The organism is Clostridium sp. 10cd*, from assembly GCF_044336395.1.
Taxonomy (GTDB): domain Bacteria; phylum Bacillota_I; class Bacilli_A; order Erysipelotrichales; family Erysipelotrichaceae; genus Clostridium_AQ; species Clostridium_AQ innocuum.
The window spans coordinates 1498504-1556174 of sequence record NZ_CP172347.1; the positions used below are offsets into that span (position 1 = coordinate 1498504).

Here is a 57671-nt window from a genome sequence, read left to right on the forward strand (position 1 = left end):
GAGGAAGCTGTTAAAAATATGAAAATGGCACAGAAGGCATTGCATGCGTTTGATGAGAAGCATCTTGTATTAAACGATCAGATGAAGAAAACGATGCGGATCATGCAGGAGGATTATGAATCCATGTACCATATGCTGCATAAATATCTGATTGAATTTCAATAATCCTACTGGAGAGTTTGAACGTTTCCGTGTATAATCGTATCTATAGAAAGAAGGGTTAAGCATGAACGTTCAGGAAAGATTTTTACACTATGTATCCTTTGATACGCAATCCGATGAGCATTCCCAGACAACACCAAGCTCTTTGAAGCAGCTGAAGCTGGCAGAGGCACTTGTGGATGAAATGAAGGCTATCGGCATCGAGGATGCATATGTAGATGAATTCGGTATCGTATACGGTACGATACCGGCAACAACCAAAAAGGATGTAAAATCCATCGGATTTATCGCGCATATGGATACATCTCCGGATATGAGCGGCAGAGATGTAAAGCCGAGAATAGTCAAATCCTATGACGGGTCCGATATCGTGCTGAATGAAGAACTGGGTATCAAAATGGGAGTCCATGATTTTGCATGCCTGCAGGAGAAAATCGGCGAGGATTTGATTGTGACAGATGGAACGACGCTATTGGGAGCTGATGACAAGGCGGGAATTGCGGAAATCATGACGATGGCGGAAACACTGCTTCAGGAAAACCGTGAGCATGGAAAAATCTGTCTGGCATTTACACCGGACGAAGAGGTTGGTCGGGGAACGGATCATTTCCGTATTCCGGAATTCGGTGCTGATATTGCATATACGGTTGACGGAGGAGAGGTAGACTGCGTGGATTATGAAAACTTCAATGCCGCTAGTGCAGAAATTCAGATTCAGGGTCTGAGCATCCATCCGGGAAGTGCGAAGGATAAAATGATCAACGCCCTGCTGGTAGCGATGGAATTTCACTCCATGCTGCCGGTACAGAAAAATCCTGCTTATACGGAAGGCTATGAGGGCTTTCACCATCTTACAGACCTCCATGGAGAATGTGAGCATGCCTATATGTCCTATATTATTCGCAATCACAGTGAAGAGCTGTTTGAACAGCAGAAGGCAGAGTTTCAAAGAGTTGCGGATTATCTGAATCAGAAATATCCGGAAAATACGATTCAGCTGCAGATTCATGACAGCTATGCGAATATGCGTACCATTATTGAAAAGGATATGCGAATCATAGAGCTGGTGAAAACGTCCATGAAGCAGATTGGCTTGGAGCCGAGATCCATGGCGATCCGCGGAGGCACGGATGGTGCCCGTCTGACCTATGACGGCCTTCCTTGTCCCAACCTTGGAACCGGTGGCTACAACTACCATGGAAAATATGAGTTTGCTTCCATTCAGGAGATGCAGAAAAGCGTTGAGCTGCTGCTAAAAATTGTAGAAAACAATGTGCAGGAAGCATAAAAGGCATATTCCTGTACCAATGATTGTCTTGGAATAAATGCAAGAAAACAGAAGATGGAAGCCTGCTGCATGTGCAGGAAATCATTCTTCTGTTTTTTTCTGTTTTTAAGGTGAGTGAGGATCCTTCGCACAGCCTGTGTATGCGGACGGATATTCCATGCCACTGTGCTTTCTTCACATTATAGGAAATCGTGCCGATTTCCTATAATGGTTAGAGCTGCGCTACTATGTTAAATCGTCCCGATTTCCCATAATAGCTTTATAACACCCTCTAAACTAGAATCGAAATATTTCATATTTCATTCTTCGGGTGTTATAAACCTCTAACCCATTATAACATTTTTATAGGGACGAGCAGTTTCTATTTCGCGGATAGTTTCTTTTCTTCAGCTTTTTTCAGCAATCATTCTCTCCCTTATTCTATAGAGAGCATTTTCCTAAAAGGCGGCAGTGCTCCAACAGAGGGAGCATTCCTGTACGGTTGCATAAACTGTTCAGCAAAGCGTAGATTTGCAAGCATGATAACCACAGTAGCAAAGGTACAGCCTATTCTCTGCGGCTTTTTGTATAAGACGGTATCCTATCTTTGACCAAATAAAAAGTGTCTTGAGAGAAGACACCTTACCGGTCATATGTTTTTGAAAAAGACCTGTGCAAAAGAGCAGCTGTTAAGAACAGCGCGTTACTCCTTGACAATGATACCCAGCAGCTGTACCAGACGAAGCGCCTGCTGTTCATTGACGATGACTCCGCGGATATGATCCATCGTCAGACTGATACCTTCAATATCGCTGGAGGAAAGATCCATGCCCTTTAAATTCGTGTTATGAAACTCACTCTCCTTCAAATCACAGCTGTCGTATACGGTTTTCTGATATTCGCACTGAATGAAGCTCGCATTTGAAAAATTGCTGTTCTCAAAAATAACCTGCCGAAATCTGGAGCCCGACAAATTGGCATAGGCAGCCTTCAGATTTGTGAAAAGGGTATTGTGTATGACACAATCGCTGAAATCGATTCCCATACAGCGGCAGTTGCGGAAAACACAGCGGTGAATAGCTCCCTTGTTGAAATGCAGGTTTGACAGCTCGCAATTTTCAAATACGGTATCAATCATATCAATCGCATCAAACTCACAATCCTCAAAAAACACATTACGAAAGACGCACCCGTCCAGATGCAAGGCGGTATACTCCTCATTGCTGATGGTGATGCCGTCAAATTCCATTCCTTCCACATAATTGTCCTCATCAATGCAGGCATACAAGCTTTGTGCCTTCGTATACGATGGGCGCAGGCGGGGCTGTATTATTTTCATTATATCCACATCCTTTGGGTTCTATTGTACCGTATTCTCTGCGGTATGAAAAGAAAATCTCCGTAAAAATTTCAGCGGCTGCTTTCCACTCATCGCTTTCCCATAGCGGTAATCGTATAAATTCCAAGGAAGCATTACCTTTAGGCAGGCTGGGAAATGACCGCAGAAGACTGCTTGTACATTTTTTTTGTTTGACATGTTTTCGTTGATTGCTTCCTGAATGGTGAAGAAGGGCATCAGGCTTATATCCGGCTCGATCAGTCTTCGAAATAGAAGTCTTGTATTTCCGGGGAATCCTCTATATAATGAAGACGTTGAAAAAACGATTGCGTATTTATGAAGGATACTTGATAGAACGCAGTAGATGAAGGAAGGTACATATTATGGAACATATCATACAGCCGATGGCGGCTTCTTTGCATATCCAGCCGGAACAGATTAAAAACACACTGCAGCTGCTGGAGGAAGGAAACACCGTTCCGTTCATTGCCCGTTACCGTAAGGAAGTGACCAAGGGACTGGATGAAGAACAGATTCGTGTTATACAGGAGCAATATGAGTATCAGGTGAATCTGGAAAAGCGCAAGGAGGATGTCAAGCGTCTGATTGAGCAGCAGGGCAAGCTGACGGAAGAAATTATCGCATCAGTCAACGCCTGTGAAAAGCTGTCACAGGTTGAGGATATTTATCGTCCATACCAGCAGAAGCGGAAAACAAGAGCAAGTGATGCAGCTGCACGCGGCTTGAAGCCGTTTGCGGAATGGATGCTGAAGCTGCTGCGGGATGCGGATGTGCGTCAAGAAGCGAAGAGATATTTGAATGATAAGGTGTCCGATGTGGAGGCTGCCATACAGGGAGCAAAGGATATTATTGCGGAAATGGCAAGTGATGATCCGGCTGTGCGCCAGAAAATCCGCAGCAGTATGGAGCGCTATGGAAGGTTAACGACGAAGGAAAAGAAAAAGCATACCGATGAGAAAAAGGTTTATAAAATGTACTATGATTACAGCGAGCGTGTAACCACACTGGCCAGTCACCGTATCATGGCAATCGACCGTGGAGAAAAGGAAAAGGTGCTTGCCGTTTCCATCGAGTTTGATAAGGAGTATATCATTGACTGGACCAATCGACGGTTTACGAAAAAACGCCAGAGTCCGTGTGTGGAATATATCGAGGAGGCTGTGCAGGACGGCCTGAAGCGGCTTGCCTTTCCTGCGGTGGAGCGTGAAATCCGATCCCAGCTGAGTGAAAAGGCACACGAGCAGTCGATTGAGGTATTCTCATTAAATCTGGAACGTCTGCTGATGCAGCCGCCGATGAAAAATAAAATGGTGCTTGGCTTTGACCCGGCCTTTCGTACCGGCTGTAAGCTGGCTGTTGTCGATAAAAACGGTAATATGCTGGATGTCAGTGTGATTTATCCGACACCGCCAAATGCCAAAATCAAAGAGGCGAAGGAGAAGATGCTGCAGCTGTTAAAGAAGTATCCCATTGATATTATTGCTATCGGAAACGGAACTGCCAGCCGTGAAAGCGAAGCCTTTGTTGCCGCATTGATTCGTGAATATCATCTGTCGGCTGCCTATACCATCGTTTCCGAAGCAGGGGCATCCGTGTATTCCGCAAGCAAGCTGGCACGGGAGGAATTCCCTAATCTGCATGTGGAGCAGCGCTCTGCCATTTCCATTGCACGCAGGATCATTGATCCGCTATCCGAGCTGATCAAAATCGATCCGCAGTCGATCGGTGTCGGGCAGTATCAGCATGACCTTCCCACCGCCCGGTTAAAGGATCGACTTGATTTTGTTGTTTCCAAGGCGGTGAACCGGGTCGGTGTCAATGTGAATACCGCATCCCAGGAGCTGTTGAAAAACATATCCGGACTCAGCCAGGCTACAGCAAAATCCATTGTGGAATACCGCAGGGAGCACGGGGAGCTGAAAAACAGGAAGGAACTGAAGAAAATTCCGAAGATCGGTGCGAAATCGTATGAACAGGCGGCCGGCTTTTTGCGTATCGAGGATGGGGATGAGCTGCTGGATCGTACCAGTATTCATCCGGAAAGCTATGCCACAGCCAGAAAGGTGTTACAGCAGCTGGGTCTCAGTGAGCAGGATATGGGAAGTGAACAGGCACAGGAAGCGGTACAGCAGACGGATGCTGACGGGCTGATTCGTGATTGTGAGAGTGACCGCTATACGATTCAGGATATCCTGGAGGCAATTGCGACACCGTTAAGAGATTATCGTGAACGGTATGATGCGCCGCTGTTAAGAAGCGATGTGCTGGAGCTTGAGGATCTGCATATCGGTGATCAGCTGGAGGGAGTTGTCCGCAATGTGGTGGATTTTGGAGCCTTTGTGGATATCGGACTGCATGAGGACGGTCTTGTGCATATCTCCAAAATGAGCAGGCACCGTATTGCACATCCAAGCGATAAGGTATCGGTAGGAGATATCGTGAAGGTCTGGGTGTATAACATTGATGAAGAAAAGCAGAAGGTACAGCTGTCACTGCTGCCGATGCAATAGAAATAAATTCACGGTTCTGTTGATCCGATGGATAAGAGTATTCATGAAAGCAGCCGTTAAGAACATTTGTTCAAAAAAACGGCTGCTCTTTTACAATTTCACATAATATTCTATGTGCAATGCAGGGGTTTTATAGTATAATAAACGTGTTCAAAACAAGGAGGACTATAGAATGTACCAATTAGAAGATCTAAAGGGAAAAGCGAACAACATTCGCAAGAACATCGTTAAGACGGTTACAGAAGCAAAATCCGGTCATCCGGGTGGAAGTCTGTCTTCTGTAGAAATCGCAACGGCAATTTACTTTACACAGATGGATATCACCCCAGACAACGTGGCATCAACGAATAGGGATCGTTTTGTCCTGTCAAAGGGTCATGCTTCACCGCTGCTGTATTCCGTACTGGCAGAGAAAGGGCTGATCGAAGAGGAAGAGCTGTTAACGTTCCGTAAAATCAACTCCCGCCTGCAGGGACATCCAAGTATGCGCAAGCTGCCTGGTGTCGATATGTCCACCGGATCACTGGGACAGGGAATCTCCTGTGCAGTCGGTATGGCACTGGCGAACAAATACAACAAGGAAGACCACCGTATTTATACGATTTTAGGTGATGGGGAATGTCAGGAAGGGCAGGTATGGGAAGCTGCTATGGCGGCATCACACTACAAGCTGGATAACCTGCTGGCATTTGTTGACCACAACGGTCTTCAGATTGACGGTAATGTAACCGATGTTATGAATCCAACACCGATTGATGAAAAATTCAAGGCATTTGGATGGAATGTGATCGTTCTGGAAAACGGAAATGATCTGGAAAGCGTAATTGCAGCTTGTGAGGAAGCAAAGACGGTCAAGGGAAAACCAACGGTTGTTGTTGCTCGCACAGTTAAGGGTAAAGGCGTATCCTTCATGGAAAACAAAGCTGGCTGGCATGGAACTGCACCGAGTGCAGAACAGTGTGCGGAAGCAATTGCAGAACTTGAAGGAGGATGTAAATAATGGCAAAGATGGCTACTCGTGAAGCGTATGGAAAAGCGCTTGCTGAACTGGCAAAGGAAAATAAAAAGATTCTGGTACTGGATGCTGATTTATCCGGTTCCACAAAAACAGGCGAAGTGAAGAAGGTTGCACCTGAGCAGCATTTCAACTTCGGTATTGCAGAGGGTAATATGATGGCAGCGGCTGCCGGTATGGCAACAAGCGGAAACATCGTATTTGCAAGTACATTCGCAATGTTCGCTGCCGGACGTGCGTTTGAACAGGTGCGCAACTCCATCTGTTATCCGCACCTGAATGTAAAGGTGTGTGCAACACATGCCGGACTTACCGTAGGTGAGGATGGAGCAAGTCACCAGAGTGTTGAGGATGTTGCTTTGATGAGAAGCATTCCGGGTATGGTTGTTGTTTCACCGGCTGACGGAGTGGAAACAAAGGCGGCAATTCGTGCAGTGGCTGAATACGATGGTCCATGCTATGTACGTCTGGGTAGAATGGCAGTTGAGGATGTATATACAGAAGATACGCTGAACTTCCAGATTGGAAAAGGAAACGTGATCCGCAAAGGAAACAGCGTTGCGCTGATTGCGACCGGTATCATGGTGGAGGCTGCCATGAAGGCTGCGGATATCCTGAAGGAAAACGGTATGGATGTAACGGTTGTTGATATGCACACCATCAAACCGATTGACGAAGAGCTGATCGTTGAACTGACAAAGGATCACGATCTGTTTGTAACCTGTGAAGAGCACAGTGTTATCGGCGGTTTGGGTAGTGCTGTTGCCGAGGTACTCAGTCAGAAGGCACCGAAGAAGCTTGCCATGGTAGGAATCAAGGATACCTTTGGAGAAAGCGGAACACCGGCTGCACTGCTTGAGAAATACGGTCTCACTGCAAACGATATCGTTAAGGCAGTGGAAGACAATAAGTAAATTATAGGATAGAAAGCTGTAAGATTTGGTTATCGGATAAAATCTTGCAGCTTTTTTTGTTCCTGCGCCTTTTACAGTCATGGGAAAAATTAGGATATGATAGAGACGTGCTTATACAGGTCATTATCGAAAAGTCTGTAATTAACGGAAGAAACAGCAAGGGTGTTGGAAGCGATGCATAGAAGTATACTGAAAATATGCTATCTATAAGAGACATATCACATTAAACTGCTGATGAAAAAGGAAAGATAAATACATTGTGCGGGATTGCTTTGACTGATGCATGATAGGAAACTGTGTACATCTTCCTTATATTTTCTGTCTGTCATATCAGAAGGGTGGCAGAGGCTGCACTGTATGATGTTCTTAAGGTGTGTATATAAAGACGAATATAAAAAAAGCAGAACCTGTGTGTTCTGCCTCTTTCCTATTTGTTTTTTACATCTGCTATTGCAGTGTAAACAGCCTTTGCATCCAGGACATTGCCATATTCTGTAGCACTGCCGCCTTTCTCAACAAGGGTTTTCTCTATTTTCTCTGCCTTGGCGCTGATGACCATATACTGATGACCGTCCTTCATTCTGGCAACACTGATCAGACAATAGCCTGCCTCAGGTGTAAAGCCGCTTTTACCGCCAATGATTTCTCCGCCTGGAAACTTCAGATCCTTATCATAAAACAGAAGGGTGCTCCTCAGCTTCAGCCCATTTGGGTGCTGTTTGGTTGCAGGTATGGTATACCGCAGGGTTGTCATCACCTTGCGAAAGGCAGGATTTTTCCATGCGTGATCCATCATTTTTTTCATATCCTGCAGTGTTGTATAGTGCTGTTTATCATGCAGTCCTGTCGTATTTGTGAAATGCGTATGCAGCATTCCCATACCGTTGGCCTTTTCATTCATATCCTTCACAAATTTGGAAATACTGCCATTCAAGTGATTAGCCAAAGCGTTTGCACCATCTGCACCGGAGGGAAGAATGAGTGCGTATAAAAGATCCTCCAGTGTTACCTGTTCTCCTGCTTCCAGACCTGCGACACTTGCATTTGCTTCCGCAAGCCCTTCAATATCCTGTTCTGTAATCGTTATTTTTTTATGCAGATTCTCCATGTTATCCAGGGCGACGATTGCGGTGAGCACCTTTGTCAGGGATGCGGGAAACAGCCTTTCATCACTGTTTTTTTCATAGAGTACCTGCTGATCCTGTAAGTCGATCACCATGGCATAGCGGCTGTTCAGGGTCATACTCTTTAGCCTTTTCTTTATGTTCTGCTGATTTGCATCAAGACCTTGCCCTGTGACGGGGGTTGATGCTTCCTCCTGCTTCATGAAATCAGGATAATACTCTTTGATTTGTATGTACATAGCGACATCCAGAAACAGCAGAAGCAGAGCTGCTGCCGCCACGAGCCACCATCTTTTTCTTATATTTCGCATTGCTGTCAACTCCTCCAATATCATAACACAGATAGTAAAATAGTCTATGGCAAATATGGGAAAATTGCCTCTTAATTTTTTCTTACATTGCAAACTTGTCGCGACGAATGTGGCGGGATTTGTTATAATAGAAACATGGAGGGATTTTTCATGCAGACAAAAATACTGGTATTAGATGATGAAAAGGAAATTGCAGACCTCGTTGCGCTGTATCTGAACAATGAAGGCTATGAAGTACATAAATTTTATGACAGCAAGGATGCGCTGGAATATATGAAAAATAACCGCGTTGATCTGGCACTGCTGGATGTGATGATGCCGGAAATCAGCGGCTTTGAAATATGCAGAATCATACGGGAAAAATATATGTTTCCGGTCATCATGCTGACTGCCAAGGTGGAGGATGTGGATAAGATACAGGGACTTTCTCTGGGAGCGGATGACTATATCACAAAGCCGTTTAATCCGCTGGAGCTGGTGGCCCGTGTCAAGGCACAGCTGCGCCGCTATAAAAAATATAACCCGTCACAGGAAAATGTGAATGTGATTGACTTTAAGGGGCTGATCATCGACAATGATTCCCATCGATGCACCCTGTATGACGAAGTGCTTAATCTGACACCGATTGAATTTTCAATCCTGTGGTATCTGTGCAAAAACCGCGGGCGTGTGATCACCAGTGAAGAGCTGTTTGAGGCTGTGTGGAAGGAAAAATACTTTGACAGCAACAATACGGTAATGGTGCATATCCGCCGTCTGCGTGAAAAAATGCATGAGCCGCCGAGAAATCCGAAATTCATCAAAACGGTGTGGGGCGTAGGATACCAGATTGAAGAATAGCACCTATCGCAGATTGCGCAAGCATCTGGCGTATCTGTATCTCTTTATGACAGCGCTGGTTATGGGAATCATCGGCATTCTTATTTTTCTGCTGGATCATTACGCACAGGTTTTCAGTAATCAGGGAACACTCAGGGATTCAGATTTTCTGCTGTTTTATCTGAAGCATGAGCTGGAGTTCAATCTGTTTCTGCTGGCAGCAGGCACAGCGCTTCTGCTGTATCTGTTTGTACTGCTCTTCTTTCAAAATCTGGATGTCCTGCTTGATACAGTGCAGGGTAAGCCGGTGGACCGACTGCCGTTCAGCTACCGTTATCTGCCGGAAATGGATATGGCCAGAGGACGGATTCAGGATATGCTGGAGAAAAAGCAGCATACCCGTCAGCTGTCGGTTCAGGAGAAGGAGCATAAAAACGAGCTGCTGATGTATCTCGCACATGACCTGAAAACACCGCTTACATCAATGATTGGCTATATTAACCATATTCTTGATCACAAGGTGGATCAGGAGCAGCTGGATACCTCGATTCGCATCACCTATGAAAAGGCACAGCGTCTGGATGATCTGATAGATGAATTTTCAGAAATTCTGCGGTATGACGATAAGGTGTCACAGCTGGAGGTCACCAGAATTGATCTGAATACCATGCTGCAGCAGCAGCTGGCAGGCTTTTATCCGCTTATGGAGGAAAAGGGAATCCGGCTGCAGCTGCATCTGGCGGATCATATGGAAATCAGCGGAGACTTCGATAAACTGCAGCGTGTCTTTGATAATCTTATGCGAAATGCCATCAACTACAGTATTCCCCAGACGGAAATCCGGATCGCCGGTATGCTGTATGAGGATGGTGTCTGCCTGACCTACAGCAATGAAGGAGAAGCCATGGATGCCGCTTCCGTGCAGCATCTGTTCGACAAATTTTATCGGGCGGGAAGTGCACGGACATCGACCAGCGGAGGTGCCGGGCTGGGACTGGCGATTGCCAGAGAAATCATTGAGCTGCATCAGGGGGAAATCAAAGCCGACATGGAAGGTACGACGATTACCTTTACCCTGCGGCTTCCGTATGAACAGAAGGTGATACTGTGAAACACGCCAATTTAAAAGCCCTGCGTCGCCGTCTGTTTATCAAATATGCATGCATTATCATTGGTATCACGCTGGGGACGATAACACTGATTTATCTCTTTGATGATGTGCTGAACGGTGTTGTCATCGACTTTATCCGGCTGTTTATGGAAACCGGAGATCCCTTTGCGATGTTTCGCAAAATTTATATGATTGTGCTGCCGCTGCTTATTGTGGCCGCCATTATTCTTATGATTTATTTCCTCTGTCGTGATCTTGTCAATTATATGCGGATATTGATGCGGGGCATGGAGGATGTTATGCGCAAGGATCGCTCCCGTTTTGATTTTCCAAAGGAAATGAAGGAAGCGGAACAGCTGATAATGGCGCTGTCTGATGATTATCAGAATTATCTGAAGGCTGCTGCACAGGATGAGGAAAAGAAAAAGGATTTGATTTATCTTCTGGCGCAGGATATCAAAATGCCGTTGTCCAATATTTTAATGTATTTGGAATTTCTGCATAAGGAAACCCGTATTTCCCCGGAAATTCAGAAGGACTTTGTCATACAGGTACTGCATAAGTCGCTGGACTTGGAGGATATGATCAATGAGTTTTTCGATATCACCCGGTTCAATCTGCAATATGCGAAATGGAATCCGGAGCATATGTATCTGGATCGCATGATGGAACAGGTGGTGGATGAGTACTATATGCTGATGGAAGCAAAGCAGATGGAGGTCTCCATAGAAAGCGGCAGCGGCCTTGCATTGTTTGCGGATAATGAAAAGATAGCACGCGTCATGCGGGATCTTCTGCGCAATTTAGTTGAGCTGGGACGGGTGAAAGCGACGATTCATATCCGGATGCAGGAGTTTGACGAGCACTATGAGGTGCTAATGGAGGTGGAATCCAGACATCTCTCAGCATATCAGATTGCCCACATCTTTCACAATTATTACCGGCTGGAGGATGTGCATGGCGAGGGCAACCTGCATGTTCTGGGGCTGGGGATTGCCAGACAGATCATGGATATGCAGAAGGGGACACTGCGGGCAAGCTCGATAGACAAGCTGTTAAGCTTTACAGTTCAGATTCCAAAGGCTTTTGTACCGGGACATAAGGAATCCGTGGTATAATACGATAGAAAGAAAAACAGGTGATGAAATGAATATAGAAATAGGAGAAGTATTTCCTTCCGCAATTGAAGAGGAAGGAACCGTTATGGATTTCGTTGATGATGAATTTGTATTTGTTATCAAGGATGAGGTCTGGATGGATGAGGAATGTCAGGCAATGAAGCACAATCCGCTGACACTGGATTTTGTGTATAAATATGATATCGCCGTCTTCCTGCTGACACTGGAGGATGCTGTTGATACCAGCGACTTCATATTTAATGTACATGACAACGAATATCCGGAACATCTGTATCGCAGCTTTGAAAACGGCGACGGCTATGGTATGACGCTGTATCTGATTAACAGTATGAATACGGTATGCGCAAAGCGCCGCGTCCGTCTGTCACAGGGTATGTCCAATACGATTTCCCAATATCTTGCAAAACAGAAGCAGGCTCCCTTTATGGAAGAGGAATTCCTGTGCAATCTGCAGGGGCTGCAGTCTGCCTGGGAACCGTTCGAAATGCAGAAGATGGCATTGGGAAGCGAAACCTTCAAATAAGCAATGTAAGAAAATGAAAGTGATATGTAATTTTTATCATTTTGTATTGTGATTTTTTCACAATTACAGTATAATGGAAAATAAGCTTAAGAAGGAGGAATTGTATGAGAGCAGTTGTGAGTGTAATCGGAAAGGATATGGTGGGAATCCTCGCCAAAGTCAGCGCAGAGTGTGAGAATGCAAATATGAATGTGATCGAGGTGTCCCAGACGCTGCTTCAGGATATGTTCGCAATGATCATGCTGATCGATATTACAAAGGGAAATACGACACTGGCCGATTTTGCGGCTCATATGGAGAATGTGGGAAAACAGAGTGGTTTGACCATTCATGTCATGCACGAGGACATATTCAACTCCATGCATAAGATATAGGATGGTGAACGTATGATAAACGTACATGATATACTGGAAACCATAAAGATGATTGATGAGGAATATCTCGATGTTCGTACAATCACGATGGGAATTTCTCTATTGGACTGCTGTGACAGTGATATAGATAAGTCCTGTGAGAAGATTTACAATAAGATTACACGTCTGGCAAAGAATCTTGTCAAGACGGGAGAGGATATTGAACGGGAATACGGTATTCCTATCATCAACAAGCGGATTTCCGTTACACCGATCGCCATGCTTGTGGCTGTCAGCGGCGGTGATCCTGTAAAGTATGCACATACCCTTGAGCGCTGTGCACAGGCGGTGGGCGTTAATTTTATCGGCGGTTACTCCGCACTTGTCCAAAAGGGCTGTGCGGCAGGTGATCGCGAGCTGATGGAATCCATTCCAAGAGCATTGGCGGAAACAGAGCATGTATGTGCGTCCGTCAATGTCGGTTCTACCAAGGCCGGTATCAATATGAATGCGGTGGAGCTGATGGGACGCATGGTGAAGGAGGCTGCCGAGCTGACGAAGGATCGTAACTGCATCGGTGCTGCCAAGCTGGTCGTCTTCTGCAATGCGCCGGAGGATAATCCGTTTATGGCGGGTGCATTCCACGGTGTCGGAGAAGCTGACTGCGTCATCAATGTCGGTGTCAGCGGTCCGGGTGTTGTCCGTGCCGCATTGGCAAAGGCGGATAAGTCACTGCCAATGAATGAGCTTGCGGATATTATTAAGAAAACAGCCTTCAAGGTTACCCGTATGGGACAGCTGGTGGGAACGCTGGCAAGTGAACGTCTGGGTGTTCCGTTTGGTATCGTGGATCTGTCACTGGCACCTACTCCTGCCATCGGGGATTCCGTTGCCTATATTTTAGAGGAAATGGGTCTGGAAAGCTGTGGTGCCTATGGAACGACTGCCTGTCTGGCAATGCTGAACGATGCAGTGAAAAAGGGCGGTGTCATGGCCAGCAGTACGGTCGGCGGACTTTCCGGTGCCTTTATACCGGTGAGTGAGGATGCCGGAATGATTGCGGCAACCAGAGCGGGTACCCTGTGTCTGGAAAAGCTGGAGGCTATGACAGCAGTATGCTCGGTTGGTCTGGACATGGTTGTCATTCCGGGTGAAACAACGCCGGAGGTTATTTCCGGTATCATTGCGGATGAGGCTGCCATCGGTATGGTCAATTCCAAAACGACTGCGGTTCGCGCCATTCCTGCAATCGGCAAGAAGGTTGGGGAAGAGCTGGAATTTGGCGGCTTGCTGGGAAGCGGTCCTGTGATGAACATCAATCAGACAGACTGTTCGGTTATGATACATAGAAAGGGAAGAATTCCTGCACCGATTCAGGCCTTGAAAAACTAACCACAGGTGAAAAATCATATCAGAGGAACTATATTATATAAAAGTTTTCAACGGCTATCATAAAGTGATTCAGGACATAGAGCGGCATGTATTCTATGTCCTTTTTCCCGTTGTGAATGGAAATGACCTTTTCTTACGATATGCTGTTTTGCTGCGGCAGGCGCAGCGTTACCGGATAGAAGCATGCTGTGCCCTTTCTTCTCCTGCCTGCATTCAGCCATGAAGTATCGTCACTCCTTTATCACCAAGCTTATTGAATGGAGTAAAGCAATACCGGGGATAGTCAAATAACTCACAACGGTACATGGTCTGTTGTTTCCCTCTTCACATGGCACCCCTGACAATAATCTGTGGTGAACTACATTTGTCGCATGCTTATCGGATTCAAAAACTATGCAGACGGCTATTCAGGAAGATGCTTCTCTTGTCTGCCGTCGTTTGCTGTGCTATGATAAAAATAAGAGATGGGAGAGCAAGCATATGAAAAAAGATATCGTTGAGCTGCGGCATCAGCTTCAGAAAATTGAATCGGATAAGCTGTATCTGGAGGAATGCATCGAGCGTCTTCATGAGGTGAAGAGTGCTTTACGGCAGGCCGAGAAACAGCTGAAAAAGGAAACCCGTGATGTGGAAAAGCTGAATACCGCATCCGTTGCCTCCATCCTTGCATTTTTTGCAAAGGATAAGGAGGAGCGCCTGGTGAAGGAAGAACAGGAGGCGCTGCAGGCTGCACTTCATGTGCGGCAGCTTCAGGAAAATGTTAAGGCACTGCGGCAGGATATGGATGCCTGTGAGCTGAATATCGTACAGGAGGAGCTGGTTCGAAAGCAGCTTGCGGAATGTGAGCTGGCGGAAGCGATACAGCATTCTCCCTACGGAGAAGCGCTGCGTGAGCAGAAGCAGCTTGTAGATGCGCATACACAGCGGTTAAAGGAAATTCAGGAAGCGCTAGAGGCCGGCTATCTTGTGCTGGATCAGCTGAAAAATGCGCTTCGTAGCCTGGACAGTGCATCCTCCTGGGGCTTTATGGATATCGCAGGCGGCGGGATTCTCTCTACTGCTATGAAGCATTCCGCAGTTGACAAGGCACAGAAAAAAATCGCACTGCTGAAAATCAATTTGTATAAGTTTCAGAAGGAGGTTCAGGATGTTCAGGGATTTCAGATAAATACCGTGAAGCTTTCCGATGGAACGGTTGCAATGGATTATCTTTTTGATAATATTTTTACGAATATGTTCGTGCAGTCCAAAATCCGGGAATCAGAAAAATCGCTGCAGCAGGCGAAACGTAGAATTGATCAAATTATGGATTCGTTATTGCAGGAGCGCCAGCACACACAGCAACAGCTGGAAAGGGAACAGGCAGCCTATGAGCGCATGTGCAGGGAGTCTGTAGATTAGAAACAGCAGCTGCTTCTGGCGCTCGTTCTTCTGCTGTGCATTGCATGAGAAAAACAATGGTTGGCTATTGGCTGTCCCCGAACATGGGAAAAAGCGGAAGACAAAGAAAGCCTGACTTATCGGGTTGGTTCTTATTTGATTGTGGGTGAATTAAAATAAAGGAGATTCGATACTATTGCAAGTTATCTGTCGTATTTGAATGCCTCCTTTTGAAAGCACCCCGAATAAGAAAGATTCTGTTTGGCTCTTCTTTTTTACGTTGCTTATGTGTGTATCCTGAAGCAAGGAAGAACCCGGCTTTTCATCTGTGGCTTCCTGTCTGCTTCCGGATTTCAAATGTGTCCTTTCTGTTTTCTGAAGACCACAAGCAATACTGCTGTGCATACGTTTTGGCTACTATTCATCGCGTTAGCATAGAAAAATGCATTACCTGCAAAAGCATAGAAGAGCATCAGAATATGGCTATTAGCGCTATGTATCTCTTGTATTTTGCAAATACGCTCAGAATTTGGAGGAAAATAGGAATACGATCTGCTCTATTTTCCTGTTTTCTTTTTTAAATCATTATATATTTTACAGTATTTGTGATAAAATAGAAAAAGCATTGGAAAAGGAGAGATAACATGCTGGAATTGCGCAATGTATCCTTTGAGGTAGATGGAAAAAAGATTTTAAACAACATCAGTCTGACGATGGAAGACAATAGATTTACCGTAATTACAGGTCCCAACGGCGGTGGGAAATCAACACTGGCAAAGTTGATTATGGGGATTGAAAAACCAACAGAGGGAGAGATTTTGTTTGACGGGGAGGACATTACGGCAATGTCTATCGACGAACGGGCAAAACGAAAGATCGGTTATGCCTTTCAGCAGCCCCCCAGATTTAAGGGAATGAGTGTGCGTAAGCTTTTGTCCCTGGCACACGGTAAGGATTTGGATGAGGAAATCTGCTGCAGCTATCTGACGGATGTCGGACTGTGCTCCAAAGATTATCTGAACAGAGATGTGGATGCTTCTCTATCCGGAGGCGAGGTAAAGCGGATTGAAATTGCGAGTATTCTCGCGCGCGACTTAAAGCTTTCCATATTCGATGAACCCGAGGCGGGCATCGATCTGTGGAGCTTTGCGAAGCTGGTGGAAACCTTCCAGAAGCTGCAAAGGGAATCCAGACAGTCCATTATCCTGATATCCCATCAGGAGCGGATCATGCAGCTGGCGGATGAAATCATTATTATCGAAAACGGGGCAATCAAAACAAAAGGGAAGAGGGATGATATTCTTCCGTCACTTATGAGTGAATTTGATTCCTGTGAATTTAAAAAGTAGGTGAAGCAGATGGAACAGATGGAAAAAAATCTGCTGAAGACAGTAGCGGATATCAGCGGCTTTATGCCGGGCAGTGCCTTCAGCTTAAGAAAAAACGGAGCAGGTGTGGAACGTCACTCTACAGAGCATGTAAAAATTCTGGCAAAAACAGACAAGCCGGGTATCGATATCATCGTGGATGCCAATACGGTGGGGGAAAGTATACATATTCCGGTTATTCTGACAGACAGCGGCATTCAGGATATGGTATATAACGATTTCTATATCGGAGAGGGTGCGGATGTGGAGATTGTAGCCGGATGCGGTATTCACAATGACGGCTGTGACACTTCACAGCATGACGGAATTCATACCTTTCATATCGGAAGAAATGCCAGCATTACCTATACGGAAAAGCATTATGGAGAAGGCAGCGGCAGCGGAGGCAGAATACTGAATCCGACAACCGTCATTCATATGGAGGAAGGCTCCTTTGCCAAAATGGATATGAGCCAGATTAAAGGGGTTGACTCCACCTTTCGTAAAACGGAGGCAAATTTAGGTGCATCTGCCAAGCTGGTGATCAATGAAAAGCTGATGACGCATGGAGAGCAGAAGGCACATTCGGATGTGACGGTGAATCTGAATGGAGAGGACAGCGTTGTTCAGATTGTTTCCCGATCTGTGGGAAAAGATACTTCCGTGCAGGTGTTTCATCCGATCGCAGTGGGAAATAATCGTTCCCGTGCACATATTCAGTGTGATTCCATCATTATGGGAAAAGCAAAAATCAGTTCAATACCGGAAATTGCTGCGAATCATGTGGATGCGGAAATCATCCATGAGGCAGCTATCGGGAAAATCAACAATGATCAGCTGATCAAGCTGCAGACATTCGGGTTAAACAGCGAGGAAGCGGAAAAGGTCATTGTGGACGGATTCTTAAAGTGATTAAAAAAATGGTATTTACAACAAGGAGATGTTTTCTTCCCAGAGGCAGTACAGGGAGAAGGACCTCCTTTTTTGCTGTTCTGAAAGAAATCTGAAATATATCTTGACCTTATCCCTGAGCGAAGGTGTACGATATGCATGAGGTGATACAAATGTATAAGATAAAGGAGCTGGCAGAGCTGTATGGCATCCATACGAATGTGCTGCGATTTTATGAAAAAAAGGGGCTGCTTGCCTCACGGCGGCTCACGAACGGCTATCGTGTCTACGGAGAGGATGAGCGGGCTATATTGCAGAAAATTCTGCTGTATCGCGCAATGAATTTTTCGCTTGCGGATATCAGGGAGCTTTTAAGCAGGGAAAAGGGGAATGCGCAGGAGCTGTATTTCCAACAGCTGCAGCTGTTAAACGCGCACCTGCATGAACTGACAGCGGTACGCGATCATATTTCGCAGGAGTTGAATGCGATGCTGGCAAACACCTATGAGGAGCAGCAGGATCAAAAGGAAATGCAGCGACTGCTGCAGGAATTAAATAAGAACCGGGAATGGAAGGATCGCTGGGATTTTGATTCCTTTGCAAAGGTGTATGATGAGGTCGTGCATATGCCCGCGCCACAGGGACTGCCGTTTTATGAGGCATATGACCATGTACTGGACGAAACTGCAAAGCATGCGCAAATGCATGGCGGCAGGGTTTTGGATGTCGGTTGTGGAACCGGAAATCTGAGCGAGCGCTTAACTGCTGCAGGATTGTCGGTTGAGGGGGTGGATCAGTCATTGGAAATGCTGATTCAGGCAAAGAAGAAGCTGCCGGACATGCTTCTCCATCAGGGAACCTTTCTTTCCCTCCCCTTTGAAAAATGCTCGTTCGATACCATAACAGCGTCCTATGCTTTCCACCACTGTGATGCACAGGAACGGCTTCTCGCCGTTCGCGAAATGAAGCGGGTACTGCGAAGACAGGGGCGCATTGTGATTGCTGATCTCATGTTTGAGCATGCACAGGATCGCATGAAGTATGAGCAGCACTGTACCCCACAGCAGAAAGCAGAGCTGGAGGATGAATATTTTACAACCATTGAGGAGCTGACACACATTTTTTCGGAAGAAGGCTTTATATGCACAAATTATAAGGTTTCTGACATTTTGTGGATTTTTGTGGCTGATTTATTAGAAGAAGACAGGGAATGCAGGAAAAACAAACGCTTTATCTGAAATCTACGATTCGTCGATAGGTGATTTTGCGAAAGCATGATATGATACCTGTATAGAAACGAGGTGCATGTATGCAGCAAAAGGAGATTGGCATGCAGATTTCTGCAGCAAGAAAGAAGTTAAAGTATACACAGCGAGAGCTTGCAGAAAAGCTTGGAGTGAGTGATAAGACAATCAGTAAGTGGGAGCGTGGAGTTTCCCAAACAAAAGGATATTAAGAAATAACCTGTGTTTTCCTGCTTGCGAATAAAAGAATAGTGTGATTAAGTTAGAAATACTGCATAAATGTGCTGGTATCTCTTTTTCGTTGCCTTGAAACAGCAGACTATTTCATTTCTGCTTGATTACTCTAAACTTATCAGGCTGTGGTTTGTCAAGGGCTTGTTGCGTAAGCAATGCTTTGGCACCCTTTACAAATTATGGACGGTAAAGTAGCTTTTCAAAAGCAGAAAAAAGTAGTCTTAAGATTTTGAAATATTGTAGCGGGTAGTGGAAAATGGTATAATGTGAATACAGAGAAACATATAAATTTGTATTTAACAATCAATAAATTGAGAGGGCTTAATCTTATGACTAAACAAAAGAAGGTAATTTGGATAATATTGGGAATAATTATTTTTGTGTTTAGTGTTTTTCTAGGGCTTGGATATTTAGGTCAAATAACAGGTGGAAATAGTTTAATACAAAGAACAGAAATGAACGATAAATATGTTCCGGAAGAAATAACAAAATATTATCCAATAGAAGATTTAAACTCAAAAGAAAGTTTACTTTCTGATAAAAATTATGCAAACTCAATACAGGATGCTCTGTTAAGTGCCTCTATTGAGTTTGAACAAGGCGAAGAATATAAAACACATATTGATAAGATTATAAAGGAGTTTGAAAACGAAAACTATAAAAGTGTTTTGTATATATCAGAAAAAAACGATATAGAGTCAAGTTTGACATTTTCAAAATTCAAAATTAAGGAAGTAGATGGTAAAAAGAGATATGCTCATATTACAAGTGTACATGAGGTTATAAAGAAAGACCGCCCGTATGACAAAGATACGATGTCGTTACTAAAATCACAGTTAGCATTAAGTGATAGATTGCAAGACTTAAATATCAGTCCAGACAATAGTCGCTTTTTATATGGATTTGTACATGATGAAGATATTTACAATACAAAAATAGAAAATAAAAAACCCGATGAAATTATTTATTTTGAACTTTGTGAAAAGCCTTTCTATTTTTGGTATTATGAAAATTTTCAAAGTGATAAATCTGGAAAATCTTTAAGTATAGAAATTGAAAGATAATAATAGAACAATTCCAGGTTGTAGAGGTGATTAGAATGAAGAAACTATATTGCATGAACTGTGGTACTGAAATAAAAGGAGGAATACCTAACGAATGTTCTTGTGGAGCTGAATTTGATTTAGCAGATACAAAAAACATAAAAAGAATAATTACAAGCATTATATTCTTTGTAATATTAATGTCTCCACTGCTTATTCTTATTCACTTTGGCAGACAATATTTACAAGCGTCAATTATTTTATATGCTTTGCTCCTGATTCTAGGTATTTTTTGGTGTCGTATCGTACAAACTATTTTAGTTCGTCTTGGGTTAGTAACTATGACGAACATTGAAATTAAATAACAACAATAACATCTTCACAACTCTACTGAGCAGGAAATCTGAAAAGGTCTCCTGCTTTTTTATACCAAAAAGATTAAAAATCCTATTATCCGCATAAACGCAGGAACTTTAAGCAATATGAATGAAAATACAAAAGAAATTTACCACTAATTTACTACGATTGAAAGAACCTTGATACGACAAAGAAAATAGCATAAAGAAAAGCAAAATGGCATTTCATACAAAATATGAGATGTTTTTTTGTTGCTGTAACACAGCACAATTTGTTCTTTTTTCTGCTTGACTATCTTTCATTTTTTAGAGCATGAATTGTCAAGAGCTTGTTGCGTAAGCAATGCTTGCACTCTTGATAAGGCATGGGATAAAAAATATTTTGACAGATAGCAGAAAAGTAATGACATGTGAGTTCTATAAATGATATAATAAATTATCAGATAAAAAATCAATCGGTTAACAATTTGCAAAGAAATTTCTAGGAGAAAAGAGTATGGGGAGAATAATTATGGTTTTATATATGGAAGCTTTATTGTTATCTGTTCTTACAATATGGTTTTTATATCACATAATAAAAAAGAAAAAAATCTTTCGTTGGGAAAATGCTCCATTGGACATGAGAGATTTTGTAAAGAGAAATGAAAAAAGGATGAATATGATTTCAAATGGTATTATAGGTATCATTTTGATTCCTGCGTTTTTGCGGGTAGTTCTTCCTGCTGTACAGGATTTTCCAAACATAAATTCTGGCAATTATCTTGAAGTAGAGGGAACAGTAACATCTTGGAATTATAGTGATGAAGATAAAAACAAAACAAGAGCTATTGGAATTATGGATAATAAAACTAAAAAAGAAATATTTGTAACTGTTTATAGTAAAGGAATACAAAAGGGGGAATATCTGAGAGTTAGATATTTACCTAATAGTAGATATGGAGAGATTAAGGAGAATAAGTGATGAAAATAATAGGATTATTTTTTATGACATTAGTATTTGGAATAATATCTATGATAACAAGCAAAAAGTATAAATTGCAAGGGGATTTAAAAGAATTATGCTTTCCACCTGTATTTTCTAAAATTTTATATGGGTGTTTCATTATTTCTATGATATGTTCAGTGGTTATTATATATTTATGGCAAGATACTGGTATTACTATTTTGTTTTTGGTTATGGGGATTATTAGTGCTTTTACTGCATGGGCAATCAGTAAATATAAAATAATTATAGAAGAACAGGAATTGATTGTTATTTACCCTATGAAGAAAAGAAAGATTTCAATTACAAAAATAGAATATATTGAAATCAGTACAAGCGGTAGTATAAAAATCATAGTGCAGAACGAGAAAAAAATAAATTTAGATGCAATGCTAATAGGGACTGAGTCTTTTATAGAATACATGAAGAAAAATGGAGTACCTATACAAGAAAATAAAGGAAATGATTAAACAGACGGAGTGATCCAGACACGGTGGCAGGAAAATCTCTCAGATTTTTCTGCCATGTCTTGCAAGTGGCTGGTTCACTTCGTCTGTGAGCGAGCCTGTGGCGAGCGAAGATTAAGCCCCCGTTATCTAACAGGGGGGTACTATTACAAAAGACAAGAGCAAAAACAAATACAAAACTGCTGATATGCAACGATTTATAAGGTTATAAGAACTTATTTCACTTCACACCCTATTTTTTCTACCCGACAGGTCTAAAACAGCATATCAATAGAAAATAAATATAAGATACAAGGTGTATGCTCCTATGAGTATATGCCTTTTTTTGATTGGAGGAATAAAGCATGAATGATATAAAATTTATTGAAACATTAAAGCAAAAGAGAAATGCCTGTGATTACTCGCAATCACGACTGGCACAGGAACTACAAATCAGCAGGCAGAACTTAAATGAAATTGAAAACGGAAAAACAAAAGCCAGTAAAGAAATGAAACATATACTTTTGCATTATCTTGATTATTGTAATTGTACTCAGCCTTTCACTTTAACGATTGACTATCTGCGTGTTCGTTTTCCTACCACAGACGCATTGGAAATTATAAAAAATATACTGGCAATGAAGAGCGAATATTTTATCCATGAAGATTATGGAATGTATGGTTATGAAGAACAGTATGTCTATGGGGATATTAGTGTAAATGCTTCTAAAGATAGTTCTATGGGTGTTTTATTGGAATTAAGAGGTATGGGGTGTCGGAACTTGGAATATGTTTTACAGGCAAGAGGGATAGACTGGTATTGCTTTTTAAGCTGTTGTATAGATTATCAAGGTGTTTTTAAACGCATAGATTTGGCAGTCAATGATATGGGTGGATTGCTGGATATAGAAATTCTAAGAGAACGCTATTATGCCAACAAGGTATGGAAACGTTCAAGAACCCATGAAGCAGTAGACAGCGGAAAATTATCGGGTACAAATGGAGATACTGCAAAAACTTTTTATATCGGTTCAAAGAATAGTTCTATCTACTTTTGCCTATATGAAAAAGAAAAGGAACAAAAAAGCAAAGGCATAAAAACAGACATTAAGAACCGCTTTGAAATTCGTTTGAAAAATGAAAAAGCAGGACAAACGATAGAACAATTTGTTTTTTCAAGAAATCCCGAACAGACCATAGCGAACCTTATTCTCACACAGATAGATTTTCCCGATTATATTTTATGGGATATATTTTTAGATAATGTAATGACTTCACTTCCATTTGTTATGACACCTGTCGCAGTCAATATGGATAAAACAAAACGCTGGTTAGAAAGACAGGTAATGCCCTCTTTATTGATGATAAAAGAGATTGAAAAGAAAACAGGGGCAAATTATCTGGAAGAAATCGACAGACATACAAGACTAACAGAAAAGCAGGAATTAAAAATCAAACAAATGACAACAGACATAGCAGATATGATTGAGAAAGATACCGCTGTTCCACAAGGGAATGACGGTATTTTTTAATTTCTTCAAAAAATCTGCAACAAAACGGTTACTTGCGTACAGATATGGTGCAAGGAAAGGAAATCTGACTTTTTTTGAAAACAGGTCATTAAATCGGTGGTTGCTGTCCCTATATGATGTGAAAGAAGAAACGATTTTCAATTTCAACTTAACAATCCGTAGTTTCCGTTCCCTATATGGAGCAAAGAAAATCTTTCATTCCATAGTTGGTAGTAATAGTGTTGCATGGGTAGTTAGGGTGTGAAAAGAAAATCAGATTTTTTCATCACCAACTTAGCAGAATGACACTTTCTTTCCCTATATGGTGCAGGAAAAGAGAAAAGTTTTGAAGATTGGTTACGCTTCTGCTCTTTTCCAACGCGGTATATTAGGAAAGACGATTTTCTTCTTTCATGTTCTTTGACAACTGAATAAAGCAATTTAATACGTTTGACAGACAGCGAGCCGTTGAAACAGATACGCCATGACCTTTTCCCTGCTAAAGTGAGCGAGCCTTATCTGTGTTCCTGTAAGAAACTTGTCCTTTCCTACCGCCATGACCTGTCCTGTCTGATAATGATACTCCCGTACAGCCACAGCTTGAGCGTTCAGAGCGTCGCACGCAATGGGTACGGCTACATAAGAACTATGCAGAGGTGGAACTCCTGTGGGCTATGACAAAAGCCGTTGAATTGCTTAGAAAAGATTTTTACAGAAAGGGGGTATGTGTTATTGCTGATATTGTAAAAACAAGGCAGGAAAAGACAGATAATAAGCGTGGCATTGGCAACAGAGGAAAAACAAAGATTGTTGTAAAAGAGCATTTTTCCGAAAAGGGAAAGACAATGGAAGAACTTCTGACGGATGTTATGCTGGAAAAAGCAAAGCAGACAATCGCATAAAATCGGTGCAGTTGTAAGAAATAGATTGAATGACAAAAAGTACCCGTGTTATACTTTACTTGCAAGCAGGTATTGTAAACACGGGTTAGTTATAAAGGAGGATAACTGACAATGAAACAACAGATTTACAATACTGCACTTTATCTTAGGTTAAGCCGAGATGATGAATTACAGGGCGAAAGTTCCAGCATTACCACACAAAGAAGTATGTTGCGTCTATATGCAAAAGAACATCATTTGAATGTGATTGATGAGTATATTGATGACGGCTGGTCGGGAACAAATTTTGAAAGACCGAGTTTCCAGAGAATGATTGAAGATATAGAGATAAAGTCCGTATAATTGTGTAAAAGTAAAAAGGCCATATAACAGTCCTTTTACGGTACAATGTTTTTAACGACAAAAACATACCCAGGAGGACTTTTACATGACCCAAGTACATTTTACACTGAAAAGCGAAGAGATTCAAAGCATTATTGAATATTCTGTAAAGGATGACGTTTCTAAAAATATTTTAACAACGGTATTTAATCAACTAATGGAAAATCAACGAACAGAATATATTCAAGCAAAAGAATATGAACGAACAGAAAACCGACAAAGTCAACGAAATGGCTATTATGAGCGCAGCTTTACGACACGTGTAGGCACGCTAGAATTAAAAGTACCCAGAACACGTGATGGCCATTTTTCACCCACAGTGTTTGAACGTTATCAACGAAACGAAAAAGCCCTCATGGCTTCAATGTTGGAAATGTATGTATCAGGCGTTTCAACTCGTAAAGTATCAAAAATTGTGGAAGAACTTTGTGGTAAATCCGTCTCTAAGTCCTTCGTTTCTAGCTTAACAGAACAGCTAGAACCTATGGTTAACGAGTGGCAGAATCGTTTATTATCAGAAAAAAATTATCCTTACTTAATGACCGATGTACTCTATATAAAAGTACGAGAAGAAAATCGAGTACTCTCAAAAAGCTGTCATATAGCGATTGGAATAACCAAAGATGGCGACCGTGAAATTATCGGCTTCATGATTCAAAGTGGCGAAAGCGAAGAGACCTGGACAACATTTTTTGAATACCTAAAAGAACGCGGTTTACAAGGTACGGAACTCGTTATTTCTGATGCGCACAAAGGATTAGTCTCTGCCATTAGAAAATCCTTCACCAACGTAAGTTGGCAAAGATGCCAAGTTCACTTCCTAAGAAATATCTTTACCACCATTCCTAAAAAAAATTCAAAATCTTTCAGAGAAGCTGTTAAAGGAATTTTTAAGTTCACAGATATTAACTTAGCGCGTGAGGCTAAAAATCGATTGATTCATGATTATATCGATCAACCAAAATATTCAAAAGCTTGCGCATCATTGGATGATGGATTCGAAGACGCCTTTCAATATACCGTACAAGGAAATTCCCACAATCGACTAAAGAGTACCAATCTAATTGAACGACTGAATCAAGAAGTACGCAGAAGAGAAAAGATTATTCGCATCTTCCCCAATCAAACATCAGCCAATCGCTTAATTGGAGCCGTTCTTATGGACCTACATGATGAATGGATTTATTCTTCAAGAAAATACATCAATTTTGATAAGTAGAAATGGTAAAAACATTGTATAGCATTTTACACAGGAGTCTGGACTTGACTGAGTTTATGGAAGAAGTTTTAATTGATGATAATATGGTTTTTGATATTGATAATTTAAAAGGATTTCTTAATGATACCAGTTCATTTGGGTTTATAGCTAAAGAAAATAATAAAATTATAGGATTTGCATATTGCTATACACTTTTAAGACCTGATGGAAAAACAATGTTTTATTTACACTCAATAGGAATGTTACCTAACTATCAAGACAAAGGTTATGGTTCAAAATTATTATCTTTTATTAAGGAATATTCTAAAGAGATTGGTTGTTCTGAAATGTTTTTAATAACTGATAAAGGTAATCCTAGAGCTTGCCATGTATATGAAAAATTAGGTGGTAAAAATGATTATAAAGATGAAATAGTATATGTATATGATTATGAAAAAGGTGATAAATAAATGAATATAGTTGAAAATGAAATATGTATAAGAACTTTAATAGATGATGATTTTCCTTTGATGTTAAAATGGTTAACTGATGAAAGAGTATTAGAATTTTATGGTGGTAGAGATAAAAAATATACATTAGAATCATTAAAAAAACATTATACAGAGCCTTGGGAAGATGAAGTTTTTAGAGTAATTATTGAATATAACAATGTTCCTATTGGATATGGACAAATATATAAAATGTATGATGAGTTATATACTGATTATCATTATCCAAAAACTGATGAGATAGTCTATGGTATGGATCAATTTATAGGAGAGCCAAATTATTGGAGTAAAGGAATTGGTACAAGATATATTAAATTGATTTTTGAATTTTTGAAAAAAGAAAGAAATGCTAATGCAGTTATTTTAGACCCTCATAAAAATAATCCAAGAGCAATAAGGGCATACCAAAAATCTGGTTTTAGAATTATTGAAGATTTGCCAGAACATGAATTACACGAGGGCAAAAAAGAAGATTGTTATTTAATGGAATATAGATATGATGATAATGCCACAAATGTTAAGGCAATGAAATATTTAATTGAGCATTACTTTGATAATTTCAAAGTAGATAGTATTGAAATAATCGGTAGTGGTTATGATAGTGTGGCATATTTAGTTAATAATGAATACATTTTTAAAACAAAATTTAGTACTAATAAGAAAAAAGGTTATGCAAAAGAAAAAGCAATATATAATTTTTTAAATACAAATTTAGAAACTAATGTAAAAATTCCTAATATTGAATATTCGTATATTAGTGATGAATTATCTATACTAGGTTATAAAGAAATTAAAGGAACTTTTTTAACACCAGAAATTTATTCTACTATGTCAGAAGAAGAACAAAATTTGTTAAAACGAGATATTGCCAGTTTTTTAAGACAAATGCACGGTTTAGATTATACAGATATTAGTGAATGTACTATTGATAATAAACAAAATGTATTAGAAGAGTATATATTGTTGCGTGAAACTATTTATAATGATTTAACTGATATAGAAAAAGATTATATAGAAAGTTTTATGGAAAGACTAAATGCAACAACAGTTTTTGAGGGTAAAAAGTGTTTATGCCATAATGATTTTAGTTGTAATCATCTATTGTTAGATGGCAATAATAGATTAACTGGAATAATTGATTTTGGAGATTCTGGAATTATAGATGAATATTGTGATTTTATATACTTACTTGAAGATAGTGAAGAAGAAATAGGAACAAATTTTGGAGAAGATATATTAAGAATGTATGGAAATATAGATATTGAGAAAGCAAAAGAATATCAAGATATAGTTGAAGAATATTATCCTATTGAAACTATTGTTTATGGAATTAAAAATATTAAACAGGAATTTATCGAAAATGGTAGAAAAGAAATTTATAAAAGGACTTATAAAGATTGATTATATAATATATGAAAAGCTATTATAAAAGACATTAGTATTAAATAGTTTAAAAAAATGAAAAATAATAAAGGAAGTGAGTCAAGTCCAGACTCCTGTGTAAAATGCTATACAATGTTTTTACCATTTCTACTTATCAAAATTGATGTATTTTCTTGAAGAATAAATCCATTCATCATGTAGGTCCATAAGAACGGCTCCAATTAAGCGATTGGCTGATGTTTGATTGGGGAAGATGCGAATAATCTTTTCTCTTCTGCGTACTTCTTGATTCAGTCGTTCAATTAGATTGGTACTCTTTAGTCGATTGTGGGAATTTCCTTGTACGGTATATTGAAAGGCGTCTTCGAATCCATCATCCAATGATGCGCAAGCTTTTGAATATTTTGGTTGATCGATATAATCATGAATCAATCGATTTTTAGCCTCACGCGCTAAGTTAATATCTGTGAACTTAAAAATTCCTTTAACAGCTTCTCTGAAAGATTTTGAATTTTTTTTAGGAATGGTGGTAAAGATATTTCTTAGGAAGTGAACTTGGCATCTTTGCCAACTTACGTTGGTGAAGGATTTTCTAATGGCAGAGACTAATCCTTTGTGCGCATCAGAAATAACGAGTTCCGTACCTTGTAAACCGCGTTCTTTTAGGTATTCAAAAAATGTTGTCCAGGTCTCTTCGCTTTCGCCACTTTGAATCATGAAGCCGATAATTTCACGGTCGCCATCTTTGGTTATTCCAATCGCTATATGACAGCTTTTTGAGAGTACTCGATTTTCTTCTCGTACTTTTATATAGAGTACATCGGTCATTAAGTAAGGATAATTTTTTTCTGATAATAAACGATTCTGCCACTCGTTAACCATAGGTTCTAGCTGTTCTGTTAAGCTAGAAACGAAGGACTTAGAGACGGATTTACCACAAAGTTCTTCCACAATTTTTGATACTTTACGAGTTGAAACGCCTGATACATACATTTCCAACATTGAAGCCATGAGGGCTTTTTCGTTTCGTTGATAACGTTCAAACACTGTGGGTGAAAAATGGCCATCACGTGTTCTGGGTACTTTTAATTCTAGCGTGCCTACACGTGTCGTAAAGCTGCGCTCATAATAGCCATTTCGTTGACTTTGTCGGTTTTCTGTTCGTTCATATTCTTTTGCTTGAATATATTCTGTTCGTTGATTTTCCATTAGTTGATTAAATACCGTTGTTAAAATATTTTTAGAAACGTCATCCTTTACAGAATATTCAATAATGCTTTGAATCTCTTCGCTTTTCAGTGTAAAATGTACTTGGGTCATGTAAAAGTCCTCCTGGGTATGTTTTTGTCGTTAAAAACATTGTACCGTAAAAGGACTGTTATATGGCCTTTTTACTTTTACACAATTATACGGACTTTATCGATATAGAGGCAGGAAAAATCAACTGTGTTGTAACGAAAGACCTTTCCCGACTTGGCAGAAATTATATTATGACAGGACAATATACAGAATTGTATTTTCCCAGCCATAATGTCCGTTACATAGCGATTGACGACGGTGTAGACAGCGAAAAAGGCGAAAGTGAGATTGCACCATTTAAGAATATCATCAATGAATGGGTGGCAAGAGATACAAGCCGTAAAGTGAAATCTGCATTTAAGACAAAATTTGCAGAGGGTGCGTATTATGGGGCTTATGCTCCGTTAGGATATAAGAAACACCCCGACATCAAAGGAAAACTGCTGGTTGATGAGGAAACAAAATGGATTGTTGAAAAAATCTTCTCCCTAGCCTATCAAGGTTACGGTAGTGCCAAAATCACAAAGGTACTGCGAGAAGAAAAAGTTCCGACAGCGTCTTGGCTGAATTTTACAAGGTATGGTACTTTTGCACATATCTTTGAGGGAAAGCCCGACAGCAAGCGTTATGAATGGACGATTGCTCATGTTAAGGCAATTTTAAAAAGTGAAGTCTATATCGGCAACAGCGTTCATAATCGACAGTCAACTATTTCTTTCAAAAGCAAGAAGAAAGTACGAAAACCCGAAAGTGAATGGTTTCGAGTAGAAAACACGCATGAGCCGATTATTGACAAAGAAGTATTCTATCGTGTGCAGGAACAGATAAAATCAAGGCGTAGACAGACAAAGGAAAAAGCAACGCCGATATTTGCAGGGCTTGTCAAGTGTGCGGATTGTGGCTGGTCTATGCGGTTTGCGACAAATAAGGCAAATAAAACGCCTTACAGTTATTATGCTTGCAGTTACTACGGACAGTTTGGAAAAGGTACTTGTTCTATGCACTATATCCGTTATGATGTGTTGTATCAAGCAGTATTGGAACGATTGCAATATTGGACTAAGGCAGTACAGCAGGACGAAGAAAAGGTGGTGAATAAGATACAAAAGGCTGGCAATGCAGAGCGAATACGGGCAAAGAAGAAAAAGGCAAGTGCTTTGAAGAAAGCCGAGAACCGACAAAATGAGATTGACCGCTTGTTTGCGAAAATGTATGAAGATAGAGCCTGTGAGAAGATAACGGAACGAAACTTCATCATGCTGTCGGGGAAATATCAAAAGGAGCAGATAGAACTGGAACAGCAGATAACCAACCTAAGAGAAGAATTAAGTAAAATGGAACAGGATATGATAGGTGCTGAAAAGTGGATTGAGTTAATCAAGGAGTATTCCGTACCAAAGGAACTGACAGCACCGTTATTAAATGCAATGATAGAAAAAATCCTTATTCACGAAGCAACAACGAATGAGGACAATGAAAGAATACAGGAAATAGAGATATACTACCGATTTATTGGAAAAGTAGACTGATAAATAGGGTTCATATCTTTAACTAAGGGAAACTGGCGCAGGCTATCCGGACATTTCCTTGCTTCTGCCGCTGTGCAGGGAGCTTGGCATAGAGGTTTCCCAGCTGCTCGGGGATGAGGAAACGGATACGCAAAAGCAGGGAAATGAAAAAAATCTAAAGAATCTTGCAGATTATGCTGTTTTGAAGGTGAAGGAAAACAGGGAACGTATTCAGCGATGGATTTGGATTATGCTCAGTGCACTTGCTGTGTTGTCCATCGGCATCTGCCTGTTGTGCAATTATGTTCTGGAGGGAGCGATCAGCTGGGCATGGATTGCTGCTGTGTCTGTCATATATGGGTGGATGATTCTTACGGCTTTGCTTATGTCACATCGCTATTTGATCGAAAAAACGATGCTGGTGGGAATGGTGATGCTGTTTCCTTATCTGTATTGCCTGTCGCTGCAGCTTCCGATTTCAAATTTTCTTCCCCTGACCTGGACAATCGCTGCCGCTGCTGATGTATTTGCGGTTCTTATCTATCTCGTATTGCTGCACAGCCGCATATCCTTATGGTTCAAGCTGGCAATCATTGTCATTCTGTCCGGCTTCTTTAATTCCTTTGTGCAGTGGCTGACAGAAGGGGGACTAAGTCAGATGCTGCTGCAGCTGTTTGGAAATCTTTTTGCAGCTGTGATTTTAGCAATTGTGGGAATCTATGCAAGGAGGCATGCAAAATGAACCCTGTTGAAAAAATGAATGAATTACAGAGACATGTAGATGCAGTAAATCATAGCGTTATGAAAAAGCGGGAACAGCTTATGAAGCCCACGAAGAAACAGATGGAGATATCTGTTCTTGTATCTGCGGGAGGCAGTGTTGTCTTTCTGATCGTGGCCGGCGTAGTATACTTTGTATATCATCTGCATCTGCAGGCAGCATCATGTACTGCCATAGCGGGCCTGCTGTTGCTGAATGCCGGAATTATGAAAAATAAAAAAAGCAAGTCTTGAGAACGACATAATTTTCATTATAATATAACTCATGGAGAGGATATTATGAAGAAAATTATGTTTTTTTGTCTGCTGGCACTTATGGCAGCACTGCCCGTACAGGCAAATACAAGAGAGGAAGTTGAATTTAGCAAATGTACAGATGGAGACACCGCACATTTTAAAATCAATGGCAAGGATACGACAGTACGATTTCTGGCAATCAATGCGCCTGAATATACCAAAACCAAAGAGCCCTATGGCAAAGAGGCAAGCGCTTATGTGTGTGATGCCTTGAAATCTGCGGAAACGATCGAGCTGGAATATGATGACGGCAGTGATAAGCTGGATAAATACGGACGCACACTGGCATGGGTGTATGCGGATGATGTCCTGCTGCAAAAGGAGCTTGTAAAGAAGGGACTGGCAGAGGTGAAGTATCTGTATGGTGATTATGCATATACGAAGGAGCTGCAGACGCTGGAGAAAGAAGCAAAAAAAGAGAAGCTGAATATGTGGAGCGATGGATTGGCTGCTGAAGAGGAACAAAATGAAACGATACAGTATGTATTGGGAGCTGCAGGCGGTGTTATCTTAATTGTTTTCGGGCTGTTCTTTGCAAAGGGCAAGCGCAATAAACAGCGCTATATCCGCAAGGGAGTAAAGCAGCTGCGCAGGAAATAAAAGAAAATGTACGCCTTCATGTGGGAAAGGCGGTAACTGCTGTTAAAGCTTCTTTATGGCATACAAGCTAAGCTGCAAAGAAAAAACGTGCAGAAAAGGCGCATTTTCTTTGCAGGTTCCAGGGATTTGCTGGCAAGGAGTGCTTGGCAGGTCTCATGCTTTTATCTGAACGACAGCTTTGCCATATGGGAAGGTGACTGCAATGCTTATATACAGATAGCTACTGCGTATCAAAAGCCGTGGGATAGCTTTTCGCCTTCGTTATGAAAACGGCAGTGCAGAGGGTGTGCGCATTACAAGCACTGCTTTCGCATGATATGAAACAGAAATGTGGCTGTTTCTATTGACCTGTACGCCGCGTACAGGTATATGGTTTAGCTGGAGGTGATCTCATGAAATTACAGGAGGTGGCACAGCAGGTACAAATGACCAAGCGGGCTATCAAGTATTATGAGGAAAAGGGACTGCTGCAGGTGGAAAAGGATGAAAACGGTTATCGCCGATATACCGAAGAGCATATAGCTGTTCTGCAACAGATTCAGGTTTATCGAAAGCTGGGGATGGAGCTGTCCGCCATTCAACGTATTTTGCATGATTCGCAGGTGGAGCAAGAGGAGCTGCAGCGGCTTGAAGAACAGATGCAGAGACATCTGGAGCAGCAGTCGGCACAGCTGGAGGCAGTGCGCCAAATGCTGGCAGGCACAAAGGATTACCGGGTGCTGCAGGAGCAGCTTGATTATCAAACGATAGCGGCAGCTATTCAGGAAATGATACCGGGCTTTTATGGCAAGCTCTTTCTATATCATTTTCTGCCGTATCTGCAGATTCCCATCACGACGCAGGAGCAGCGGGATGCCTATCAGGCAATTCTCACATTCTGGGATACAACCGACCTGAAGATGCCGCTGTCTATGAGAATTGTTACATTTCTAACGGGGTTTCTGCAAAATCAGCAGGCCGCGGCTATACAGGCAAGGCTGGATGCACAGCTGAAAAGGCTACTGGAACCGAATGCAAAGCAGTACGCGCAAATGAAAAAGGCGGTTCTCCATCAGTATCGGGTTCAGAAATATTGTCTGCTTCGCTACCTGCCTTCCTCAATCAGTAAACGACACTGGATGATGGAGCTGCAAAGAAGCGGTTACAATGATATATTCCTGCCGAATATGGAGAAACTGAGTCCAGCCTATCGGGAATATCGAAATGCCCTTTATGCAATCAATGATAGGATTTGTTCAGAGCTGAATCTGGGCTATGATGAATATTTTCATCTCGTGAAAAAATCATAAAGCTCTTTTTATCGGTGCTTGAAATCAGCGCCATCCATAAGAAACAGGGAGTATCAGGCAGGTGGTACGCTATTGTTGTGCTATGTTTTTAGAAACGTACTGCGTGCTACAGCGTATATGTTAACGTACAAGCACTCCTGCATAAAAAAACAAGGCATTTTGCGTGCCTTGCTTTTCATGTATATGCTTACTGGCAGAGCTGAATCAAACCTACATCGCCTTGATTTCTTCAGCAATCTGTTTACCAAGCTCCATCAGTGTGTCCAAATCCGCTTCACTCGGCGTGTAATTCTGTGAAACGACCTCATCATTCAGCAGTGTGATTCCTGCCTTTCCCAGGCGGGCATTGATTTCCTTTGTGACAAGATTTGCCCAGCCATAGGAACCAAAGCCAAGGCCCTTTTTATTCTTCACCTTGCAGGTGATGAGCTTTTCCAGAAAAGCCGCAATGCTTCCCGCCATGGCATTGTTGTAATTCCCGCTTCCAACCAGAACCGCCTTGGCATCCAGCAGCTCCTTTTGTATGATTGCGGGGGAGGTCATTGAGCATTTGAAGATTTTTACACAGATTCCGTTTCTTCCCATACCCTCAGCGAGCGCCTCAGCCATCATCTGTGTATGCTTCCAGACACTTTCATATACGATGACCGCCTTATCAACCGCCTTGAAGGTCGCAAAATCTTCATATGCCTGAAACAGCTCCGGCAGGTAGCTTCTCCAGATAATACCATGTGCCGGGGCAATCATATCAATGTCAAGATTCATATCCTGAATCTGCTTTAGCTTATTGGCAACCTGCATACCATACGGCATCACGATATTTGCATAGTAATCCTTTGCGCGATCAATACACTTGGCAGCACCATGTGCATCATCAAAGATATCATAGCTTGCAATGTGCTGTCCGAACGCATCATTGGAGAATACAATTTTCTGCTCTGCGACATAGGTCAGCATATTATCCGGCCAGTGAATCATCGGCATTTCCACAAACGTAAGCGTATAGCGCCCGGTGGACAAGGTATCACCGGTTTTCACCCTTTGAAAATCATAGCTTTTGAAATACTGCTTCAACATGATGCCCACACCGGCATTGCTGGCATACGGTCTGGCATTGGGATAATCCTTCATAAATTTCAGGAAGCCTCCGGAATGATCCGGCTCTGCATGCTGTACGATAACATTGTCAATGGTTCGCTCACCGATTACCGAACGAATGCGCTCCATCATCGTATCATAGAATTCTTCCTCAACAGTATCGATCAGTGTCACCTGCTCATCGACAATCAGATAGGAATTATAGGTCGTCCCTTCTGCGATCGGAAACAGATCACCGTGAAAATGACGGCAATTGAAATCATGAACACCGACCCAGTACATATTTTCTTTCATTTGTATTGCTTGTTTCATTTCCTTCACCTCTGGCTTCTATTTTAATATGATATAAGGAGGATGTCCACTTATTTAATTTTTTTATTCACAAATTAAATAAGTGACATTATTTGCAGTTTTTAGCAGAAACGGTACACGAATTGAAAATTAAGTTGCAAACCCGTTTAAATTAAAAGATTCGGGTAGTATAATAAAGATATCAATAAAGGAGGAGCTATTTCATGATTATTCAAAGTAAGAGAATATGGGTACTCGGTCAATTCATCGAAGCCCAGCTGGAGCTGGAGGATGGAAAAATCAAAAATGTTCTGGCTTATGGCGCTAAACCGGCTGACAAGGACTATGGTGAAAGACGAATTGTACCTGGATTCATTGACGTTCATACACATGGTGCCTATGGCTTTGACACCAATGATGCAGAAGAAGAAGGCTTGCGAAACTGGATGAAACACATTCCCGAGGAGGGTGTTACCGGAATCTGTCCTACCACAATCACACAGACAGAGGAGGTACTTACCAAGGCAGTGAAAAATGTCGCAAAGGTCGTAGCGGATGGCTATGAGGGAGCGGAAATCCTCGGTATCCATTTTGAAGGACCGTATCTGGATATGGTATACAAGGGAGCACAGCCGGAGCAGTGCATTGTAAAACCGGATGTTGAGCAGTTCAAACGGTATCAGAAGGCTGCCGACGGGCTGATTAAAATTATTACAATGGCTACCGAGCGTGACGAGGATTTCGAACTGACAAGATACTGTGCAGCAAACGATGTTCGCGTAAGCATCGGACATTCTGCGGCAACGATTGAGGAAGCAGGTATGGCAATTGCCAACGGAGCAACGTCCATGACGCATATCTTTAACGGTATGACACCGTTCCATCACCGCAAGCCGGGTCTGGTAGGAGCTGCTATGCGTTTCCGTGATACCTTCGGTGAGGTTATCTGTGATGGAAATCACTCTACACCGGATGCATTAAACGATTTGTTCATGGCGAAGGGAAGAGATTATACCATCATGATTACGGATGCGTTAATGGTAAAAGGTCTGCCGGTCGGGACAAAGGTTCTCTTCGGTGGAAATGAAATTGAGCTGTATCCGGATGGCAGTGCACATCTGACCGACGCAAAGAGTCTTGCGGGCTCTACCCTGAAGGTCAATGAGGGCTTGAAGGTGCTTGTTGAAAAGGCGATGATTCCTTGGGATTATGCAATCAACTCCTGTACGCTGAATCCGGCAAGATATCTGAATGTGGATGATCGCAAAGGTAAGCTTGTGGCTGGCTATGATGCAGATATCGTTGTACTGAATGATGATTACTCCGTCGAAATGACCTACGTAAGAGGAAAAGAAGCATTCTAATCATAATAGAAACCAGATGGGAATCCGCAGGATTCCCTTTCTTCAGCATTTTTACGGCAATGCTCACATAATTTGGGGTGAGCTTTGCTGAATTACACATAATTTACCATGATCTATACATAATATATTGATAGACATTTTGTATACTATAGGCAAGCAAGAGGTATCTTGCTTGTATGAACGATTTCCCCCAAAATTATTTCATACTTTCTCCCTTTCAAAATAATAATTATCATATACAGAGAAGATGCTTCCCCCAAGGCATCTTTTTTGTTAACCAAAGAAAACGCACAGATACCTGATGATTCATACGTTTGCACAGGGAGTCATGAAATATAACCAAATGCATGCTGTTGCCATAAGCCTTATGCGTCCCTTACCGGAGGGATAGCTGTAGCACAGATCAGGTCTTCCCGGGAAAGTGCTCGATACCGTTATTCAAGTATGATTGAAAATGAAAGGCAAATTAGTAAAAAAATCAAAGCAGGAACTGCTTCACTGATGGAAATAAACGGGAGGACATTCTCAGGTGGATGAAATAGATTAAAAATGATGATTACCGATTTGCCGATGCATGCATTCCACATAATTTACCATGATCTATACATAATATATTGATAGACGTTTTGTATACTATCAGCAGGCAGGAGGTATCCTGCCTGTATGAACGATTTCCCCCAACAGTATTTCATACTTTCTCCCTTTCAAAATACTAATTACCATATACAGAAAAGGTGCTTCCCCCAAGGCACCTTTTTTGTTGGCAAATCCGTGAGAATTTCACATTTATCTTTCTACAGCCCTTTTTTGCATGTGCTTCACATAATTTGGGTTCAGGCACTTGAAAGAACACACATTTTTACAAGTTCTCTACATAATTAAAATATAACTTTCCGGTATACTGTAAGCATGCAGGAGGAATCCTGCAGATATGAATTTTTCCCCTCAGAAAATTTTTCATACTTTTCCTTTCTATTAAATAAATAATAAGCAACAGCAAAAGGAGCACTTCCCCAGGTGCTTCTTTTGTTTTATCCCTTTATCATGCTATAATGATAAGCGTTATGAAATGAGGGATTGTATATGAAACATATAAAAGCTTTATTTTTTGATGTGGACAATACGCTGTATACGCATCGTATTCATGATTTTCCTGCAACCACCCGTCAGACGCTGAACCGCCTGAAGGAAAACGGATACCGTATCGGTATCGCTACAAGCCGGTGTCGCTATGAGGTCCGTAATCTTCCGGCCTTTTTTCGGGATTTTGCATTTGATGCTGCAATCTTTGATGGGGGAGCACTCATCATGGGCAAAGAGGAGACTGTCACCAGCTTTCCCCTGTTACAGGAGCAGGTGGAGCGGCTCATCCGCTACTGTGAACAAAGGCACATACCTGTGCGGTACTCCACCTTTGACAATGACTGTCTGACAACACCTTGTCCTCACAATATCCGTGATGAGTTTTTCAAGCTGTATCTGAATATGCCCGTTGTAAAGCCCTATGAGCAGGAAACAGTGTTTAATATGCTTGCCTATCCGCAAAACGGGGAACAGCGTGAGGAAATCATTGCGCTCATGAGGGATGCCTTTATTGTAACGCATTCCTCCAATACGTTGGAAATCACAGCGGAAAACGTAGATAAAAGCAAAGGGGTAGAGGCGATGGCTGCACATTGGGATATTCCGGTTGAACAGATCGCATGCTTTGGTGACGGTGCCAATGATGTGGGGATGCTGCAGGCCGCAGGCATCGGCATTGCTATGGGGAATGCCAATCCTAAAGCAAAGGCGGCAGCGGATTATGTCTGCGGTTCCATTGACGAGGATGGACTATATCACTTCTGTAAAGAGATGGAATGGATATAGGAGAAGTCCTGCAGTTTCTGGAGAATCTGCTTTTTGTTGTGCTATAATAGACATGAACAACTGAGAGAGGAGAGGCAGTATGAAATTAACAAATAATCGTTATGAGGTGACCTTCACTGCGAAGGGTGGAGAAATCAAAAGCTTTACCGATCTGGAAACCGGCATTCAGTATATGTGGCAGGGACATCCGGATTATTGGACAGGGAAAAATCCAGGTCTGTTTCCTCTGGTAGGCAATACGCTGGATGGCACCTATGAAATGGATGGCAAAACATATGCAATGAAAAATCACGGTCTGGTTCGCTATGCGACGCTCGACTGTGTATGCGATGACGGAAAAGAGGTCGTCATGGCATTTGACAGCAGTGCGGAAACAAAAGCGCAGTACCCCTTCGATTTTCATTATGAGGTAGGCTATGCACTGCAGGATGATACCCTTACGGTAACCTATCGTATCACGAACACCGGAGAACGGGACATGCCGTTTACATTCGGTCTGCACCCCGGCTTCAATTGTCCGTTGTGCGAGGGAGAGGCGTTTGAGGACTATACCATGCGTTTTTCGAATCCGGAGAAGCTGAAGCAGCTGGTGTTTGATCCTGAAAAGAAGAAACCGTATACGCTGGAGGATGTGGAGCTGCAGACGATACCTTGCAGCTATGAGGAAATCGAGAAATATGCGACGCTGATCTATCAGGGGATGAAAAGCTCCTATCTGACATTATCCGGACCGAACAACCACGGTGTGCGCATTTCCATCAGCGGCTATCCGTATCTGGCAATCTGGACAGCGAAAAAGAATGCGCCGTTTATCTGTCTGGAGCCGTGGTACGGCCATGCGGACTTTTCAAGGGTGGAGGAAGACTTCTCCCATCGTGAGGGAATGATGACACTTTCCGCAGGAAAAACATTCACAACCGCATATACAATTCAGGTATTTTAAAAAAACAGGGATATGCAGAAAGCGTGCTTCCTAAGTCGGATATGGGATAGGAGGAAGGCTCTTTGCATATCCTTTTTCATGCCGTGGCAGTAGCGATTTTCATGCGGTGATGAAAAACCTACAGACTGTTTTAATTACCCTGCTCCTTGCAGAACAGATATCATGCTGCGGATGAAGGACAGAAAGATCCAGTTGTGCGTTCATACACAGGGGCTGCTTCCGGCAATTGAGATTTCAAGGGCTTGGCAGGCACTGGGAGCCCTTTTCTGAATTCAGCTGGCAAAGTACAGAATCAGGAATGAAATGGTATCCGCGTTAATGCTCTGCTTCCTATGCAATAAGAATTCCATTGCTGAAAAAAGCTGTTTCCTGTATTCACGTACAGGAAAAAGAAGTATAATGAAGGCAACTGATAAAGAGGAGGAAGCTAACATATGAAAAGCATAAGCATTGCAGGTACACAGGCACCGGCTATCATACAGGGCTGTATGCGTATTGATGCCATGAGCGTAAACGAGTTGGAGGAACTGATTCATCAGGATCTAAAGCTCGGTATCAATTTCTTTGACCATGCGGATATCTATGGAAAAGGAGTCTGTGAGGAGCTGTTTGGTAAGGTATTGAAGGCACAGCCTTCTTTAAGAAAGGATATGCTCATTCAGTCAAAATGCGGTATCCATCGCAGTGAAACAACACATTATGATTTTTCCAGAGACTACATACTTCGCTGTGTGGATGCTTCTCTAGAGCGTCTGCAATGTGGATATCTCGATTATCTGCTGCTGCATCGTCCGGATGCCCTGATGGATCCGCTGGAGGTAGCACAGGCCTTTGATGCATTGTATACCTCAGGAAAAGTGAAGCATTTCGGCGTCAGTAATCACAATCCCTATCAGATTGAGCTGCTGAAAAAATACAGCAGGCAGCCGATTGAAATCAATCAGATGCAGCTGAGTGTCATGCATACACCGATGATTGATGCCGGTGTCAATGTCAATACCTTTGACCAGCGCGGTATTGACCGTGATAACGGTACACTGGATTATTGCAGACTGCAGGATATTACAATACAGTGCTGGTCACCGTTTCAGTATGGCATGTTTGAAGGTGTGTTCCTCGATAATCCGAAATTTCCCGAGGTGAATGCACGGATTCAGGCACTAGCAAAGAAATATCAGGTCAGCAGCAGTGCGATTGCGGCAGCATGGCTGCTCCGCCATCCGGCTCAAATGCAGGTGATTCTGGGCTCTGTCAATACCGCGCGCATCGAAGGGATTGTACAAGCCTGTGACATTACGCTGACCAGAGAGGAATGGTATTCCATCTATGTTGCAGCCGGAAATCTGTTGCCATAGGAACCGGGATCTGAACTGCAGAGGCAAAACAAACGCCGGCATGGAAAAAAGCGGCTACCATCTGTAATCGTATATGGAATGCAAGAAGCCGGTGCTCAGCGATCGGCTGGAAGTACAGGATATGTATGTTCTGACATTGAAAACATGCTTTTAAAATGGTATGATATTACTGTGTAATATCAGGAGGAGAAAAGAAAATGAAAGTTATTGTAGTGAAAGATTACGATGCAGTAAGCAAAGAAGCATTTGCTGTTATGAAGGAAGTTGTCACAAACAAAAAGGATGCTGTTTTAGGTCTTGCAACAGGCTCCAGTCCAATTGGATTGTACAAGAACATGATTCAGGATCATAAGGACAATGGAACAAGCTATGCACAGTGCCAGTCTTTCAATCTGGATGAATATGTTGGAATCGACAGAAATCACCCGGAATCCTACTGGACATTCATGCATGAAAACCTGTTTAAGGGTATTGACTTACCGGAAGACAAGATTCATGTACCTTATGGAAGTACGAAGGAAGACTGTGAAGGCTATGAAAAGGCTATGGAAAATGTCAGCGTGGATGTACAGGTTCTGGGAATCGGCGGAAACGGACATATCGGATTTAATGAGCCGGGTACACCGTTTACAGAGGAAACGCATATCGTTGAGCTGACAGAAAAAACACGTTCTGATAATGCGCGTTTCTTTGATAATGATATCAATCAGGTGCCGACACATGCAATTACAATGGGAATTGCGACCATCATGAAGGCAAAGAAAATCCTGCTTGTCGCATCCGGCGCAAACAAGGCAGATGCTGTTGCAGCTATGGTCAACGGACCGGTTGATCCGGCATGTCCTGCAAGCGTATTGCAGAATCATGAAGATGTTGTCGTTGTTGTTGATGAGGCAGCAGCTGCTAAATTAGCGAAATAAAATAAAGGGACGGACATTTCAATAGAGATGTCCGTTTTCTTTACGGTTGGCAGAGCTTCTTTACAGGGATTTCAGGTTTACTTTTTTTCTATATTCGCTATAATAGGGTTGATAAAGAAAGTAGAGGTAGAACATGGCGATAAAACTGATAGCACTGGATCTGGATGGAACGCTGCTGACCACGCAGAAGACAATTGATGAGGAAACCAAAAAACGTCTGATCAAGGCACAGGAGATGGGGATTTCCATAACGATAGCTACCGGACGGGATAAGGGTGGTATTGATTTTGTATATGAGCCCTTGGAGCTTGAGCACAGAGGTGATAATTTTGTTGCAGGGGTTAACGGACAGATTATTTATGATTTTCATAAAAAGGAATATTATGTGGATAAGGTGCTGGACGGCAATGACGCAAAGAAAGTGATGGCACTGGGAATGAAATATAATTTTGAGGTCATCAGCTGCTGCGGATATGATTTCTATGATTTGATATCCAAGCGTCTGAAGGCAATGAAAAAGGTGCGCAGTGTCGTGTTTGGGCGGCCGATGGATTACGGGTTTAATCAGGGAAAGCGAAATTTCATTCCACTGGAGGATGCAGACTATGAAATTACACAGGATGTGAATAAGTTTGTACTGATACAGACGGCCTCCTTTTTCAAGAAGCACCTGCCGCATCTTCGTAGGGAATTGAAGGATTATGACTTGCTGGAGGTTGGTCCTGCCTGGATTGAGGTTATGCCGAAGGGGGTATCCAAGGCGAGTGCGCTGTTGCGTATTGGAAAGAAGCTGGGAATCTCCACAGAGGAAATGATGGCGTTTGGAGATGCGGAAAATGATATGGAAATGATCAAAACCGTGAAGTACGGCATCGCTATGGGAAATGCTATGGATTCCTTGAAACAGGCAGCATGGGATGTCACCGATACCAATGATCAGATGGGAATCGCGAAGGCGCTGGATAAATATGTATTTACATCAGGGGAGTAAGCTCTCCTTTTTTATGAAAAAAGCTGCCATGGAGCATGACAGCATTAAGCTTCACTGATGAGATCTGCTGTTTCCGCATGAATCAGCTTTAACAGTTCATCCGGCTGCATTTTGATCTGAACACCGATTTTCCCGCCACTGAACATTATGGTAGGATGCCCTGTACAGCTTTCGTGTACAAAGGTGCGGAATTGCTTCTTCATACCGATGGGGGAGCATCCCCCACGGACGTAGCCTGTAATCTTGTTAATATCCTTCACATGAATCATTTCCACGGATTTTACACCGGCAGCCTTTGCGCATTTCTTCAGATGCAGCTCATGTGCAACAGGAATTACGAAGACGATATATTCCTTCGTGTTCGCAACCGTTACCAGTGTTTTGAAAACCTGCTCCGGATTCTCTTCCAGCTGCTTTGCTACATCAAGACCTGCAACAGCCTCTTTTCCATGTGCATAGCTCAGCACTTCATAGGACAGCTGCTTGCTGTCCAGAATACGCATGGCATTCGTTTTCTGTATTTTCATTGCAGTACCTCCCCATTGTGCATTTAGTATAGCACTCTTTTTTTTCTTCTTCCAGTATGATTTTACTTCTGAAGATATTCATTGTATAATCCTATTCATAAGGGGCGTGATAGTATGATACAAATGATTGTAATGGATATGGATGGAACACTGCTGACAAGCGATAACAGGATTTCCTCCAGAACCAAGGAGCTGCTGCTGCGTGTGCAGAAGCAGGGGGTACGTCTTGTACTGGCCAGCGGAAGAAGCTATTGCAAGCTTATGGAATATGCCGAAGAGCTGCATATGGATGCCTATGGAGGCTATTTACTGGAGGTCAACGGTTTAATTCTGTATGATCTTGCGAGTGGAAAACGTCATATCCGCAAGCAGATGGGACGCAGTGAAATGGAAGAGCTTTTTACATATTTCCGGCAATGGGATGTTGAAATTATGGCACAGTTTGATGACGGACTGTTTGATTATAATCCGGAAAGTGTCTTAAAGGAAAAAGCGGAATATCGCAAAAAGCACAAGCTTAGTGATGATTACCCGTGGACGGGAGGTGCCTTTGCACTTCTGGCGGATAACCGAAAGGGCTACCCGAAGATTCATTATATCAATACGTGGGAAGAAATTGACCGCAGTATCAACAAGGTGAGTGTTGCCTACCATGAGGATGTCATGGCTGAAGTAAGTGCGCAGGCAAAAAGAGATTTGCAGGATCGTTACTGGCTGGGACTGACAACACCGAAATGGCTGGAGCTGATGCCGCTGGGGATTACAAAGGGAAGCGGTCTGACAGCACTGGCGGAAATGCTGGATATTCCCATGCATGATGTGATGGCATTCGGTGATGGCGAAAATGATATTGAAATGCTGCAGGCGGCAGGTATCGGTATTGCGATGGGGAATGCGATGCCTGAGGTTAAGGCAGCAGCGGATGAGGTTAGTAGCGGCAACAATGAGGATGGAATTGCGGAGGCATTGCAGAAATATTTCACAGTATGAGCATTTTCGTGCATGTTTTTGGCAGAATGTGCTATACTGTGGATAGTCGGAGGTACGAGATTATGAAAGTTATAAATAAAGCAGAATTTGAACAAATAACAAAAGAGGGTGTAGTCCTGGTAGATTTCTTTGCGACCTGGTGCGGGCCATGCAAAATGCTGGCTCCGGTACTGGAGGAGCTGGCAGAGGATATGAAGGGCAAAGCGGAAATAGTCAAGGTTGATGTTGATCAGGAAGGTGATCTGGCAATGAAGTTTGGTATCATGTCGGTTCCTACCATGATCGTATTCAAGAACGGAGAAGCAGTAAAGCAGATTTCCGGCTATCAGCCAAAGACACAGCTTGCAAATATACTGAATCAGCTGCTGTAAAAGAATCAGACCACTGTTGAGTATCTGTGATAATGAGCTGAAATAAGAGGTTTTTCATTCCATGGTGCAGATCATGAATGAGAAATCTTTTTTTTGTCTGCAGCAGAGATAGGATATGGGAAGCATGTTCAATTCCAGGGAATAGGGGAGGTATTTCATCACTTCATACGTTCCTGCGCGTCGCACTACCCTTTCTTGAACAGGTCTGTAATAAACAGTTTCATAGGAAGCTGTCGGAGATTTCATTGACTTTCCTTTTGTGGAATGGTACATTTATAGGAAAAAAGAGGAGGAACGTTATGGGAACAGTGATCAATGCAGCTGCCGTGATTATCGGAGGGACGATCGGTATGCTGGTTAAGGGGGGACTACCGCTTCGTGTACGCGATTTGCTCATGCGCTCACTTGGTCTGTGCACATTGTTTATCGGTATCAGCGGAGCGATAAGCGCTATGATGCAAGTGGATGGTACACGCCTGCAGGCGAACGGTACACTACTGCTGATTTGCTCACTGGGGATTGGTGCAGTTGCCGGAGAGCTGTTACGTTTGGAAGATCGCATGGAGGGGCTGGCTCATCGTCTTCAAAGTATGGTAAAAAGCAGGGACGATAAATTTGTGGAAGGATTTGTGAGTAATGCGCTTGTCATCTGTGTCGGAGCGATGGCTGTTGTGGGAGCATTGCAGGATGGACTGACACACGATGCCTCCATGCTGATTACAAAGGCGATTCTCGATGGTATCATATCCATGGTTTTTGCTTCTGCCCTTGGAATTGGCGTAGTTTTTGCGGCCGTTCCGCTTTTTCTGTATCAGGGAGCCATCACCATTCTAGCCGGAACCCTTTCTCCGTTGTTCAGTGATACGCTCATCCGGAATCTCTCGCTGGTCGGGAATGTACTGATTTTTGGTGTTGGAATCAATTTGTTTTTCGGTAAACAGATGAAAATAGGTAATCTGCTGCCGGCATTGCTAATACCGGTTGTCTGGGAAGCACTGCAATATCTTGTATCCGGTATGAGATAATCAATCTCTTTGACAGCAGTATGATGCAATACAGAAAGAATCATCCGCTGAATCCTGTCCATGTGCAAAAGCGATGCATATCGTTTTTGATAGCAATACGCTATGGTGCCGGTAGGAAAGGGTGCAGGGATGAGAAATCAATTCGGCAATAAACGTGGATTGGCAATAAACGCGGATAAAAGAAAAAGAACGCTGAGGGGGTGCGTTCTTTTTCTTTTAGAATTATAAAATTAAATGAAAGGGAGAAAGTATGAATTTCATTTGAGGGGGAGATTATCATACTTGGCAAGAGTTCCTCTTGCTGACTATAGTATACGAAAATGTTATCTGAAAAATATGTCGCAACTATGTGAAATTATGTAGTTGAAATCACGTACTGTTTTGAACATTTCGTTTTTTCAAATACTGCATTTTCTGTTTTGTTCATGATGATATTAAAAATCGTCTGGCAGAATAAGAAAATAGAAACGCACTGCTTGGGGGAACAGTGCGCTTCTATTATTATCAGTTTTAAATGAAAGAGAGAAAGTATGAATTTACTTTTGGGGGAATTATCATACTAGCAAGCATTTCCTACTTGCTGCTTACAGTATACAAAATACTTGTCAATAAATAATGTAGATAATATGGAAAACTATGTTATAATACAACGTTTTCGTTTTACATTATGGGAAGCATACCGCGAAGCTGTGGTATAATGGAAAGGAAGTAAGCTGCCTGTACGGATAGCATGTGAGTGTTCATTTACAATGTTTGAACAGAGCTTATTTCGATTATGAAAGACTGAATGATTCCTCAGACTATATACAGTCTGATATGAAGGGAGGGATATTATGAAATTACCTTATGCAGCAGCTCCATGCAAAGTCTGATGGACGAATCGCTTGCATGGAGCAATGATTACGGACTCGTCCGCTGACTTTGCCTGTATACAATTCATGTAGAAAAGGAGCAAAGTCAAAATGAACAATATGAAACAAACAATAAAAGACCTGCATGTTTTTCTTGTACTCTGGAGTACGCAGGCATGCTCGCAGCTTGGAAGCTCTATGACGAGCTTTGCACTTGTCATATGGAGTCTGCAACAATCCGGAAGTGCTATGGTCAGCGCGATGCTTTCCATCTGTTCGTACACCCCCTATGTGATATTCGGCCTGTTTGCCGGATCCCTGTGTGATCGCTGGGATAAAAAGAAGACAATGCTGATCTGTGATAGTCTGGCAGCTGCCTCAACCCTTGTAATCGGTATCCTGCTGTTACAGGGAACGCTGGAGATATGGCATTTGTATATTCTGAATGCTGTAAACGGATGTATGAATACGCTGCAGCAGCCCTCCGGTGAAGTGGCGATTACTCTGCTGACTCCGAAGAAGCAGTATGCCAGAGCAGGCGCTCTGCGGATGTTTTCCAATTCATTGAACACACTGCTGGTTCCCGTTTTCGCAACCTCTGTTTATGCGTTGTTCGGTATGCAGACAATCCTGCTGATTGATCTGATCAGCTTCAGCGTTGCCTTTACAGCCCTGGCCTTCTTCATACGGCTGCCTGCTGTAGAAGCGGTGTCCGCTATAGAAAAACAATCTCTTCTGAACGGCGTAAAAAGCGGTCTTCACTGGCTGAGAGAAAATCGCGGTGTTCTGGAACTGATCCTGTATCTGGCTGCGATAAATCTGGTAGCCTCCACCCTGGATGCTGCACTGCCTTATATGCTGCTGATGCGCGAGGGTGGCAGTGAAGCTGTGCTGGGGGTAGTGAATACCTGTATGGGACTGGCAAATCTTGCCGGAAGTCTTGTTCTGATGCTGAAGCCGACGAGGCATCAACGTGTGCGATTGATTCACAATGCCCTGCTGATCAGCATGGGAACCGAAAGCTTTTTTCTGGCATTGGGCAGAGAACCCTTTGTATGGTGTCTGGGGGCATTTCTCGGCTGGCTGTGTATTCCGGCAATGAATACGAATATGGATGTGCTGCTGCGTGAACATATACCGCTTGATATGCAGGGAAGAGTGTATGCCGCTAGAAATTCTCTTCAATTCTTCACCATACCGGCAGGATATTTTCTGGGTGGTGCCCTCATAGATTATATCCTTGAGCCCTTCATGGCGGCACAGGGAGCATCCTCCCTGCTTGGACATGCAATCGGTGTAGGCGAAGGAAGCGGTGCGGCTCTTCTGTTTCTACTGCTGGGATTTGCGGGTATCGCGATTTGCCTGCTGTTTCGTAGAGATTCAAACATCTGGTCTTTGGAAACAATAGATGAACAACATAAGTAAAACAAAAGAAGCTCATGCTTGGGTTCATGAGCTTCTTTTGTATCTTATTATCTTTATATTTGAAAGGGAGAAAGTATGAAGTATTCTTGGGGGAATTTTATCATACCAGCAAGATTACCTCTTGCTTGCTTATAGTATACGAAAAACTTGCAGTTTAAATATGGCGCGATCATGGAAAAATATGTGGAAATCAGAATTGCGGCGCACAAATTGTGTGATAGCTCCCACAATTTTATGGATCGTGGAATAAAAAGGGGAAAAGCTGTACATACGAATACAGTCATTTTGGTATCAGCGGACGCAGGTGATGGAAAGGGAAAATGTGGCTTTACAGTCATTCTTGCTGCTGTAAAGAGAAATCTATGATCCTGCATACAACAAAAAAGACGTTTGGGGGAACGTCTTTTTTGTATCATTATTATATTGTTTTGAAAGGGAGAAAGTATGAAGTTATTTTTGGGGGAAATATGTCATACTAAGCAAGATTACCACTTGCTTGCCTATAGTATACAAAAAACTTTCCGTTTAAATATGGCGGGATCATGGAAAAATGTGTGGAAACTTGATTTTTCGTACACAAATTGTGTGATTAGCATTTCTAAGATGTCAAAAAGCACATAATTCATGATATAATACGATGCATAGGAAGGTGATGGATTTGCAGATTACAGGACTTGAGGAGCAGGATGTAGTACAGGCGGCTGCTGTAAAATTTCCAGGTAAATACATAGAGATGGGTGAAAGTGATCTGTATCTGCCGGATATTGAAAAGGGCAGCTTGACGATTGAGGGTATCGATCATCCCGTATTTGCCAGCACGCATTATGCCTATGAAGATAAGCTGGTAAATGGAAACAAGACCCGCTACAAGATACCTCTGACTACGGTGCTTGTAAAGAAGGATAAATATGAAGTAATCTATGACAGCTATGGGAAATATTATGTGGCTTATAAAGAGGAAGAGAAAATTCATTTTGTTCCATATGAGGATTTCTATGAGCTGCTGAAGCCGCTGATTCATATGAATGAAGAAAAAAACGAACAGGCGACATAGTTCGACAAATTGCGAAAATGAAGTGCTGTATAGTATGGGTGGCAGATGAGAAAACTGCTGATACGTAAATGATCCCCGAAAACTATCCCTAATTTACGTATAACATCATTCTATCCCCTATAATTTTGGAAAAGGCTCTGCATTACATGCGGAGCCTTTTCTATACCGATAAGCAGGATGACTGCCTGTCCTGACGAACAGTTCTGTAAAATGTCATAGCACGAAAAAGGCTGTGCAATCCGTTTTTCAAAGGAGCCCTGTCAAAGAGGCGGTGCTGCTTTCGGATAATGAAAAACCGCCGATTTCTATCGACGGTTCCCTTGATTGTGTAATTAAATTACAGTTACGTTTGCAGCGTGATCTCCGCGATCGTTTGTATTGATCTCGAAGTTAACCTTTGCTCCCTCTTCCAGTGTACGGAATCCGGAAGTCTGGATTTCAGAATAGTGTACAAACAGATCCTGTCCAGCGTCTGTTGTAATAAATCCGTATCCTTTGTCTGCATTAAACCATTTTACTTTACCTGTACTCATATTAGTACCTCCTTATAATGTAGATAAGAAGCACTCTCATGGCATAAAAAAACACATATGTGAATTGTACAATGAGATAATTACAATTCCTGATATGTGAATATTGAAATCATAGTTATTTGCTTGTTATTACACTTTCAGTATAACACAAGAAATGAGAAAAGCAAGAACTTTCGTAATTATTTGCATTATTTGCAATATGGTCGTTACGATTCACCAATCTATTGTAGATATCAGCTGAGATAAGGGTAAATTATCGAATGGCAGTGAACTCATACATACAGGAGCAGCATCCTTGATTGATTTATTATTCCTCGAAAGAAGTGCAATGATAGCCTGATGCATCATTTGATCACAATGGAATAAAACGTTCTCATAAGCACTTACTCTGCGGCATTTCTGGTTCGCAGCTGTTTATGATAAACCATACGCAAAACGCTAACAGTATAAGACGACAAAAATGTCTGAAGATTTGAAATGCAGAAAGAAAGTGCTGGAAAAGTTCTGGCAGTTACTGCACTTCATTCGCATGCGTATATTATATAACTGAAAGACGATTCATTATTGACAGAGTTGAGCATAGAGCTTATATAGAGAGAAAGCCAGCTGTTCTTTTCAGAATTACTATGTAAAGCGTATGCTTTCTGCAGTGCAGAAGGTTCGGCGGGCAGAAATGCTTCACTGTGTAATTGCGATTCGTCATAATGTATATAATGCATCGGTATTTTGTATCAGACCAGGTTTTTTTTACATATTCGTTTAGAACGTGAAAACGAATCTATTGCTTCAGCAATCTTGTGTTCTTTTGCTCCACAGACGATTTGATTTCTTTTGATATTTATTTGACTTTTCACTGAAAAAAGCATAGACTGAGGGTATTGAGGTATATAAAATGGTAAACTACGAAGAAAAGGTATTTCATCCAAACCTGGGCATCTGTGATGTTACAGGCATCGACAAAAAAGAAAAGCGTATGGTAATTACGGCAGCGGATGGAAGTACCTGTTCCATACCGTTCGAGAGCCTGCCACGAGTGGGTGTACGAAATCTGATGGAAAGTGATGAGGCGGATCTCATCATGAAGAAATTGTTTACTCCCAAACAGGAATCATCCCTTCCAGCCAGTCTTACGCTTATGCAGATTCAGCAGAGTATTGTGGACTACAAGCTGGAACAGCAGGTACAGCTGCTCATTGGTCTGCTGTATTGGAAATATGCGGAAGGTAAAAAAGGTATCCGTTATCAGGAATGTCTTTCCCGTATTGAGGGTGTACTCTGTGAGGAGCTGTCCTTTGTTCTTGACCTTTCCAAGGATCTTCTTGTGGAGCGTCTGGAGGATTGCTACCGCAGCATGGCATAGATTACAGAAAATGGTGCAGTCGCACTTTTTTTTATTTGCTGAATGCCGTAGTTTTATATGGGAAAACTGATGGATGATAAAAATTATAAATTGACGTATGTACCATCGTATGGTAAACTTAGTAAGTTATTACGAGTTTTTAACCTGCAATGATAGAAAGAAGGTAACAATGACAACATTTAATGAATTACAGATCAGCAGCGAGGTAATGAAGGCTGTTGAAGAAATGGGATATGAAAATGCAACCGATATTCAGGCACAATCCATTCCGCTTATTATGGAGGGCAAGGATGTGCTTGGTCGTTCAAATACAGGAACAGGTAAAACTGCTGCATTCGGTATCCCGGCGATTGAGAAAGTATGTCAGGGAACAAGATATCCGAACGCACTGATCATCTGTCCAACAAGAGAGCTGGTCACCCAGGTGGCTACCGAGCTTAGAAAATTTTCAAAGTACAAGGAAGGCGTTAAGATCGTTCCGATTTACGGAGGTCAGCCGATTGACCGTCAGATTCAGCTGTTGAAACGAGGCTGCGGTATCGTTGTCGGTACACCGGGCCGTATCATGGATCATTTGAACCGCCGTACACTGAAGCTGGATAATACCAATATGGTAATTCTGGATGAAGCGGATGAGATGCTGAACATGGGCTTTAAGGAAGATATTGAAGAAATCCTGTCCATGATGCCGGAGGGCAACGAGCATCAGACCATTCTATTCTCGGCTACATGGCCTGCGGAAATTCTGCGTATCACCAAGGAATTCCAGAATGACCCGGTACGTGTGGAAATTAAGTCTGCACAGCGTACCATTGATACAGTAGAGCAGATTTATTATGATGCACCGCGTGGAAAAAAAGCAAATGCTTTACGTGTGCTGCTGTCTCATTACGATCCGGATTTATGCATGATTTTCTGTAATACGAAGAAAATGGTAGATGAATTGTGTGATGAGCTGAATAAGCACAACATCAAAGCAATTTCCCTGCATGGGGATATGAAGCAGGAGTTCCGCTCCCGTGTTATGGAGCAGTTCCGTTCCGGAAATTATCCGATTCTGATTGCCACGGATGTCGCAGCCCGCGGAATCGACGTGGATGATATCGATCTGGTTGTGAATTTTGATATTCCACAGGATAATGAATATTACATCCATCGTGTCGGACGTACCGGAAGAGCCGGCAAGAAAGGTCTTGCTATCACTCTGGTAAGCGGAGGAAAGCAGCGTGCGGGAATCCGTGACATCATTCGTTATACGAAAACCAATATTGTCCGTCATGCGCTGCCAACCAGTGCACAGATGATGGAAGCCAACCGCAATGCTTTTGTCGCAAAGGTAAAGGAAGCATGTGATGAGGGCATTACTGAAGAAAGCATGGAGATTGCAAATGAACTGATGGCAGAGGGAATTGCTCTGGAAAACATTATTTCTGCATTGATTTCCATGACCTACAAGAATGAAATCATCGATATTGAAGCGGATGAGGATGTGAAGCGTTATGCATCTGCATTTGATGCTATCACGTTGAAATTCAATGTCGGAAGAAACAATGGTGTACAGCCGGGTAATATCGTTGCGGCAATCATTGAGGAATCCGGACTGAATGGAAAGGCCATCGGGCGTATTGATGTACGCAAGGATTTCACCCTGGTGGATGTGGAAGCCAGCAAGGTGGATGCAGTATTGAGCAATATGCAGCGCAGTCATATCCGCGGTGTGGAAGTCATGGTGGAAATCGACAGTGCGCCGAAGCGCAAAAACAGCAGCCGTTCCAATGGAAGAGGAACCGGAGGCAAAGGCGGTTATAATAAAGGCGGACGCAGCAGAAGCTATGATAACAGTGCTTCTTCTTCACAGCGTCGTCCAAGCAGACGAGCATCCGGAAGTCATGACAAGAGTGTTCGTAAGAGCAGAAAAGAGAAATAAGAAAGAAGCATCCCAAGCTCAAGGGATGCTTTTCCTTTATGTTTTAAGGTTATTGCTTGCTATCGGCAATGCTATCATTTTTTTCTTTATAGGTAATCGTACGGTGCGGATAGGGGAATTCAATGCCTTCCTGATCAAAGCGTTTTTTAATTGCGATGCGCAGATCGGACAGCATGGCAAAGCCTTCTGAATTATCACGCGAGTATACGGTGGCACGCAGGGTCAGGGAAGAATCATTGAAGGAGGTAAGACGAACGATAACCGGCTCCACATGGTTTCGCATATCCTCCTCTGTGCGGGGATCCACATAAGCGGGATGCCGTATGATTTCTTCCTTCATGATATTCATCGCCTTATCCAAATCACTTTCATAAGCGATGTCCAGCGTTAGAAAATTACCTTTTGTGTGATTGGTCAGACTTACATTTTCCAGAACAGCTTTGTTCATGGTGCTGTTAGGAATGATAACCTTCGTGTTTTCGTAGGTTCTTATCACCGTATCTCGAAGGGAGATATCCACCACGTAGCCTTCATATTCTCCGTTATTGACCTTTACCAGATCGCCGATTTTAAACGGCTTGAAGGTGGTAATCAACAATCCGTTTACAAAGTTGCCCATGGATTCCTGGGCCGCAAGACCTAATACCACTGCGATGATACCTGCACTTCCCCAGATTTTACCAAGGACACTTTCAAAAGGAGTCAGCAGAGATAAACAGCCGTATATGGCTATGGTGTACAGAGTGATTTTAACAATGCGCATAACAAACTTCGCATTCACGATTTCCTTTTTACGGATCCAGCGGTTGATTGCCCGTTTGCACAGCCAGGCACATAACAGAAATATCAGCATAATGACCAGGGATTGCAGGAAGCCGTATTTGAATAGGGAACCCTTCCCCCATTGATCTATATCCTTAACTATGTCAAACATGACAACACGTCCTTTCTGTGTGATATACAGGAATATTATACATGGAAATATGCGAAATATATATAAGAAATAAGTGGAATTGTGTGATTATATTGATATAATAATTATTTCATATATAATAATTTCTAGATAAGAAGGTGTCGAACGTGAACGTAAAAAGTAAGGTGCTAAAAATCAGAAATTTGCCCACAGACGGCAGAAAAATCGACCAGATCAACGCAAAACCGTATCTGGTCATTGCCGTATTCCTTTTCATCGGGATTGCATTGCTGTTTACCCGTGTCTATCTCATAGGAATCGTAATAACCTTTCTGTTTCTGTATTGCCTGCTGTTTGTCAAAGATGTTGTACTGATAGAGTTTTATGAAACCTATGCGGTCTTTTATCTCAATAACGGCAAGGAGGAATGCTTTCTGCTGTTCTGGCAGGATGTAGCAAAATGGTCGATTACCTCCAGTCGCAATGATTTGGATGTGTTGAACATCGAATTGAAAAATCATCAGTGCATCTCGCTGAAATGCGTATCACGCAAAAAGGTGGAAAAATACTTTCTGCAGTATGCCACTCCCATAAGGGAATCCGAAATCACCAAGCAGCATGCTCTTTGAGCGGTTGCTTTTCTTTTCGCTTTCTCGTATAATGTTTTGTATTGTGATTGCTGAAGCAGGAGAAACCGACAGCTATCAGCAGTTTAAGAGCAAAGCCCGTATGCAGCGGGTTACATGGAGGTAATTATGAAAACATATCAACAATATAAGGAACAGCTATCTGCACAGCTGAAGGGGCATCATCTACGGCTGTTTGCCATACTGCTTGTTTCCAGCCTGCTGATATCCCTGTGTAAGGATTCTCTAATTTATATCATGGATGCCAAATCGCTGATGTATTCCATCTTGAGTTTTCTTCTGTCCCTGTTTTTTTCACTGATCAACTATGTGATTCTGTTTCTGTTTATTCAAAGGGTTCGAAATGAGTCCTTTGGTGTGAAGGATGTGCAATATGGTGCTTCACGCTTCATATATCTGATTCTGGCTGGGCTGATTGTCAGTGTGATACAGCTGCTGGTCAGTACCGTGGCAACGTTTCTCATCATGGTTCCGCCATTGTACTATGTGGGAATGAGTGTGCTGAATGTCTTCTTTATCCTGTGGAACGCACTGATCTCCTATGGCGTATATGATGGTGTTACTCGGATCAAGGCACTCGTGATGGGGAGCTTTCAGTTGCTTTGGGAACAGATTCGTGTGATTCTTCGCGGCTCTCTTGTGTATATGATCTGGTTTGTTGTCGCTCAGATCGGTATTCTGCTTGTAGTGACGTCCTTTTTGGGGAATGATATCAGTAACAATCTGATGGAGGTATTCAGTGTTGCTGCCAATAATACACAGGCGCTGATCAGTATTATCGGTATTTATGCGCTGTATTATGTGGTGCAGTTTTATTTGCTGGTTCCATTATATCTGCTGAGTGCAAATGTGTATGAGGATGGAAAGGACCATTGGATCGATATAAAATAAGGAGGTACCAATCCTTCTGCAATATCGGCAGGAGGATTTTTTTGTATTCCTGATTCAATATGATCAATATGATGCTGATCAATATGATTGCTGAAGTGAAAAGTTAAATTCCACTTTCAAAAGGCGAATAAAAAATGTGGAACTTTCTTCTACAAAAGTCTATACAGAGCATAAATATAGCGTTAGAAAGGGTTTCAAATAGGTAGAAGTAAGTAAAAATGTGAAGAAAGTGGTCATTGTGCGAATGATAGATAAAATGAATAAGCGCACTGAAAATAGGCTCCATTATGCCTATGTATAACTAAATTCCACTTCTATTTTATAGTTACACTATAAATAACTGTTCTTTGCCGCTGCTCTTATCATTCTTTATATCATCTGTTTGTTACTTATGAGTCAATACGCTTGGACGAAGTATCACTTCGTCCTTTTCTATTTTCTGTAGACCAAATTCATAAAGTTTCTGCGCTAATTCCGGACACATGAACTCACATAGCTCAAATGGGGATTTTCCATTCAAATGTTCCTTGGCACTGGAATTGATATGTGAGATGGCTACATTCAAGGAAGTCTGATCGGTCAGGCCGATACTGCGTAAGTCTACTTCGTTAGGTAATATATAACGTAATTCACGATGCATATTTTCCAGGCTTCCTTTCTGCCCGGACTGCATAGGGTCGCAATAGAAGACTCGTGTCCTTCTGGTACCATCGTCTCTTTTTTCCATATGCTCAGCATCAGTAAATTCACCTCCGCGATCGGTGAGTGTTATATGAGCTTCCTGTTCAAACAGGCTTTTTCCAAGGATGGAATCAAGAACAGCTAGTCCGTCAACCATATCTGCAGCAGTCTTCGTGTCGTGATATACAGCAAACAGGAGCCCATATTTGATGAATTTGAAAGTCTGGATAAACGGTCCATTGGAAATGTCATTATAGACTGTATCCATTTGTAAAATGTGTGTGATTTCCTCAGACTCAACATAGGATTGGTAATCTGTGTAAAGCCGTCCAACAAGGAATTTACGGTCTTGTCGTTTTTTATAGATCGTCTTCTTCTTAGCGGTCATTTTTCTTTTGACTTTTATACGAAGGTCAATATTAGCAATGCCAACACATTCGAATACACCTTGTTCAATATAGTTGTAGAGTGTCTTCTCACTGATTCCAAGTTCGGGATGTGCAGCTATGATCTGATAAGGTGAATGACCTTTTAATAGAAGAGGCTTGATGGTATTGCCTAGCTCTACAGCTTCTGATGAGGTCAGATTGATTCCGGTTCGAGACTCAACGAGTTCGCTACGGTATTCCTCATAGGCGATCGTAGGTTTATAGAGGTATTTATCAAAGCGGCAGCTTTTCAGTTTCTCACAGCCATTACAAGCTCCCGGAGTACGATCTCTGCGTTTACAGCGGAACTTAGAATAATCAGGGCAGTTGACAGTACAATTCTTTCTCTTAAACTTACAGTGAGCATAGTTCTCGCATTCTAGAGAAAGTGTAGATTTATGAGAGAGATAACGGTGAGCACGGATTTCCTTACCTATCGTAGATTTATCTTTGCCTAGATTATCAGCAATAGCTTTTTTAGAAGAACCATTAACGATGCCGATCGCGATGACATTGCGATCGTCCTGAGTCAGATGTTTGTTTTTGTTCGTTGCCATATTCATCACCCTTTGTAATGTGTATGATAATAACCAGCGGTTACCTTCATCATAGATATAAAAAAGGATATATGAAAGACTAAATGCAATTGTAAGTGTAAATTCAACTAGATTGTTGTGTAAGAGTCTTTTCTACTTAGCTACTTTGAAAGTGGAATTTAACTTTTCACTTCAGCGATCAATATGATTTGTTATAAAGCGTTGACAAAAAATAGTTAATAGGTTATTATAAAATTATAAATGGAAGCGCTGACATTATGGGAGGGAAGGTGATTCTGTGAAAAGAAAGAAATTTATGCTTGTAGCATTGTTCTCTTTTGGATTCGCTTTATCAGCTATTTCAATAAATGCTGCATCATATGACTATGGCGTAAGTTGCAATGATAAAACTACAAGTGGGTATACATATGCTACTAATGATTCATGCAATATTAAATCAGTATCTCGTTATACAAAGGATGGAGCAAGTATTATTACACTAGCTGCTGATTATGGCTATAGAGATGCTAATACTGGTTATGCAACAACTAGACGCTCTTTACCGAGTGGAGGTCGTTACTTTACACGTATTGATGGTACTCATAAAGTAGGAAATAATACTTATTATAGTTCAGATGTTCGATAACTCTATTTTATTATGCGAATAATTCCTCCTAGGTACCTAGGAGGAATTATTCTAATAATCGAAAGAATAATTTTAAAGGGGGACTCTTATGAAAAAAAATTTCACTAAAGTAATCGCGATGTTTATAATGTTTTCCTTGTTAAGCGGCTGTAGCGGCAAGCAGACACAGAAAGTTGATGAGAAAGCTCTGCATTATGAAGCTGATTATGCTACACTGAAAAATTCTATGGCATCTTCCTCTTTCATGGCAGATATTAAAGGTGGGGCATTATTGTTCCCTGTTTATGAAAATTCTGAAGGAACACATAAATATACAGTTTTTTATGATGGCAAGAACACAAATATAATGGATTCAAACCCTGAATCCGGCTGTGATTTTGACAATGTAGATAGCTGTAGTAGCATTTCTGATGAAATGCGTTCAAATTATACTGT

At 41.9% G+C, this 57671-nt stretch carries 53 protein-coding genes and 3 pseudogenes (2 of these 56 only partly in view); 48 read left to right on the plus strand and 8 right to left on the minus strand.

What is annotated here, in order from left to right:
- A protein-coding gene (locus ACG3M1_RS07440) for a DUF2383 domain-containing protein (protein ID WP_008819183.1) crosses the window boundary here: on the plus strand, positions 1-165 show its final stretch. The gene continues 282 nt to the left of window position 1, outside the view; the window shows 165 of its 447 coding nt (coding positions 283-447); the start codon falls outside the window, past its left edge; the stop codon is at positions 163-165.
- Between the two features lie 61 nt (positions 166-226).
- Positions 227-1450, plus strand: coding sequence for a peptidase T (gene pepT / locus ACG3M1_RS07445; RefSeq protein ID WP_021419738.1), 1224 nt, complete (start codon positions 227-229; stop codon positions 1448-1450).
- A gap of 682 nt (positions 1451-2132) precedes the next feature.
- Here the strand turns inward: pepT and ACG3M1_RS07450 are convergent.
- Positions 2133-2768 (minus strand): pentapeptide repeat-containing protein, encoded by a 636-nt coding sequence (locus ACG3M1_RS07450; protein ID WP_002608223.1) that lies wholly within the window; start codon positions 2766-2768, stop codon positions 2133-2135.
- A 383-nt stretch (positions 2769-3151) separates the two neighbouring features.
- Here ACG3M1_RS07450 and ACG3M1_RS07455 point away from each other — a divergent pair, with 383 nt between their 5' ends.
- The 3 genes and pseudogenes from ACG3M1_RS07455 to ACG3M1_RS07465 all read left to right on the plus strand — a co-directional run bounded on the left by ACG3M1_RS07455 (position 3152) and on the right by ACG3M1_RS07465 (position 7228).
- A complete protein-coding gene (locus ACG3M1_RS07455) occupies positions 3152-5299 on the plus strand; it encodes a Tex family protein (protein WP_055201313.1) in 2148 nt (715 codons plus the stop codon).
- A 157-nt stretch (positions 5300-5456) separates the two neighbouring features.
- Positions 5457-6299 (plus strand): annotated as a pseudogene (locus ACG3M1_RS07460) (transketolase); the annotation flags it as partial.
- Positions 6299-7228: a transketolase family protein gene (locus tag ACG3M1_RS07465; protein ID WP_002608226.1), complete on the plus strand. Its 930-nt coding sequence runs from the start codon at positions 6299-6301 to the stop codon at positions 7226-7228. The pseudogene ACG3M1_RS07460 and the gene ACG3M1_RS07465, both read left to right, overlap by 1 nt.
- Positions 7229-7655: 427 nt before the next feature.
- Here the strand turns inward: ACG3M1_RS07465 and ACG3M1_RS07470 are convergent, their stop codons facing one another.
- Positions 7656-8663 (minus strand): D-alanyl-D-alanine carboxypeptidase family protein, encoded by a 1008-nt coding sequence (locus ACG3M1_RS07470; protein WP_008819179.1) that lies wholly within the window; start codon positions 8661-8663, stop codon positions 7656-7658.
- Between the two features lie 150 nt (positions 8664-8813).
- On the opposite strand from ACG3M1_RS07470, the gene vanR reads away from it, so the two are divergent.
- The 21 genes and pseudogenes from vanR (at position 8814) to aph(2'')-Ia (ending at position 27845) form a co-directional block, all read left to right on the plus strand.
- Positions 8814-9503, plus strand: a complete 690-nt coding sequence (vanR, locus tag ACG3M1_RS07475) for a VanR-ABDEGLN family response regulator transcription factor (RefSeq protein WP_002608228.1) — start codon at positions 8814-8816, stop codon at positions 9501-9503.
- Positions 9493-10593 (plus strand): sensor histidine kinase, encoded by a 1101-nt coding sequence (locus ACG3M1_RS07480; protein ID WP_008819177.1) that lies wholly within the window; start codon positions 9493-9495, stop codon positions 10591-10593. The genes vanR and ACG3M1_RS07480 overlap by 11 nt, the downstream gene beginning before the upstream one ends.
- Positions 10590-11711: a sensor histidine kinase gene (locus ACG3M1_RS07485; protein ID WP_022300549.1), complete on the plus strand. Its 1122-nt coding sequence runs from the start codon at positions 10590-10592 to the stop codon at positions 11709-11711. The genes ACG3M1_RS07480 and ACG3M1_RS07485 overlap by 4 nt, the downstream gene beginning before the upstream one ends.
- A 28-nt stretch (positions 11712-11739) precedes the next feature.
- Entirely contained in the window at positions 11740-12255 is a 516-nt protein-coding gene (locus ACG3M1_RS07490; RefSeq protein WP_009269491.1) for a hypothetical protein, read from the plus strand.
- 104 nt (positions 12256-12359) lie between these two features.
- Positions 12360-12629: an ACT domain-containing protein gene (locus ACG3M1_RS07495; protein ID WP_002608232.1), complete on the plus strand. Its 270-nt coding sequence runs from the start codon at positions 12360-12362 to the stop codon at positions 12627-12629.
- 12 nt (positions 12630-12641) lie between these two features.
- Positions 12642-14000, plus strand: a complete 1359-nt coding sequence (locus tag ACG3M1_RS07500) for a PFL family protein (protein ID WP_008819174.1) — start codon at positions 12642-12644, stop codon at positions 13998-14000.
- Between the two features lie 480 nt (positions 14001-14480).
- A complete protein-coding gene (locus tag ACG3M1_RS07505; protein WP_217792923.1) occupies positions 14481-15401 on the plus strand; it encodes a hypothetical protein in 921 nt (306 codons plus the stop codon).
- A gap of 623 nt (positions 15402-16024) precedes the next feature.
- The gene (locus tag ACG3M1_RS07510) at positions 16025-16729 is read left to right on the plus strand and encodes an ABC transporter ATP-binding protein (protein ID WP_002608235.1); all 705 of its coding nucleotides are present in this window, start codon (positions 16025-16027) and stop codon (positions 16727-16729) included.
- Between the two features lie 9 nt (positions 16730-16738).
- A complete protein-coding gene (locus ACG3M1_RS07515) occupies positions 16739-17659 on the plus strand; it encodes a SufB/SufD family protein (RefSeq protein WP_008819171.1) in 921 nt (306 codons plus the stop codon).
- A 152-nt stretch (positions 17660-17811) separates the two neighbouring features.
- A complete protein-coding gene (locus ACG3M1_RS07520; RefSeq protein WP_055201308.1) occupies positions 17812-18876 on the plus strand; it encodes a MerR family transcriptional regulator in 1065 nt (354 codons plus the stop codon).
- Between the two features lie 71 nt (positions 18877-18947).
- On the plus strand, positions 18948-19094 hold the full coding sequence (locus tag ACG3M1_RS07525) for a helix-turn-helix domain-containing protein (protein ID WP_022300552.1): 147 nt from the start codon (positions 18948-18950) through the stop codon (positions 19092-19094).
- 351 nt (positions 19095-19445) lie between these two features.
- Positions 19446-20180, plus strand: coding sequence for a hypothetical protein (locus tag ACG3M1_RS07530; protein ID WP_042741426.1), 735 nt, complete (start codon positions 19446-19448; stop codon positions 20178-20180).
- Between the two features lie 35 nt (positions 20181-20215).
- Complete coding sequence (locus ACG3M1_RS07535) at positions 20216-20524, plus strand: hypothetical protein (protein WP_004614026.1); 309 nt, start codon at positions 20216-20218, stop codon at positions 20522-20524.
- 487 nt (positions 20525-21011) lie between these two features.
- The gene (locus ACG3M1_RS07540) at positions 21012-21476 is read left to right on the plus strand and encodes a hypothetical protein (protein WP_004614025.1); all 465 of its coding nucleotides are present in this window, start codon (positions 21012-21014) and stop codon (positions 21474-21476) included.
- Entirely contained in the window at positions 21476-21967 is a 492-nt protein-coding gene (locus ACG3M1_RS07545; RefSeq protein ID WP_004614024.1) for a hypothetical protein, read from the plus strand. The genes ACG3M1_RS07540 and ACG3M1_RS07545 overlap by 1 nt, the downstream gene beginning before the upstream one ends.
- Positions 21968-22308: 341 nt before the next feature.
- Positions 22309-23475 (plus strand): XRE family transcriptional regulator, encoded by a 1167-nt coding sequence (locus ACG3M1_RS07550; RefSeq protein WP_004614023.1) that lies wholly within the window; start codon positions 22309-22311, stop codon positions 23473-23475.
- A 666-nt stretch (positions 23476-24141) separates the two neighbouring features.
- Positions 24142-24356, plus strand: a pseudogene (locus tag ACG3M1_RS07555) (tRNA wybutosine-synthesizing protein 3-like protein).
- 111 nt (positions 24357-24467) lie between these two features.
- Positions 24468-24683: pseudogene (locus ACG3M1_RS07560) on the plus strand (recombinase family protein); the annotation flags it as partial.
- A 100-nt stretch (positions 24684-24783) separates the two neighbouring features.
- Entirely contained in the window at positions 24784-25956 is a 1173-nt protein-coding gene (locus ACG3M1_RS07565; RefSeq protein WP_000195429.1) for an IS256-like element IS256 family transposase, read from the plus strand.
- 56 nt (positions 25957-26012) lie between these two features.
- Entirely contained in the window at positions 26013-26405 is a 393-nt protein-coding gene (locus tag ACG3M1_RS07570; RefSeq protein ID WP_000393259.1) for a GNAT family N-acetyltransferase, read from the plus strand.
- On the plus strand, positions 26406-27845 hold the full coding sequence (aph(2'')-Ia, locus tag ACG3M1_RS07575; RefSeq protein WP_001028144.1) for an aminoglycoside O-phosphotransferase APH(2'')-Ia: 1440 nt from the start codon (positions 26406-26408) through the stop codon (positions 27843-27845).
- Between the two features lie 129 nt (positions 27846-27974).
- On the opposite strand, the gene ACG3M1_RS07580 is transcribed toward aph(2'')-Ia, so the two are convergent.
- Entirely contained in the window at positions 27975-29147 is a 1173-nt protein-coding gene (locus tag ACG3M1_RS07580; RefSeq protein WP_000195429.1) for an IS256-like element IS256 family transposase, read from the minus strand.
- Positions 29148-29209: 62 nt separating this feature from the next.
- Between ACG3M1_RS07580 and ACG3M1_RS07585 the strand changes: the two genes are divergently transcribed.
- The 5 genes from ACG3M1_RS07585 (at position 29210) to ACG3M1_RS07605 (ending at position 33600) form a co-directional block, all read left to right on the plus strand.
- Complete coding sequence (locus tag ACG3M1_RS07585; protein WP_052465179.1) at positions 29210-30655, plus strand: recombinase family protein; 1446 nt, start codon at positions 29210-29212, stop codon at positions 30653-30655.
- Between the two features lie 58 nt (positions 30656-30713).
- Positions 30714-31376, plus strand: a complete 663-nt coding sequence (locus tag ACG3M1_RS07590) for an XRE family transcriptional regulator (protein WP_244343705.1) — start codon at positions 30714-30716, stop codon at positions 31374-31376.
- Positions 31373-31648, plus strand: coding sequence for a hypothetical protein (locus ACG3M1_RS07595; protein ID WP_055201306.1), 276 nt, complete (start codon positions 31373-31375; stop codon positions 31646-31648). The genes ACG3M1_RS07590 and ACG3M1_RS07595 overlap by 4 nt, the downstream gene beginning before the upstream one ends.
- A 45-nt stretch (positions 31649-31693) precedes the next feature.
- Positions 31694-32311 carry a thermonuclease family protein gene (locus ACG3M1_RS07600; RefSeq protein ID WP_055201304.1) on the plus strand — a complete coding sequence of 206 codons (618 nt, stop codon included), beginning with the start codon at positions 31694-31696 and terminating at the stop codon, positions 32309-32311.
- A gap of 392 nt (positions 32312-32703) precedes the next feature.
- A complete protein-coding gene (locus ACG3M1_RS07605; protein WP_161129277.1) occupies positions 32704-33600 on the plus strand; it encodes a MerR family transcriptional regulator in 897 nt (298 codons plus the stop codon).
- Positions 33601-33810: 210 nt separating this feature from the next.
- Here ACG3M1_RS07605 and ACG3M1_RS07610 read toward each other — a convergent pair whose 3' ends face one another.
- Complete coding sequence (locus tag ACG3M1_RS07610; RefSeq protein WP_395815154.1) at positions 33811-35010, minus strand: FprA family A-type flavoprotein; 1200 nt, start codon at positions 35008-35010, stop codon at positions 33811-33813.
- Positions 35011-35213: 203 nt separating this feature from the next.
- On the opposite strand from ACG3M1_RS07610, the gene nagA reads away from it, so the two are divergent.
- The 6 genes from nagA (at position 35214) to ACG3M1_RS07640 (ending at position 42431) form a co-directional block, all read left to right on the plus strand.
- Positions 35214-36353, plus strand: coding sequence for an N-acetylglucosamine-6-phosphate deacetylase (nagA, locus tag ACG3M1_RS07615; RefSeq protein WP_008819164.1), 1140 nt, complete (start codon positions 35214-35216; stop codon positions 36351-36353).
- A gap of 1083 nt (positions 36354-37436) precedes the next feature.
- The gene (locus ACG3M1_RS07620; protein WP_008819163.1) at positions 37437-38222 is read left to right on the plus strand and encodes a Cof-type HAD-IIB family hydrolase; all 786 of its coding nucleotides are present in this window, start codon (positions 37437-37439) and stop codon (positions 38220-38222) included.
- A gap of 79 nt (positions 38223-38301) precedes the next feature.
- Entirely contained in the window at positions 38302-39165 is an 864-nt protein-coding gene (locus tag ACG3M1_RS07625; RefSeq protein WP_008819162.1) for an aldose 1-epimerase family protein, read from the plus strand.
- Between the two features lie 434 nt (positions 39166-39599).
- On the plus strand, positions 39600-40520 hold the full coding sequence (locus ACG3M1_RS07630) for an aldo/keto reductase (RefSeq protein ID WP_008819161.1): 921 nt from the start codon (positions 39600-39602) through the stop codon (positions 40518-40520).
- A 197-nt stretch (positions 40521-40717) separates the two neighbouring features.
- The gene (gene nagB / locus ACG3M1_RS07635; RefSeq protein WP_008819160.1) at positions 40718-41440 is read left to right on the plus strand and encodes a glucosamine-6-phosphate deaminase; all 723 of its coding nucleotides are present in this window, start codon (positions 40718-40720) and stop codon (positions 41438-41440) included.
- Positions 41441-41573: 133 nt separating this feature from the next.
- Positions 41574-42431: a Cof-type HAD-IIB family hydrolase gene (locus tag ACG3M1_RS07640; protein WP_002608248.1), complete on the plus strand. Its 858-nt coding sequence runs from the start codon at positions 41574-41576 to the stop codon at positions 42429-42431.
- Between the two features lie 44 nt (positions 42432-42475).
- On the opposite strand, the gene ybaK is transcribed toward ACG3M1_RS07640, so the two are convergent.
- Positions 42476-42958, minus strand: a complete 483-nt coding sequence (ybaK, locus tag ACG3M1_RS07645; protein WP_008819159.1) for a Cys-tRNA(Pro) deacylase — start codon at positions 42956-42958, stop codon at positions 42476-42478.
- A gap of 114 nt (positions 42959-43072) precedes the next feature.
- Here ybaK and ACG3M1_RS07650 point away from each other — a divergent pair, with 114 nt between their 5' ends.
- The 5 genes from ACG3M1_RS07650 (at position 43073) to ACG3M1_RS07670 (ending at position 48674) form a co-directional block, all read left to right on the plus strand.
- On the plus strand, positions 43073-43948 hold the full coding sequence (locus ACG3M1_RS07650; protein WP_002608250.1) for an HAD family hydrolase: 876 nt from the start codon (positions 43073-43075) through the stop codon (positions 43946-43948).
- Positions 43949-44010: 62 nt separating this feature from the next.
- The gene (trxA, locus tag ACG3M1_RS07655) at positions 44011-44319 is read left to right on the plus strand and encodes a thioredoxin (RefSeq protein ID WP_002608251.1); all 309 of its coding nucleotides are present in this window, start codon (positions 44011-44013) and stop codon (positions 44317-44319) included.
- Positions 44320-44618: 299 nt separating this feature from the next.
- Positions 44619-45344 carry a DUF554 domain-containing protein gene (locus ACG3M1_RS07660; protein WP_008819158.1) on the plus strand — a complete coding sequence of 242 codons (726 nt, stop codon included), beginning with the start codon at positions 44619-44621 and terminating at the stop codon, positions 45342-45344.
- 962 nt (positions 45345-46306) lie between these two features.
- On the plus strand, positions 46307-47620 hold the full coding sequence (locus ACG3M1_RS07665) for an MFS transporter (protein ID WP_008819157.1): 1314 nt from the start codon (positions 46307-46309) through the stop codon (positions 47618-47620).
- 637 nt (positions 47621-48257) lie between these two features.
- Positions 48258-48674: a hypothetical protein gene (locus ACG3M1_RS07670; RefSeq protein ID WP_224727245.1), complete on the plus strand. Its 417-nt coding sequence runs from the start codon at positions 48258-48260 to the stop codon at positions 48672-48674.
- 332 nt (positions 48675-49006) lie between these two features.
- Here the strand turns inward: ACG3M1_RS07670 and ACG3M1_RS07675 are convergent, their stop codons facing one another.
- Entirely contained in the window at positions 49007-49207 is a 201-nt protein-coding gene (locus ACG3M1_RS07675; protein ID WP_002608255.1) for a cold-shock protein, read from the minus strand.
- A gap of 892 nt (positions 49208-50099) precedes the next feature.
- Between ACG3M1_RS07675 and ACG3M1_RS07680 the strand changes: the two genes are divergently transcribed.
- Together ACG3M1_RS07680 and ACG3M1_RS07685 are read left to right on the plus strand one after the other, a co-directional pair.
- A complete protein-coding gene (locus ACG3M1_RS07680) occupies positions 50100-50567 on the plus strand; it encodes a CarD family transcriptional regulator (protein ID WP_002608256.1) in 468 nt (155 codons plus the stop codon).
- A 169-nt stretch (positions 50568-50736) separates the two neighbouring features.
- A complete protein-coding gene (locus ACG3M1_RS07685; protein ID WP_009587836.1) occupies positions 50737-52494 on the plus strand; it encodes a DEAD/DEAH box helicase in 1758 nt (585 codons plus the stop codon).
- A gap of 49 nt (positions 52495-52543) precedes the next feature.
- Here ACG3M1_RS07685 and ACG3M1_RS07690 read toward each other — a convergent pair whose 3' ends face one another.
- Positions 52544-53428 carry a mechanosensitive ion channel family protein gene (locus ACG3M1_RS07690; RefSeq protein WP_008819155.1) on the minus strand — a complete coding sequence of 295 codons (885 nt, stop codon included), beginning with the start codon at positions 53426-53428 and terminating at the stop codon, positions 52544-52546.
- A 146-nt stretch (positions 53429-53574) separates the two neighbouring features.
- Between ACG3M1_RS07690 and ACG3M1_RS07695 the strand changes: the two genes are divergently transcribed.
- A complete protein-coding gene (locus tag ACG3M1_RS07695) occupies positions 53575-54036 on the plus strand; it encodes a hypothetical protein (RefSeq protein ID WP_002608259.1) in 462 nt (153 codons plus the stop codon).
- Between the two features lie 126 nt (positions 54037-54162).
- The gene (locus ACG3M1_RS07700; RefSeq protein ID WP_008819154.1) at positions 54163-54945 is read left to right on the plus strand and encodes a hypothetical protein; all 783 of its coding nucleotides are present in this window, start codon (positions 54163-54165) and stop codon (positions 54943-54945) included.
- 385 nt (positions 54946-55330) lie between these two features.
- Here ACG3M1_RS07700 and ACG3M1_RS07705 read toward each other — a convergent pair whose 3' ends face one another.
- The gene (locus ACG3M1_RS07705; RefSeq protein ID WP_044947570.1) at positions 55331-56611 is read right to left on the minus strand and encodes a helix-turn-helix domain-containing protein; all 1281 of its coding nucleotides are present in this window, start codon (positions 56609-56611) and stop codon (positions 55331-55333) included.
- Between the two features lie 277 nt (positions 56612-56888).
- Here ACG3M1_RS07705 and ACG3M1_RS07710 point away from each other — a divergent pair, with 277 nt between their 5' ends.
- Complete coding sequence (locus tag ACG3M1_RS07710) at positions 56889-57236, plus strand: hypothetical protein (protein WP_002608261.1); 348 nt, start codon at positions 56889-56891, stop codon at positions 57234-57236.
- A gap of 88 nt (positions 57237-57324) precedes the next feature.
- Positions 57325-57671: the beginning of a hypothetical protein gene (locus ACG3M1_RS07715; RefSeq protein ID WP_002608262.1), read on the plus strand. 751 nt of this gene lie beyond the right edge of the window; only the first 347 of its 1098 coding nucleotides appear in the window; it begins with the start codon at positions 57325-57327; its stop codon lies off the right edge, out of view.

What these genes read in the sequence shown, in the direction of transcription:
- pepT (WP_021419738.1), top strand. Translation starts at nt 227, where the DNA reads ATGAACGTTCAGGAAAGATTTTTACACTATGTATCCTTTGATACGCAA.
- ACG3M1_RS07450 (WP_002608223.1), bottom strand. Translation starts at nt 2,768, where the DNA reads ATGAAAATAATACAGCCCCGCCTGCGCCCATCGTATACGAAGGCACAA.
- ACG3M1_RS07455 (WP_055201313.1), top strand. Translation starts at nt 3,152, where the DNA reads ATGGAACATATCATACAGCCGATGGCGGCTTCTTTGCATATCCAGCCG.
- ACG3M1_RS07465 (WP_002608226.1), top strand. Translation starts at nt 6,299, where the DNA reads ATGGCAAAGATGGCTACTCGTGAAGCGTATGGAAAAGCGCTTGCTGAA.
- ACG3M1_RS07470 (WP_008819179.1), bottom strand. Translation starts at nt 8,663, where the DNA reads ATGCGAAATATAAGAAAAAGATGGTGGCTCGTGGCGGCAGCAGCTCTG.
- vanR (WP_002608228.1), top strand. Translation starts at nt 8,814, where the DNA reads ATGCAGACAAAAATACTGGTATTAGATGATGAAAAGGAAATTGCAGAC.
- ACG3M1_RS07490 (WP_009269491.1), top strand. Translation starts at nt 11,740, where the DNA reads ATGAATATAGAAATAGGAGAAGTATTTCCTTCCGCAATTGAAGAGGAA.
- ACG3M1_RS07495 (WP_002608232.1), top strand. Translation starts at nt 12,360, where the DNA reads ATGAGAGCAGTTGTGAGTGTAATCGGAAAGGATATGGTGGGAATCCTC.
- ACG3M1_RS07500 (WP_008819174.1), top strand. Translation starts at nt 12,642, where the DNA reads ATGATAAACGTACATGATATACTGGAAACCATAAAGATGATTGATGAG.
- ACG3M1_RS07505 (WP_217792923.1), top strand. Translation starts at nt 14,481, where the DNA reads ATGAAAAAAGATATCGTTGAGCTGCGGCATCAGCTTCAGAAAATTGAA.
- ACG3M1_RS07510 (WP_002608235.1), top strand. Translation starts at nt 16,025, where the DNA reads ATGCTGGAATTGCGCAATGTATCCTTTGAGGTAGATGGAAAAAAGATT.
- ACG3M1_RS07515 (WP_008819171.1), top strand. Translation starts at nt 16,739, where the DNA reads ATGGAACAGATGGAAAAAAATCTGCTGAAGACAGTAGCGGATATCAGC.
- ACG3M1_RS07520 (WP_055201308.1), top strand. Translation starts at nt 17,812, where the DNA reads ATGTATAAGATAAAGGAGCTGGCAGAGCTGTATGGCATCCATACGAAT.
- ACG3M1_RS07525 (WP_022300552.1), top strand. Translation starts at nt 18,948, where the DNA reads ATGCAGCAAAAGGAGATTGGCATGCAGATTTCTGCAGCAAGAAAGAAG.
- ACG3M1_RS07530 (WP_042741426.1), top strand. Translation starts at nt 19,446, where the DNA reads ATGACTAAACAAAAGAAGGTAATTTGGATAATATTGGGAATAATTATT.
- ACG3M1_RS07535 (WP_004614026.1), top strand. Translation starts at nt 20,216, where the DNA reads ATGAAGAAACTATATTGCATGAACTGTGGTACTGAAATAAAAGGAGGA.
- ACG3M1_RS07540 (WP_004614025.1), top strand. Translation starts at nt 21,012, where the DNA reads ATGGGGAGAATAATTATGGTTTTATATATGGAAGCTTTATTGTTATCT.
- ACG3M1_RS07545 (WP_004614024.1), top strand. Translation starts at nt 21,476, where the DNA reads ATGAAAATAATAGGATTATTTTTTATGACATTAGTATTTGGAATAATA.
- ACG3M1_RS07550 (WP_004614023.1), top strand. Translation starts at nt 22,309, where the DNA reads ATGAATGATATAAAATTTATTGAAACATTAAAGCAAAAGAGAAATGCC.
- ACG3M1_RS07565 (WP_000195429.1), top strand. Translation starts at nt 24,784, where the DNA reads ATGACCCAAGTACATTTTACACTGAAAAGCGAAGAGATTCAAAGCATT.
- ACG3M1_RS07570 (WP_000393259.1), top strand. Translation starts at nt 26,013, where the DNA reads ATGGAAGAAGTTTTAATTGATGATAATATGGTTTTTGATATTGATAAT.
- ACG3M1_RS07580 (WP_000195429.1), bottom strand. Translation starts at nt 29,147, where the DNA reads ATGACCCAAGTACATTTTACACTGAAAAGCGAAGAGATTCAAAGCATT.
- ACG3M1_RS07585 (WP_052465179.1), top strand. Translation starts at nt 29,210, where the DNA reads ATGGCCTTTTTACTTTTACACAATTATACGGACTTTATCGATATAGAG.
- ACG3M1_RS07595 (WP_055201306.1), top strand. Translation starts at nt 31,373, where the DNA reads ATGAACCCTGTTGAAAAAATGAATGAATTACAGAGACATGTAGATGCA.
- ACG3M1_RS07600 (WP_055201304.1), top strand. Translation starts at nt 31,694, where the DNA reads ATGAAGAAAATTATGTTTTTTTGTCTGCTGGCACTTATGGCAGCACTG.
- ACG3M1_RS07605 (WP_161129277.1), top strand. Translation starts at nt 32,704, where the DNA reads ATGAAATTACAGGAGGTGGCACAGCAGGTACAAATGACCAAGCGGGCT.
- ACG3M1_RS07610 (WP_395815154.1), bottom strand. Translation starts at nt 35,010, where the DNA reads ATGAAACAAGCAATACAAATGAAAGAAAATATGTACTGGGTCGGTGTT.
- nagA (WP_008819164.1), top strand. Translation starts at nt 35,214, where the DNA reads ATGATTATTCAAAGTAAGAGAATATGGGTACTCGGTCAATTCATCGAA.
- ACG3M1_RS07620 (WP_008819163.1), top strand. Translation starts at nt 37,437, where the DNA reads ATGAAACATATAAAAGCTTTATTTTTTGATGTGGACAATACGCTGTAT.
- ACG3M1_RS07625 (WP_008819162.1), top strand. Translation starts at nt 38,302, where the DNA reads ATGAAATTAACAAATAATCGTTATGAGGTGACCTTCACTGCGAAGGGT.
- ACG3M1_RS07630 (WP_008819161.1), top strand. Translation starts at nt 39,600, where the DNA reads ATGAAAAGCATAAGCATTGCAGGTACACAGGCACCGGCTATCATACAG.
- nagB (WP_008819160.1), top strand. Translation starts at nt 40,718, where the DNA reads ATGAAAGTTATTGTAGTGAAAGATTACGATGCAGTAAGCAAAGAAGCA.
- ACG3M1_RS07640 (WP_002608248.1), top strand. Translation starts at nt 41,574, where the DNA reads ATGGCGATAAAACTGATAGCACTGGATCTGGATGGAACGCTGCTGACC.
- ybaK (WP_008819159.1), bottom strand. Translation starts at nt 42,958, where the DNA reads ATGAAAATACAGAAAACGAATGCCATGCGTATTCTGGACAGCAAGCAG.
- ACG3M1_RS07650 (WP_002608250.1), top strand. Translation starts at nt 43,073, where the DNA reads ATGATACAAATGATTGTAATGGATATGGATGGAACACTGCTGACAAGC.
- trxA (WP_002608251.1), top strand. Translation starts at nt 44,011, where the DNA reads ATGAAAGTTATAAATAAAGCAGAATTTGAACAAATAACAAAAGAGGGT.
- ACG3M1_RS07660 (WP_008819158.1), top strand. Translation starts at nt 44,619, where the DNA reads ATGGGAACAGTGATCAATGCAGCTGCCGTGATTATCGGAGGGACGATC.
- ACG3M1_RS07665 (WP_008819157.1), top strand. Translation starts at nt 46,307, where the DNA reads ATGAACAATATGAAACAAACAATAAAAGACCTGCATGTTTTTCTTGTA.
- ACG3M1_RS07670 (WP_224727245.1), top strand. Translation starts at nt 48,258, where the DNA reads ATGCATAGGAAGGTGATGGATTTGCAGATTACAGGACTTGAGGAGCAG.
- ACG3M1_RS07675 (WP_002608255.1), bottom strand. Translation starts at nt 49,207, where the DNA reads ATGAGTACAGGTAAAGTAAAATGGTTTAATGCAGACAAAGGATACGGA.
- ACG3M1_RS07680 (WP_002608256.1), top strand. Translation starts at nt 50,100, where the DNA reads ATGGTAAACTACGAAGAAAAGGTATTTCATCCAAACCTGGGCATCTGT.
- ACG3M1_RS07685 (WP_009587836.1), top strand. Translation starts at nt 50,737, where the DNA reads ATGACAACATTTAATGAATTACAGATCAGCAGCGAGGTAATGAAGGCT.
- ACG3M1_RS07690 (WP_008819155.1), bottom strand. Translation starts at nt 53,428, where the DNA reads ATGTTTGACATAGTTAAGGATATAGATCAATGGGGGAAGGGTTCCCTA.
- ACG3M1_RS07700 (WP_008819154.1), top strand. Translation starts at nt 54,163, where the DNA reads ATGAAAACATATCAACAATATAAGGAACAGCTATCTGCACAGCTGAAG.
- ACG3M1_RS07705 (WP_044947570.1), bottom strand. Translation starts at nt 56,611, where the DNA reads ATGGCAACGAACAAAAACAAACATCTGACTCAGGACGATCGCAATGTC.